This is a genomic window from Rufibacter radiotolerans (genome assembly GCF_001078055.1).
In the GTDB taxonomy this organism is placed as follows: Bacteria; Bacteroidota; Bacteroidia; order Cytophagales; family Hymenobacteraceae; genus Nibribacter; species Nibribacter radiotolerans.
In genome coordinates, this window is the sequence record NZ_CP010777.1 from 4,539,869 (window position 1) to 4,597,539 (window position 57,671).

48 protein-coding genes and 1 tRNA gene (2 of these 49 running past the window's edge) are annotated in these 57,671 nt (G+C 51.3%); 29 read left to right on the plus strand and 20 right to left on the minus strand.

What is annotated here, in order from left to right:
- The 5 genes from TH63_RS18470 to TH63_RS18495 all read right to left on the minus strand — a co-directional run.
- Positions 1–343 carry the 5' portion of a T9SS C-terminal target domain-containing protein gene (locus TH63_RS18470; protein ID WP_048922255.1) on the minus strand. Its footprint begins 5,597 nt before the window's first position, so the window shows 343 of its 5,940 coding nt (coding positions 1–343); it begins with the start codon at positions 341–343; the stop codon falls past the left edge of the window.
- Positions 344–1,060: 717 nt separating this feature from the next.
- A complete protein-coding gene (locus tag TH63_RS18480) occupies positions 1,061–2,089 on the minus strand; it encodes a PorP/SprF family type IX secretion system membrane protein (protein WP_048922257.1) in 1,029 nt (342 codons plus the stop codon).
- 4 nt (positions 2,090–2,093) lie between these two features.
- Complete coding sequence (locus TH63_RS18485; RefSeq protein WP_048922258.1) at positions 2,094–6,536, minus strand: T9SS C-terminal target domain-containing protein; 4,443 nt, start codon at positions 6,534–6,536, stop codon at positions 2,094–2,096.
- Positions 6,537–7,412: 876 nt separating this feature from the next.
- Complete coding sequence (locus TH63_RS18490) at positions 7,413–8,141, minus strand: LytR/AlgR family response regulator transcription factor (protein ID WP_048922259.1); 729 nt, start codon at positions 8,139–8,141, stop codon at positions 7,413–7,415.
- Positions 8,110–9,147, minus strand: coding sequence for a sensor histidine kinase (locus TH63_RS18495; protein ID WP_048922260.1), 1,038 nt, complete (start codon positions 9,145–9,147; stop codon positions 8,110–8,112). Before TH63_RS18495 ends, TH63_RS18490 begins: the two co-directional genes overlap by 32 nt.
- 332 nt (positions 9,148–9,479) lie before the next feature.
- Between TH63_RS18495 and TH63_RS18500 the strand changes: the two genes are divergently transcribed.
- The 4 genes from TH63_RS18500 (at position 9,480) to TH63_RS18515 (ending at position 17,169) form a co-directional block, all read left to right on the plus strand.
- A complete protein-coding gene (locus TH63_RS18500; protein ID WP_082161791.1) occupies positions 9,480–10,403 on the plus strand; it encodes an ABC transporter ATP-binding protein in 924 nt (307 codons plus the stop codon).
- On the plus strand, positions 10,400–14,035 hold the full coding sequence (locus tag TH63_RS18505; protein ID WP_048922261.1) for an ABC transporter permease/M1 family aminopeptidase: 3,636 nt from the start codon (positions 10,400–10,402) through the stop codon (positions 14,033–14,035). Before TH63_RS18500 ends, TH63_RS18505 begins: the two co-directional genes overlap by 4 nt.
- 561 nt (positions 14,036–14,596) lie before the next feature.
- Positions 14,597–15,910 carry a hypothetical protein gene (locus tag TH63_RS18510; protein WP_048922262.1) on the plus strand — a complete coding sequence of 438 codons (1,314 nt, stop codon included), beginning with the start codon at positions 14,597–14,599 and terminating at the stop codon, positions 15,908–15,910.
- A 20-nt stretch (positions 15,911–15,930) separates the two neighbouring features.
- Positions 15,931–17,169 carry a T9SS type A sorting domain-containing protein gene (locus TH63_RS18515; RefSeq protein ID WP_048922263.1) on the plus strand — a complete coding sequence of 413 codons (1,239 nt, stop codon included), beginning with the start codon at positions 15,931–15,933 and terminating at the stop codon, positions 17,167–17,169.
- Between the two features lie 563 nt (positions 17,170–17,732).
- Here TH63_RS18515 and TH63_RS18520 read toward each other — a convergent pair.
- A tRNA-Met gene (locus TH63_RS18520) sits at positions 17,733–17,805 on the minus strand.
- Between the two features lie 73 nt (positions 17,806–17,878).
- The gene (locus tag TH63_RS18525; protein ID WP_048922264.1) at positions 17,879–19,636 is read right to left on the minus strand and encodes a BamA/OMP85 family outer membrane protein; all 1,758 of its coding nucleotides are present in this window, start codon (positions 19,634–19,636) and stop codon (positions 17,879–17,881) included.
- A 120-nt stretch (positions 19,637–19,756) separates the two neighbouring features.
- Between TH63_RS18525 and hemW the strand changes: the two genes are divergently transcribed.
- From hemW to TH63_RS18585, 11 genes are all read left to right on the plus strand, one after another.
- Complete coding sequence (gene hemW / locus TH63_RS18530) at positions 19,757–20,899, plus strand: radical SAM family heme chaperone HemW (protein ID WP_048922265.1); 1,143 nt, start codon at positions 19,757–19,759, stop codon at positions 20,897–20,899.
- Between the two features lie 426 nt (positions 20,900–21,325).
- Positions 21,326–22,438, plus strand: a complete 1,113-nt coding sequence (locus TH63_RS18540) for an MBL fold metallo-hydrolase (RefSeq protein ID WP_231583507.1) — start codon at positions 21,326–21,328, stop codon at positions 22,436–22,438.
- Positions 22,439–22,588: 150 nt separating this feature from the next.
- Positions 22,589–23,500, plus strand: coding sequence for a bestrophin family protein (locus TH63_RS18545; protein WP_048922268.1), 912 nt, complete (start codon positions 22,589–22,591; stop codon positions 23,498–23,500).
- 136 nt (positions 23,501–23,636) lie between these two features.
- Positions 23,637–23,957: a hypothetical protein gene (locus TH63_RS18550; RefSeq protein ID WP_048922269.1), complete on the plus strand. Its 321-nt coding sequence runs from the start codon at positions 23,637–23,639 to the stop codon at positions 23,955–23,957.
- Between the two features lie 136 nt (positions 23,958–24,093).
- Positions 24,094–25,185, plus strand: coding sequence for an SGNH/GDSL hydrolase family protein (locus tag TH63_RS18555; RefSeq protein ID WP_048922270.1), 1,092 nt, complete (start codon positions 24,094–24,096; stop codon positions 25,183–25,185).
- Between the two features lie 47 nt (positions 25,186–25,232).
- Positions 25,233–25,553, plus strand: coding sequence for a hypothetical protein (locus TH63_RS18560; protein ID WP_048922271.1), 321 nt, complete (start codon positions 25,233–25,235; stop codon positions 25,551–25,553).
- Between the two features lie 208 nt (positions 25,554–25,761).
- On the plus strand, positions 25,762–26,334 hold the full coding sequence (locus tag TH63_RS18565) for a pentapeptide repeat-containing protein (protein ID WP_048922272.1): 573 nt from the start codon (positions 25,762–25,764) through the stop codon (positions 26,332–26,334).
- Positions 26,335–26,413: 79 nt separating this feature from the next.
- Positions 26,414–27,289, plus strand: coding sequence for a LytR/AlgR family response regulator transcription factor (locus TH63_RS18570; protein WP_048922273.1), 876 nt, complete (start codon positions 26,414–26,416; stop codon positions 27,287–27,289).
- A gap of 131 nt (positions 27,290–27,420) precedes the next feature.
- A complete protein-coding gene (locus TH63_RS18575) occupies positions 27,421–28,746 on the plus strand; it encodes a TraB/GumN family protein (RefSeq protein WP_048922274.1) in 1,326 nt (441 codons plus the stop codon).
- Positions 28,747–29,013: 267 nt separating this feature from the next.
- The gene (locus TH63_RS18580) at positions 29,014–29,697 is read left to right on the plus strand and encodes a 2'-5' RNA ligase family protein (protein WP_076606539.1); all 684 of its coding nucleotides are present in this window, start codon (positions 29,014–29,016) and stop codon (positions 29,695–29,697) included.
- Positions 29,698–29,759: 62 nt separating this feature from the next.
- Positions 29,760–30,560 (plus strand): cyclase family protein, encoded by an 801-nt coding sequence (locus TH63_RS18585; protein WP_048922275.1) that lies wholly within the window; start codon positions 29,760–29,762, stop codon positions 30,558–30,560.
- 573 nt (positions 30,561–31,133) lie between these two features.
- Here the strand turns inward: TH63_RS18585 and rpmA are convergent.
- Positions 31,134–31,412, minus strand: a complete 279-nt coding sequence (gene rpmA, locus TH63_RS20035; protein WP_076606540.1) for a 50S ribosomal protein L27 — start codon at positions 31,410–31,412, stop codon at positions 31,134–31,136.
- 70 nt (positions 31,413–31,482) lie between these two features.
- Positions 31,483–31,791, minus strand: a complete 309-nt coding sequence (rplU, locus tag TH63_RS18595) for a 50S ribosomal protein L21 (protein WP_048922277.1) — start codon at positions 31,789–31,791, stop codon at positions 31,483–31,485.
- 1,001 nt (positions 31,792–32,792) lie between these two features.
- On the opposite strand from rplU, the gene TH63_RS18600 reads away from it, so the two are divergent.
- The 3 genes from TH63_RS18600 to TH63_RS18610 all read left to right on the plus strand — a co-directional run bounded on the left by TH63_RS18600 (position 32,793) and on the right by TH63_RS18610 (position 38,293).
- Entirely contained in the window at positions 32,793–33,752 is a 960-nt protein-coding gene (locus tag TH63_RS18600) for a ribonucleoside-diphosphate reductase small subunit (protein WP_076606541.1), read from the plus strand.
- 586 nt (positions 33,753–34,338) lie between these two features.
- Positions 34,339–36,720 (plus strand): ribonucleoside-diphosphate reductase subunit alpha, encoded by a 2,382-nt coding sequence (locus TH63_RS18605; protein WP_048922279.1) that lies wholly within the window; start codon positions 34,339–34,341, stop codon positions 36,718–36,720.
- A 70-nt stretch (positions 36,721–36,790) separates the two neighbouring features.
- Positions 36,791–38,293: a P-loop NTPase fold protein gene (locus tag TH63_RS18610; RefSeq protein WP_048922280.1), complete on the plus strand. Its 1,503-nt coding sequence runs from the start codon at positions 36,791–36,793 to the stop codon at positions 38,291–38,293.
- Between the two features lie 248 nt (positions 38,294–38,541).
- Here the strand turns inward: TH63_RS18610 and TH63_RS18615 are convergent, their stop codons facing one another.
- Entirely contained in the window at positions 38,542–39,411 is an 870-nt protein-coding gene (locus TH63_RS18615) for a hypothetical protein (protein WP_048922281.1), read from the minus strand.
- 93 nt (positions 39,412–39,504) lie between these two features.
- Entirely contained in the window at positions 39,505–39,912 is a 408-nt protein-coding gene (locus TH63_RS18620) for an STAS/SEC14 domain-containing protein (RefSeq protein WP_048922282.1), read from the minus strand.
- Between the two features lie 177 nt (positions 39,913–40,089).
- Between TH63_RS18620 and TH63_RS18625 the strand changes: the two genes are divergently transcribed.
- Positions 40,090–40,542, plus strand: coding sequence for a hypothetical protein (locus TH63_RS18625; RefSeq protein ID WP_048922283.1), 453 nt, complete (start codon positions 40,090–40,092; stop codon positions 40,540–40,542).
- 78 nt (positions 40,543–40,620) lie between these two features.
- Here the strand turns inward: TH63_RS18625 and TH63_RS18630 are convergent, their stop codons facing one another.
- A complete protein-coding gene (locus TH63_RS18630) occupies positions 40,621–41,037 on the minus strand; it encodes a hypothetical protein (RefSeq protein WP_156180720.1) in 417 nt (138 codons plus the stop codon).
- Positions 41,038–41,317: 280 nt separating this feature from the next.
- On the opposite strand from TH63_RS18630, the gene TH63_RS18635 reads away from it, so the two are divergent.
- From TH63_RS18635 to TH63_RS18660, 6 genes are all read left to right on the plus strand, one after another.
- On the plus strand, positions 41,318–41,749 hold the full coding sequence (locus TH63_RS18635; RefSeq protein ID WP_048922285.1) for a hypothetical protein: 432 nt from the start codon (positions 41,318–41,320) through the stop codon (positions 41,747–41,749).
- A gap of 19 nt (positions 41,750–41,768) precedes the next feature.
- A complete protein-coding gene (locus TH63_RS18640; RefSeq protein WP_048922286.1) occupies positions 41,769–42,413 on the plus strand; it encodes a hypothetical protein in 645 nt (214 codons plus the stop codon).
- Positions 42,380–43,168: a sensor histidine kinase gene (locus tag TH63_RS18645; protein WP_048922287.1), complete on the plus strand. Its 789-nt coding sequence runs from the start codon at positions 42,380–42,382 to the stop codon at positions 43,166–43,168. The genes TH63_RS18640 and TH63_RS18645 overlap by 34 nt, the downstream gene beginning before the upstream one ends.
- Positions 43,169–43,189: 21 nt before the next feature.
- A complete protein-coding gene (locus TH63_RS18650) occupies positions 43,190–43,831 on the plus strand; it encodes a response regulator transcription factor (RefSeq protein WP_048922288.1) in 642 nt (213 codons plus the stop codon).
- Between the two features lie 285 nt (positions 43,832–44,116).
- On the plus strand, positions 44,117–44,500 hold the full coding sequence (locus tag TH63_RS18655) for an Hsp20/alpha crystallin family protein (RefSeq protein WP_156180722.1): 384 nt from the start codon (positions 44,117–44,119) through the stop codon (positions 44,498–44,500).
- Between the two features lie 181 nt (positions 44,501–44,681).
- A complete protein-coding gene (locus TH63_RS18660; protein ID WP_076606543.1) occupies positions 44,682–45,233 on the plus strand; it encodes an Hsp20/alpha crystallin family protein in 552 nt (183 codons plus the stop codon).
- Between the two features lie 93 nt (positions 45,234–45,326).
- On the opposite strand, the gene TH63_RS18665 is transcribed toward TH63_RS18660, so the two are convergent.
- A complete protein-coding gene (locus tag TH63_RS18665) occupies positions 45,327–45,572 on the minus strand; it encodes a hypothetical protein (protein ID WP_048922290.1) in 246 nt (81 codons plus the stop codon).
- Positions 45,573–45,731: 159 nt separating this feature from the next.
- Between TH63_RS18665 and TH63_RS18670 the strand changes: the two genes are divergently transcribed.
- Positions 45,732–46,502: a hypothetical protein gene (locus TH63_RS18670; RefSeq protein WP_048922291.1), complete on the plus strand. Its 771-nt coding sequence runs from the start codon at positions 45,732–45,734 to the stop codon at positions 46,500–46,502.
- 87 nt (positions 46,503–46,589) lie between these two features.
- Here TH63_RS18670 and TH63_RS18675 read toward each other — a convergent pair whose 3' ends face one another.
- A complete protein-coding gene (locus TH63_RS18675; protein ID WP_156180726.1) occupies positions 46,590–46,904 on the minus strand; it encodes an SH3 domain-containing protein in 315 nt (104 codons plus the stop codon).
- Positions 46,905–47,666: 762 nt separating this feature from the next.
- Between TH63_RS18675 and TH63_RS18680 the strand changes: the two genes are divergently transcribed.
- The 3 genes from TH63_RS18680 to TH63_RS18690 all read left to right on the plus strand — a co-directional run bounded on the left by TH63_RS18680 (position 47,667) and on the right by TH63_RS18690 (position 49,300).
- The gene (locus tag TH63_RS18680; RefSeq protein WP_048922971.1) at positions 47,667–48,101 is read left to right on the plus strand and encodes a GNAT family N-acetyltransferase; all 435 of its coding nucleotides are present in this window, start codon (positions 47,667–47,669) and stop codon (positions 48,099–48,101) included.
- A gap of 97 nt (positions 48,102–48,198) precedes the next feature.
- Positions 48,199–48,894 carry an alpha/beta fold hydrolase gene (locus tag TH63_RS18685; RefSeq protein WP_048922293.1) on the plus strand — a complete coding sequence of 232 codons (696 nt, stop codon included), beginning with the start codon at positions 48,199–48,201 and terminating at the stop codon, positions 48,892–48,894.
- Positions 48,887–49,300, plus strand: coding sequence for a septal ring lytic transglycosylase RlpA family protein (locus TH63_RS18690; RefSeq protein WP_048922294.1), 414 nt, complete (start codon positions 48,887–48,889; stop codon positions 49,298–49,300). Before TH63_RS18685 ends, TH63_RS18690 begins: the two co-directional genes overlap by 8 nt.
- A 27-nt stretch (positions 49,301–49,327) precedes the next feature.
- On the opposite strand, the gene TH63_RS18695 is transcribed toward TH63_RS18690, so the two are convergent.
- The 6 genes from TH63_RS18695 to TH63_RS18720 form a co-directional block, all read right to left on the minus strand.
- Positions 49,328–50,257: a 1-phosphofructokinase family hexose kinase gene (locus TH63_RS18695; RefSeq protein ID WP_048922295.1), complete on the minus strand. Its 930-nt coding sequence runs from the start codon at positions 50,255–50,257 to the stop codon at positions 49,328–49,330.
- A gap of 164 nt (positions 50,258–50,421) precedes the next feature.
- Positions 50,422–52,518: a M13 family metallopeptidase gene (locus TH63_RS18700; protein ID WP_082161793.1), complete on the minus strand. Its 2,097-nt coding sequence runs from the start codon at positions 52,516–52,518 to the stop codon at positions 50,422–50,424.
- 241 nt (positions 52,519–52,759) lie between these two features.
- Entirely contained in the window at positions 52,760–53,914 is a 1,155-nt protein-coding gene (gene nagA, locus TH63_RS18705; protein WP_048922296.1) for an N-acetylglucosamine-6-phosphate deacetylase, read from the minus strand.
- Between the two features lie 225 nt (positions 53,915–54,139).
- Complete coding sequence (locus TH63_RS18710) at positions 54,140–55,321, minus strand: hypothetical protein (RefSeq protein WP_156180728.1); 1,182 nt, start codon at positions 55,319–55,321, stop codon at positions 54,140–54,142.
- A gap of 111 nt (positions 55,322–55,432) precedes the next feature.
- Complete coding sequence (locus TH63_RS18715; RefSeq protein WP_048922298.1) at positions 55,433–55,765, minus strand: hypothetical protein; 333 nt, start codon at positions 55,763–55,765, stop codon at positions 55,433–55,435.
- 2 nt (positions 55,766–55,767) lie between these two features.
- Positions 55,768–57,671, minus strand: the 3' portion of a protein-coding gene (locus tag TH63_RS18720; protein WP_048922299.1) for a penicillin acylase family protein. It continues 508 nt past the right edge of the window; only the last 1,904 of its 2,412 coding nucleotides appear in the window; its start codon lies beyond the right edge, outside the window; the stop codon is at positions 55,768–55,770.

Here is a 57,671-nt window from a genome sequence, read left to right on the forward strand (position 1 = left end):
GCTTGCCGCCCAGCAACTCCAGAGACTGCTGTAAATGAAGGTTGCCGTTTATCCGGTACACGCCCGGTAACAGCTTTCCGCCGGATAGGCTGGCCCCCGGTAGGGTGCCCATAGGCTGCAGGCGCTGCAGTTCTGCATACAGGCTGCGTACCTCTGTCAAGGCCTTGGCCTGGTGCGCCGAAGTGGTAGGCACACCCTGGCCGGTTTTGCTGTTGCCGTTGGCGGTAATGCCTTTGGCACCCACCACAGAAAGTTGGTGCAAGGCCTTATATGCCCCTACCTGTGCATACCCCCCAAAACCTAACAGAAAGAAAAGAAAGAAAAACAGTAACCGTATTTTCATACACACTCCTCCATTATAAACCTGCTTTATGGAGTCTAAATCCAATAAGCTTAGTTATATTAAATTTGATATTTGATTTATACATATAATTATAAAAATCTTTGCTTGGGGGGTTCTTTTGAATGTTAAATACTAAAATTCGTTGATTAAAAGAAGCGGCAATGATGGTTATAATTGGATCTGTAAATTGCTTAAGTGCAAATTTAGCTAATCCCACAAATTTATAAAGATAAAACGGAATCCCACAGGAAAATTTATATATGTTATTTTTAATATTTTGAGGAACCAAGGCCCGTTCACCTGGTTAAGAGTGAGTGCTTTAGGTTATTTCTAGCAGGCTTTTATAAAGCGGTTTTCAACTTGCCAGAAGGCATGGGCGGTTTTGCACAGGAAAGGAGAAGGTAGCTCTGGTTATGGACTATGGCCAGAAGGAAAGTTCCTTTGGCCCTGTTTTGGCCAAAACGGCTTATAAACGTAAATGCCCGCCGGACAGGCCCCGGCCAAGGGCATTGCTTTTGAAGGGAAGGAGGGTTGCCGGCGCTTTGCCTTTAACAGGAGTGGTGACAAGCTTACACTGCCCCTTTAATTCGGTATCCGGTTGGCGCAGTCATGGAAAGCTACAAAAAGCGGAAAGTCGTTTTGGGCCTGTTTTTCTGAAAACAGGCCCAAAACGACTTTCCCGTAAAACCAGGGTTTCTTGCTAGCCAGAGACAGGAATTACCACACCCACTCCGGGCAATACACTTTGTTTTTATTGTTCACCTTAATGCCTAGCATCAGTTCATGGGAGCCGGCACTGGTCTCAAATTGGCTGGAGGTGGGCACGTCATAGGAATACCCGAAGTCCAGGATATGGCTCACGTTTACCCCCAACAGAAACACCATGGCGTCTTTATCACGGTATGAGACCCCCAGCCAGATGCGGTCATTGTACATGGTCTTTAAGTTCAGGTCAATAGAACCGGTTCCCGGATTGGATTTCTTGTAGAGCACAGATGGGACAAAGGTGAGGTCATTGACCTTGAAACGGTACCCGCCGGTCACAAAATAATGGGGCACTAGCCTCCCTGACAAGACATGGTCTACCGGGGCTTTGAAATCACTGCTGCTGTTGAGGAGCTGCGTTGCCGAAATGCCCAGGAAGGCATTGGCCGTGTAAAGCCAGGTGCCAATGTTGACATCTGCCTTGGTCATGTTGATGGTCTCCCCAGACAGGGAGGCGTCTGAGGGGTCAATGACCCGGGCCTGGCCCGTGTTGAAGCTGTTCCTGAGAACGCCCCCAGATATACCAGAGGAAAGGTTTAACGTGCTGGTGAGCGGCAGGTGAAAGGCGTACATAAGGTTAACCGTACTGGTCCTCAACAGCCCGGCCTGGTCAAGCTGCACCATGGCGCCTACTCCGTGGTGGGGTTTTACCCGGTGGAATTTGTTGTTTTTATTGACGTTGACCCCCTTTTTGGAGGTCCGTTGGCTAATCTTGCCGCGGCCCTGGGCATTACGGTCTATTTTGCCAATGGAGGCGTGCACGCTGGTGTAAAACGTGGAGGGCGACCCTTCCACCCCCACCCATTGCTTGCGGTAAGAAGACCTGATGTCCATGTAATTCTCTATGCCCGCCACCGCCGGGTTAATGACCAGGCTGTTGGTCATGTACTGACTGAACTGCGGCTTCTGCTGGCCGCTGGCCTGCAGGGAAATCCCCCAGAAAAAGAGCAGGGCAATGCTAGAAAAATATCTTCCGCTCATGGCCTTAATTGATAATGGTGATGCTACCCGAGATGGGTTCTTCATTATTGCCCAGATAGATGACATAGAAGTAGGCAGCTACCGGCAGCGTTTTCCCCTGGTAGGTACCATCCCACTTGGTACTGTACCCTTGCGAGGAGAAGACCTTGGCGCCCCACCTGTTAAACACCTCCACTTTACAGTTGGGGTATTTCTCTATGTTCAGAATTTCCCAATGATCATTAATGCCGTCTTTGTTGAGGGTGAGCACGTTAGGAATGAACACCTGCGGAAGAACGGTCACCGTCACCTCATCCTGTGAATAGCAGCCTTCCGGCGAAGTCACCGTGACGGTATAGGTAATGGTCTCCTGCGGAGTGGCGGTAGGCGCCGCTGTCGTGGCCGAGGACAGACCGGTAGAAGGAACCCATGAGTATTTCACGCCGCCAGTCGCCTCCAGTTTGACAGATCGGCCTTGAATGATAGTGACGTCTGGGCCCGCATTGGCCAGCGGGGGCACCACCTCTACCTTTATGGCGGTCCGTTGAAGGCTAGGGCATCCTTCAGTAGAGAAAGATTGCGCATAGTAGGTGGTGGTTTGCGTGAGCGCGGGCGTCACATAAGAAATACCCGTGGTGAGCAACCTTCCGCCCGTTGGTTGGTCATACCACTCCACAGCCGCACTAGGGTTACTCACGGTCAGGATGGTTTTTTCACCGGGACAGATCCTGAGAGAACCAGAAGCCAGGGTTGGCGGTGCAGGCAAAGGGAAGACGGTAATCTGGACCACATTGCTGGGCTGCACCAGGCAAGGCGGCGCAATGGCGGCTCTCCTGAACCAGGAAGTTTTTTGGAGTCCGCCCGGCTCATAGCTTAAACCAGCGTTGTTGCCCGTAGCCGGAGAAAACGGACCGGCAGGTCCACTAGTGCTCACTTCCCAACGGTAAATCATATTTGGGCCTCCGCCCGAAGGCACAGATCCTTGCAAGGTAGCCACGGGCACCCCGGTGCAGACTTCCTGGTTCTTCTGGATAAGGTTATTGGTGATAGGCGTGATGACCGTGATCTGCACCGGTTTGCTGTTCATGGCCGCGCAGGGCCCGGAGCTCACTGCGCGTCTGAACCAGGTGTCTTTGGTCACCTGCGTAGGGGTATAGTCTCTTGCCTTGTTGGCGCCCGGGGCCGGCTGGTAACTGATGCCGTCTGTGCTGCTTTCCCACAGGAAGGTATAGGCGCCATCACCGCCAGTGGGTATGGAGCCGGTGAGGGGCTGGGCCGCGTCACCCCGGCATAGGGTTTGGCTGGCCGTGATGGTATTGTTGGCAATGGCCGGCACTACCGTGATCTGTACCGTGGGCGAGGTATGGGAACAGCCCGCCGAGAGCACCCTTCTCCTGAACCAGGTAGTCTGGCTGAGGCTGGGCGCCTGGTAGTTTTTGCCTTGGGCGTTGCCGGCGGCCGGAGCAAAACCGGTGGTAGGTCCCAGGGTACTGCTTTCCCAGACATACTCAAAGGTGCCGTCCCCGCCCTGGGGTTGGGAGCCGGTAAGCGGGGCGGGCAGGTTCTCTGCGCAGATAGATTGCGCAATTGAAATCTGGTTGTTAGCCAAGGCCGGCGTGACCGAGATCTTCACCGCTTCGCTCACGTTGGCCTCGCACGGGCCGGCCGTTACCCTTCGCCTGAACCAGGTGGTAGCCGTGATGCCTGTGGGGGAATAGTCGCCACGGGTGTTGTCTCCCTGGGCCGGGGTGAAACCTTGTTTAGGCCCTGTGGTGCTGCTTTCCCAGAGGTACGTGTACCGGCCATCTCCGCCGGTGGGTACAGAACCGGTAAGGGTGGTGGGGGTAGCGCCGCCGCACAGGGCCTGGTCTCCGGAGACAACATTGCTGGCAATGGCTTTATGCACCGTTACCTCTATGGCCGTGCGCGGGCTGGGGCAGCCGTTGTTGTTGAGTACCTGCACATAAAACGTGGTGGAGGCGGTTAAGACCGGAGTGGTGAAAGAATTGGAGGTGCCTAACACATTTCCGCCGGTGGGTTGGTCAAACCATTGGCAGTTGCCGGCGGCGTTGATAGTTAAGACCGCGCTGCTGCCCTCACAGATAATCTGGTTGGCGGAGGAGAGCGCGTCAGGCATTGGGTCTACCTTTATCATGATGGCCTCTGAGGTGTTGATGCAGCCGCCCATGGAAACCAGCCTCCTGAACCAGGTGGTTTTGGTGAGGTTGCCGGGGGCATAGTCTTTGTCCTGGGCCCCGGTTATAAGCGTGAAATCAGGGGCGGTGGCAGAGGTAGTGCTTTGCTCCCAGGTGTATGCGAAGACGGCACCCGGGCTGTTGCTCTCCGGGGTAGAGCCTATCAATTTGGAAGGGGCCATTCCGCCGCAAATAGTCTGGGGGGAACTGATGGTATTGTTGTTAACCGGCGCGGTGATGGTCACCACCTGCGAGGCCACCTCTGAGACGCCGCATTCATTGGTGGCGGTTAGGGTGACGGTATAAGAACCGGCCACCGGGAAAGAGATGACCGGGTATTGTGACGCTTCTGTAGAGGAGCCGGCAAAGGTGGCCCCTCCGGTAACGACCCACTTATATGCCGTGATGGTTCCCATATTTGGGGCATAGGTGGGCCCGTGCGCGGCATTGTTATCCGTGAAGGCCAGCTGTTGGGGGCCGCAATAGGTTTTGGGGCCGGGCAACGTGACGGTGGGCGGCGCTTTAACGGTTATTTTGGTGCTGCTGGTGCTGGTGGCGCACTGGTTGGTGGCTTTGAGGGTGAGCGTATAGAGTCCGCTGAGGGAAAAGCGGAAGACAGGGTCTTTGCTGGTAAGGGAGCCGGAGATAACGGTATAGCCCGTGTCTGGACTGACCACCCAGACATAGGTAAGTGGGTCACCTATGGATTGGTTGGTGGTGGTTACCTCCAGGTTCTTGCATAAGGAAGTGGGGTTCAGGTTGGTGGTGAACTTGGCCACCGGTTTGTCAATGATGGAAAAGTTTTTGGTAATCACCGCCGTGTTGCAGCTGTTGATCACTTTTAAAGTAATGCTGTACGCACCCTTCTCACTGAATTTAATAACCGGGCTCATAGAGGTGAGCGAGCCGCTGGTAAGGGTCCAGCCGGTGGCAGGAGTGATGTCCCATTGGTAAACGGCGTCACTGTTGCAGGTGCTGTTGTTGAACATATTGGCCCCCGTGATGGAGAGGTTGTTCAAGGTGTAGTCTGTGTCCAGGCAGCCAATGGGGGTCTGGGGCTCAATTTCAAACAAGGCCTTAGGGGTAGCGGCAATCCTGATGGAGCTTACCGTTACATTGGTGGTGCCACAGGGATTGCTGGCGCTGGCCGTCAAAGAAAAGGAATTGCTGGGGGTGCCGTTACTGGTGGTGTTGTTGCAAGAGGTCTTTACAAACGTGTGGGTAATGGCGGCGGGCACATCGGCCTGCGTGAATTTATAGGGAGCTGACCCATCATCAAACTGGAAGGTGTAGGTAGTAGAAGGGCTGTTGTTGGCGACGCCGGTAATAGGGAAGGTGTAGGCAATAGGTGCGCAGCCCACGGTATTGCCAGGGTTCCCCACTGAGATACTGGGGTTGCTGCCGTTGAAGACCTGTATCTTCTTGGTGGCGGTGCAGCCGTTAGGCCCGGTAACGGTCACCAGTAAATCAAAGGCGCCTTGGGTGGTGTAGGTATGTTGGGCTTCCTGAAAAGAGGCAGGGAACGTTTCTGTTTTGCCGTCGCCCCATTTAATGGTGTAAGACTGGTTTATGCTTTTGGTGGAAGATTTATTGGAGACCTTGAGCACGTAATTGGCCGCCACCGGCGAGCAGTTAGTGAAAGGAACCGAGAAATTCTGCTCTGCCACCAGGTCTGCCAAAGAGGCATCCAATTGTTGGTTGAGCGAAACCTCCTTGGTGATTTGTCCTGTGCAGCCTCCTTCATTGGTTACTTTTAGGGTGACCTGGTACTTAGCCACCCCGTTTCCGCTAAAGGTATGGGTAGGTTGCTGGCCCGTATTGATATTACTGCTGCCAGAGGCAGGGTCTCCAAACGTCCACTCATAGGTAAGGCCCGGGCCCGAAGGAGCCCCCGTAAACTTGAGACTGTTGCCTGAGCAGTCATTACTGGCAAAAGAGAAGTCGGCTATGGGAGTGGTGCCGGCGGTAATGGTTAACTTTGGGGAGGTTTTCTCCTGGCAAGCAGTACCCTTTACCGTTACCGTGTACTCTCCGGGCGAAGTGACTGTTAACGTCTTGGAGGTCTGACCGGCAATAGCGGCTCCGTCTTTCTGCCATTGGTACGTGGCCCCGGCATTGGTGGTAGTAGCCGTCAGGGTAATGGGCTGTTCTGGGCACAGCGTAGTAGGGCCACCGGCCGTCACAGCTACCTGACAATCCTGGGCATAAACTGGTATGTTTAGCAATAACTGGAGGGTGCACAGGAAGATAAGGATATGGTAGAGTTTTGCCATAGGATTATTTTTAGTGTTTTAAAAATAAACTAATGGGCCAGGCGGGGGGGAGTCTTGCCGTAAAGATAAATGTACAAATTAATCTTGTTCTTATGCAATTAAAAGAGCAATTAATATTGGCGCTAAATGAAATAAAATATTTGAATAGGTAAATACGAAATTGTTAAAATTATATATTTGAATCTAGGCGCTTTCTATTAGATAGTAACTTGAAAAGCTGAAAAATAGTGTTAGAATGTCTCTAAACCCATATTTAATGACCTTCGGAGTGTTGCTCGCGACTAATTAACAAATGGTTATGCCAGTGTTGGTGTGGCGGCAGTGACCGGCTCATAAGTCTTGGTAGAAAGGGTTTTTATGGAAAATGTATTTTGGCGGATATCTCAGGAGGGTAATTCTAGAGAAAAAGGCGTTTACAGGCTATTTTTCTGAAAACGGGCTAAAAGCAGCCGGGGCTTCTTAAAGATACCATTGGAGGGGTTTAGAGAGAATTTCTTTTTATCGCCATCTTACTCAAAGCGGCTAAAACAAGAAGGCCTTGTAGGTATCCTTGCAAAGCCTTTCCTTAATCTGAGGTAGACTGCCTCCATTGTCTGGCTTTCTTCTCCCTGATATAATAACCATTGCCATTCTCTCTGCAATTCCTGCATTATCTGCTAGGATATAAAATAGCCTTCATCGTTCCTAAGCCCATTCGTGCTAGCCTTGCCATAAAGCTGGTTTAGGAAGGAAATGCCGGCAGGGTGATAACAGTTAAAGCAGGGAAAGACACGTTCACGTTCACATTCAAAGTCTGAAATAGGAGACATTGCCTACCGTGAATTAGTGACCTTGCCTTGTATCCATGATTTTCTATTACAAGCACCTGACCACTTTTTACCCCAAGCCTTTTAACTTCTTATAAAAAGCCTCTGCATACGTGTCACTGATGGGAATAAGTTGTGCGCCTATCTGTATCCTGTTTTTCTCAATGTGGTCTATCTTGTCAATAGCGACCATGAAGGACCGGTGCACTCGGGCAAAATCCCGGGCAGGCAAGAGTTCTTCCAGCTTCGCGAAGCTGATGAGCGTCATGATCTTTTCCTGGGCGGTGTGAATGCGCAGATAGTCTTTCATCCCCTCCACAAAAAGGATATCCCTCATGGCTACTTTCTGGATGCGGTGGCCCACCTTCAGGAAGATATACTCCTGCTCATTTTTAGAGTCGGCAGTGGTCTCCTTTGCTTCTGATGAATGTCTGGGGCTTTGTTCCTGGTACAGCCGCAAAACACCTTTGTAGAACCGTTCAAAGGAAAATGGTTTCAAAAGGTAATCCTTCACTTCCAGCTCAAAAGCTTTAAGGGCATGCTGGTCATAGGCAGTGGTGAGGATGATTATGGGCTTGGGGTTCAGCATGGGGATGAAGCTGAGCCCGTCCAGGTCCGGCATGTTGATGTCTAGGAAAAGCAGATCAGGTTTGTCTTTTTCAAGCGGGCCCACTGCCTCTAAAGGGCTCATGAAAATCCCTTTCAGCTCCAGAAAAGAAACCTTGGCGATGTACTCCTCCAGAATCTCCTGGGCCAGAGGCTCGTCATCAATGATATAACACGTCAGCTTCTCTTTCATGCGCCTGTGAGTGGATGCCTTCGATTTTTAGTAAAACGTTAAATGTATTGTCCGAAGCGCCCATCTCCAAGACATGCTTTCCCGGGTACATCAACGCTAGTCTTTTCTGGACATTTGGAAGCCCTATCCCGCCGGGTTCCTCCAAGCCAGTAGCCCGGTTATTCCCAATGGGGTTCTGCACCTTGAAGGTAAGGGTATCTTCCTGTATCTCCACCTTGATTTTTATGTCTCCGGGCTCCAACCTGGCGGGGCTGTGCTTGTAGGCATTCTCCAGGAGATGGATGAACAACAGCGGCGCAATGTGACAAGCTGCTATCTCGCCCTCTACCTGCATATCCACCACGGGGGCGTTTTTATACCGAAGCTGTTGCAAGCCTACATAATCATTCAGGTAGTCAAGTTCTCTGGACAAGGGCACCGTGGGGGCATTGGACTCATAGATCATGTAGCGCATCAGAGAGGCTAAACGCATAACGGCTTCGGGGGCTGCTGGAGCTTGTTTGTACACCAGCGTGTGGATGTTGTTGAGCGTATTGAACAGAAAGTGCGGGTTAATCTGTGACTTCAGGTAATACAACTCTGCCTCTACGGCCTGTTTCTCCAACTGCTCCTTCTTGATGGTGTTAATGACCAGATTCTCGGTAACCCTAGCCAGCCAACTGAGGAAGACAAACATGGGCACACTGGTGACTAGCGTCATGAGATAATGCTCAATAAAAGGGTCCCAGGTATCCAGTTTTCGGTAATGAAAAATCAAAAAAGGAAATGGCCCTGTGAGCATAATGACTGCCAGCTTCCCGAAATATGCTTTTTTCTGGTTCTTGCCCAAGTAGCGCGTCAGGAGAAAAAAATGGCTGTAAAAAACATACAGGCAGGTTAAGAGAAACCCCAACGTCATGGTGCGCCAGTGCTCATTCTCCTGACTGAGCTGTAAGGCCACCAGCAGACCGAACAGAGTCCAGACCCCGATGTGGATGAGCGTGAATAGCTTTTTAACTCGATGCATAGAACAAAGGTATCGATTCTTGCCACTCGCTAATCCCCTTCTCGACCAGCCTCCCCTCCCAATCTACGAAAGGCCAACTAGAGCCTGCAAGCGCGCTCGCGGAAGCAAAGCCGCCGTTCGTCGATTACTTTACAGCGGTAGCATATCGCTTTTTACATTTTGTCCTGGTCATAGTTCCTTTATATGGAAGAGGAGCGGGTAGGTTTAGACATCCCGTTTCTGAAGGCTTTGAAAATTCCGTTTCTGGCCTGTTTTCCAGAAAACAGGTCAAAAACGGAAAGGATTAATAGCCCTGCCTCTGGTAAATTTTCAACTGAGCAATCATTAAGAATATGGAACGTCACCCAATCACCCTGTCCATCCAAAATGTCTCCAAAACCTACGCCAACGGCGTGCAGGCCTTGAGCAATATCAACCTGGACATTCCGCCAGGTATGTACGGCCTGCTGGGCCCCAACGGCGCCGGAAAATCAACCCTCATGCGCACGCTGGCCACATTGCAAGAACCCGATGAAGGCAGCATCCACTTAGGCGACATAGATGTGCTGAACCAAAAGGAGGAAGTGCGCCAGACGCTCGGGTATTTACCTCAGGAGTTCGGGGTGTACCCCAAGGTGAGCGCCGAAGAGATGCTGGATTACTTTGCCGTGCTCAAAGGCATCACCCAGCGCGCCTCGCGCAAGGAAGTTATCGAAGGCCTGCTCAAACAAACCAACCTCTGGGACAAGCGCAAACAAAAGCTTGGAGGATTCTCAGGCGGAATGAAGCAACGGTTTGGGGTGGCGGTGGCGCTCCTAGGCAACCCAAAACTGCTGATTGTAGATGAACCCACGGCCGGCCTAGACCCGGCGGAGCGCGTGCGTTTCCTTAACCTGTTAAGCGAAGTAGGCGAGAACAGCGTGGTGCTCCTGTCTACCCACATCGTGGAAGATGTATCAGAACTCTGCACTAACATGGCCATCATTAACAAAGGGAAGATTCTGCTACAGGCAAACACCCAAGAAGCGGTAACGGCTCTGAAAGACAGAATCTGGCGCCAACTAACAGATAAAAATACCCTGCCGGCCCTGGAGCAGGAACACCAGGTCATTTCGGCCAAACTCCTGAGCGGGCGTACAATGGTCCACCTCTACAGCGAGGAAAACCCAGGCAACGGTTTTGAACTGGTAGAGCCGGACCTGGAAGACGTGTACTTCTCCACCATGACGGGCAATTATGGGCAACCGCAAAAAATGAAGGAGGAGGTACAGCTATGAAGTTCCGGAAGATTTTTCAAATGGAGTTCACCTACGGGTTGCGTAGCATCACTACCTGGCTGTATTTTCTGGTGCAGTTGGTTCTTTCCTTTCTCTGGATGACAGGCAATTACATCCATGACGCGCGGGACGGTTATTTTCTGGCTAATGCGCCCATCGTGATTGGGGCGGTGACAGTGTTGGGCTGTGTGGCGTGGCTATTGATTGGGGCATCAGTAGCGGGTGATGCCGCGGCCCGCGATGTAGAGACCCGCATGTACTCGCTCACCTACACCGCCCCCGCCAGTAAGTTCGACTTTCTGGGAGGCCGGCTCCTGGCCGCTTTGAGTCTCAATTCCATCGTTCTGTTCGGCATTCCGCTGGGCATCCTGATTAGCCTCTATGGTACAGGGGTAGAACCTGAGATTATGGGCCCGTTTAGGCTATCTGCTTACCTGACTACCTTTTTCTATCTCATTCTGCCCAACGCGTTGATTGTGACTGCTATCCAGTTCTCATTTGCAGCGCTCACCCGGCGGCCCATGGCCAGTTACCTGGGCGGGGCCATCCTATTTGTGGCGGCGTTCATTTTGGGGCAGGTATTGCAAGACAAGGGCGAATGGGGGAATTTAATAGACCCCGTTGGTTTCACTCCCATCCAGAGCCAGCTGTCCAATGAATGGAGTCCGCTGGAAAAGAACACACGTCTGCTCGCGCTGGAAGGCACTCTGCTTCTGAACCGCCTCCTTTGGGTAGCCATCGCAGTGGGCATGCTCACGCTAACCTATTTCCGTTTTCGGCTTGTTTTACTGGAAACAGGCCAAAAACGGAAGCAAGCCATCCATCCAGAAACATCGGTGGCAGGCCTGAAATGGAGCTATGGAGGCAGGAAAGCCTTGCCGCAAAACAGAGGGATGTTTAGTTTGGCCACGCATTTGCGCCAGTTGCGCCTTCTCACCTGGAAAGGCTTTTTGCAGATAGGCAAAAGTTTTACGGGGCTTCCACTTTTAGCGGCCCTGGCTCTGTTTGCCTCCTTGGCTTTGGATGGAAACCTGAAGACCAAGGGCGTTCCCCTGCTACCCAAAACCGACCATATCCTAAACCTCCTGACGGCCTCTATCACAGAGATTGATTTTTTCTACCTTGTCATTGCCCTGCTGACTATTTACTACGCAGGGGAGCTGGTATGGCGGGAACGGGAAACAGGCCTGAGCGAGATTACTCACGCCACCCCGGTGCCGGAATGGGTGCTTTTTTTGAGCAAGTTCTTAGCGCTTGGCCTGGTGTTGGTGGGGTGGCTGGTCTTCCTGATGACGGCCGCAATCCTGGCGCAGCTGAGCCGGGGTGGCAGTCCTGAGATAGGGCTGTACCTGCAAGGTTTTTTCGGGTTACAGTTAGTGGACTGTCTCCTGTTTGCCTTGCTGGCGCTCTTTGTGCACGTGCTGGTCAATCAGAAATTCGTGGCGCATTTGGTTGCCCTGCTGGTGTATGGGTTTCTTCTTTTTGCTCCTAACCTGGGAATTGAGCACAAGCTCCTCGTCTATGGCGCCAGCCCGAAATGGTCGTACACCGACATGGTGGGCTATGGCACTTCTCTGGCGCCGTGGCTGTGGTTCAAGTTGTATTGGGTGGCCTGGGCGCTCCTGGTGGCCGTGGCCGCGAAACTGCTCTGGGTCCGGAGCCGCGAAGGAAGCATACGAGCGCGATTCCAGCTGGCCCGCCGCCGCTTTACCCGTTCCACCGCCTTGGTAACCGTTGTTTCTGTTGGTCTTGTTCTTACGCTAGGTAGCTTTATTTTCTATAACACCAACGTGCTAAATGACTACACCGCTTCCGCTGAGGGCATAGCCGAACGGGTGGAATATGAAAAGCGCTACCGGCAGTATAAAGATAGGCCCCAACCGCTCTTGACCAGAACCAAGCTACACGTGGAGATTTATCCCGAGCGCCAGGAGGTAGGCATACGTGGCACCTACTTTCTGGTAAACAATACAAACGTTACCATTGACACTGTCCACTTGGACACTACCCCAGGTGTGCAAACCACCAAGATTGCCTTTGACCGGCCCGCCACCAAGCTGTTAGCCGATGAGAAATTAAAACACCACATCTATGGGTTGCACGCTCCGCTCAAGCCCGGGGACTCATTGCAACTCAGCTTTGCGGTGCACTCTAAAGCCCAAGGCTTTGCCAACAGCGGAGCAGATGCTTCGGTGACAGCCAACAGCTCTAACTTCAGAAACTATGAATGGCTGCCGGCCATTGGCTACCAGGATTACCGCGAGCTGGATGATGCCAGCTCCAGAAAGGAATATGGACTTGCTCCTCGGTCTGTGCCCCCTTCTCTCTATGATGTGAAGGCCCGCCTAGCTGCCCCCTTTGATGAGCGCGTCCATGTGGATGCGGTGGTGGGCACCAAGGGTGACCAAACGGTGGTAGGGCCTGGTGCCTTGCGTCGCACCTGGACCAAAGGCAACCGCAAGTATTTCCATTATGTAACCGATGCCCCCATCAAGAATGAATACAACTTCTTCTCAGCCAGGTACGCGGTGCATGAAAAGCGTTGGAAGGATGTGCTCATTCAAATTTACTATAACCCCGGCCAAACGGAGAACCTGGAGCGAATGGCACGGAGCGTTCAGGCTTCGCTGGAGTATTACACCCAGCAGTTCGGTCCATACCCGCACCGGCAGATTCGGTTTGTGTCGTATCCTGGGTATGATTTCGGGAACCACGCGGCCCCCATCAATATTACCGCCCAAGAGGGATTCTTCATCTTGGACACTAAGAACGACGAACGGGGTTTTGATTTGGTGACGGCGGTGGTGGCCCATGAAGTAGCGCACCAATGGTGGGGCAATCAAGTAGACCCCGCCTTGGTGGAGGGATCAGGATTGCTTTCTGAAAGCCTGGCGTGGTATTCGGCCATGGGGGTTCTGGAGGAACATTACGGGCCAGCGCACCTACATAAACTGCTGAGCTTTTTACGGGAAGAGTATGAAACGCCACGCACCAAGGCGTCAGTTCCTCTGCTCCAGGCCGCCGACTGGTACCACAACTACCGAAAAGGCCCCATGGTGCTGTATGCCTTGAGCCGCTACATGGGCAAAGACCGCGTGAATGCCGCCCTCCAGAGTTTGTTGAAAAAGCATGCGTTAGGCAAGCCACCGTTCCCCACCTCGCTTGACCTCTACCAAGAGCTTAAAGGAGCCACGCCAGACTCGCTCCAGCCGCTGTTGCATGACTTTTTTGAGAAGAATACGTTCTGGGACCTTAAAACAAAACAAGCCACGGCCAAACAGACCAACGCAGGCACCTGGCAAGTGATGCTCAAAGTACAATCGCGCAAGTTCGCAGTGGACAGCATAGGTGTGGAGGCTAAGTTGCCCATCAAAGATTGGGTAGAGATTGGCATTTACGCCAAGGCAAAGGAAGGGGAAGCATTGGGCAAAACACTCTACCTGCAGAAGCATCTCATCACTACCGCAAGCCAGACTATTACAATGACGGTTCCTGCCAAACCCGTCAAGGCCGGCATTGACCCAAACTTCTTACTGGTTGACTGGGAGTTGAAGGATAATCTGATGGAAGTAACCCTGGCAGAAAAGCCAAGCGATACGCCTAAGAAGGATAGTGGAATCAAATTCCATTAGACACAAAAAAGCCCCTTAGGAAAACCTAAGGGGCTACTGGGTAGCGGGAACAGGACTACGGGTTCTTTATCTAGCTTACACCAATCTTAATCAAAACCGTCCTAAAACGGCCTCATTCTATCATTTCACATAGTTAGGGTAAATCAAGTTAAAAGTGATTAAAGCATTTTGGTCACCTGCTTACAAGCATCTGGGAAAAGCAGAAAATAGTCCAGAAAACCTGCTTCCACTTGTAACTGACCTAAAGTCTTTAAGTGTAAGTGCACTCATGTAAAAGTTATATTTAATATTCATTAATATTGCACTAAAAACTATATACCCTTTGAATATGACCATTGTCATTTTTTTTACATCTGAAATGGCCGTAGTATTGCATGGATAGAAACAAACTGTTTCTTAACGGCAGCTGGAAGGGCTGTTATCTCTTACTAAAAACCCCAAATACTGTTCCGTGCTATGAGACTATTTACATGGATTTTGATACTTTGGGCAAGTGGCACGGCCAGTTGGGCCCAGAATGTTGGAATTAACGCGACGGGCGCACTCCCAAATTCAAAAGCCATGCTGGACATCGCCTCTACCACCAGTGGTCTGCTCATTCCGCGAATGACTACGGCCCAGCGTGATGCCATTGAATCCCCGCCCACGGGCTTGCAGATCTTTAACCTTACTTCTAATGCGCTGGAATTCTACCAGAATACCGCCTGGGTTCCGGTATCCTATGTCCGCCCGGAGTCTAACCTGGTGCGTGTCTATTCCTTGGCAGACCTCCCGGCCCCGGGGGCCGGTGGCATTACCCTTGACGCCACTAAAATGTATGTTTTTGCTGGTATCATTGACATCTCGCCTAACTACCTGAACCTGAACGGAGCCAGCCTAAAAGGCACAGACCCTGGCCGGGACGGGGTGTTTTCTACGGTGGCGGGTGGTGTTTTGCGCAGTAACGACGTGAATGTGTTTATTCAGGATTTCGCGGTGGTACCCGGAAGCGGCGCTACCAAAGCCTATGATTTTTCAGATGGCACAGGCACCAAGTTCTGCAACCTGTTTTCGGGGGCGTCTGTGGTGGAAATGGGAATACCAAGTGCAGGGGTAGGCCAGGTAAGCGGGTTCAGGGCCATTACGTTTGTGAAGAACTATTGGAAGGCTAGCGACGGCCTGAAGGTGACCGGGAATGTGGGAAAGTTCGCCGCTTCCCTTAATTACGTTACCGGCGTTACCAATGGCAGCGGCCTTGAGTTTCTGTCTAACCTTACCGTTCAGGACATTGACCTCTCCAACAATTACTTCATGTACACCGGTCAAACAGGCGTGAAGGTAAACAGCGGAGCCTCTATTGATAGGGGCCGCATGAGTACCAACATGTTCAGGGGGGTAGCTAATTTCCTAAGCGGCTTTGATTCCTACACCCCTGAGTGGGAAATGCGCCAGAACACCTTTGTGCCAGACTCCAGGGCCTTCTGCGCGCTGTATATGAATGACAACTCCATATCCACGCCTTTACCCATTGCCAACACCTACTACAAAGTGGCAGGTACCACCATCAACACTAAATCGTTACGGTTTGTGGCGGCAAACAATAGAACCACTTATATAGGAAAGACGGATATTACCGCCCGAGTGAATGTGGTGATAAGTGCCCGCTCCAACGCCAATAGCAGTGAGTTCTCCATTGCCATCGCCAAAAATGGCGTCGTCATTCCTATGCCTTTTGGCTCTATTGCGCCAACCGGCAATAACCAGAGCTTCCAGATGAGCCTGCTCACGGAGGTAGACCTTACCGCTAATGATTACGTGGAGGTATTCATCAAGAGCAATAACGGCAACACCAGCAATTTGGTGATCGCGGAAATGCAGGTTCAGATTTCAGATTGATTGGGCTACCATTTAAAGCGATGCTTCATAAAAGACTTTTCTTCATAACCTGCTTATGCCTGCTTCTCTGCGCGAGCCAGGAAACTTCGGCCCAAGCCCAACTGGTGCTGAACGGTGCTGAAATCCACCTTAGCAACGGGGCCAAGCTGGTTTTGGGCAATGGGGCCCCTGCTGCGCTGGTTCGCCACAGCGGGCATATCATCAGTGAGGGCGAAAACAACGAGATCCATTGGAAGATAGGCACAGAGACCGGCACGTACCTGGTGCCCTGGGGGCTGGGCGATGAAGGATATCTGCCTTTGGCATTCACTAAGAAAGAGCAGGTGTCCTCAGGTACTTTTGTGTTGTCTACCTATGGCACCGGTTGGCAGAATAGCCTCCAACTACCGGATGGGGTAACTAATTTAACCTATGCTGGCCAAGATAACTCAGGCTTTGTCATAGACCGTTTCTGGCAACTTAACACCAAAGATTATCTGCGTTCCCCTTCCCTCCACAATATTTCCTTTGGGTACCTGGACCAGGAGCACACGGTTCCTCAGAATACCATTATAGAGCCCTCGCTGCAGGCGCAGCGTTGGAATGAGGAACTGCTGACTTGGAGCGACTATGTTCCCCAGGGCCAGGTAGATTATGTCTCAAATGCAGTCCTGCTAGACAGTGTCCCTTCTGCGGATACGTATTCCTGGTGGACTTTGGTTGATGCCAGCTTTCCCTTGCCGCTCCATTTCCTGAGTTTTAGCGTAGCTTACCGGCAACAGGCCGTAAAGATTGCCTGGCAGACAGCCGATGAGGTAAACGTTCGGGAATTTGCCATCCAGCGTAGCACAGACCTGCTCCACTATACCACTATCAGTCGGCAGAATGCCAAGGGGGGCAGCGGTGGCCATCTCTACACGGGCACAGACCTGTTTGCTAGCCCTGGGGTTGCCTACTACCGCATTATATCATATGATTTTGATGAAAAAGTCACCTACTCTCCCCTTAAATCTATCACAATACCCAACAATGGCGCTATAAGAATTTTTCCAAATCCTGTAAAGGACCAGAAAATAGACCTGTATACTGCCCAAATTCCCCCGGGAAACTACACCTTAACCGTTTTAGATTCTAACGGGAGGATCTTGCAATCAGAGGTGCGGGCATTCAGCAAAAAAATTGAAACGATATCTCTTGCCCACACTCTGCCCCCGGGCCTATATATTCTGAAAGTTACAGGAGGTGCTTTCCTGCACGTAGGGAAACTCATAATAGAGTAGACGGTTACTTCTAACCATTTCTACCTTGCACGTTAAAAATGCTCTGCTTGCGTTTGCCATGCAGGAAAGAATGACCCCTATATAATGAAGTGACAAAAGCCTTTTACAGCCTATTTTCCGGAAAACAAGTCAAAAACATACATCCTGTTAATTCACTTGCGGTCCTTGGCAATGACAAAAAATGTCATCTTTCCGCTTCAACAGGCACTCAAATGCGGCTTTAAGAAAAGCTGGGACAGTTTGATAAATCCTCCCAGAACTAATAGCTGAGAAGGCTGAAATTGTGACCTTGGGAGGCGCACCAAAAAATTATCAAACTTTAAAAGTACACTGCTTCTCTCTGGGAATCTGTCCAGAAAAGGGAGGGGTTTGGGGGGTTAGCACACTAAGCAAAAGCTGCAAAAACCAGTGTTTCTCCTGTGGGGTAGCTGATGACACAGGAAGCTATGGTTATTAAACCGAAAAAGTGAAAGCTGTTTTTAGCTTAATTGTAAAACTGTAAGCCTCTTGGGGGGATAAAAACAAAAGACCGACCAACTTGAAAGTTGATCGGTCTTTTTAGGTAGCGGGAACAGGACTCGAACCTGTGACCTTTGGGTTATGAGCCCAACGAGCTACCAACTGCTCCATCCCGCACTGTTTGTAATACAAATGTAGGGGCTTTTTCTATATCCTCCAAACGGTTTGTGCAAGTTTTTACGAAAACGGGCTAAAAACGGCCCGTAATCCCGAAGTGAATCTTGCCTCTTTGCAGGCTAAACCCCTCCTGAGAAGTACGGCCCACCGAGTAAACTAACTGAAACACACCGGCTCCCGTGGAAAAGCTGATGCCGCCGCCCACCCCGCTGGCCCACTGGAAATTTTTTTCATTTTTTAGGTCGCGGCGCAGATAACCCTGGTCATATAGCAGGAAAACGTACGAATCTTGACCCGTGTACTGGCGGTACTCCAGCGTACTGATGCCGTAAGATGAGGCATAAAAAGCATAATCGTCAAAGCCGCGCAAAGAGGCCAGGCCACCCAGCCGGTACAGTTCATTCAGGTAAAGGCGTTGGTTCACCAGCCCTTCGGCCCGCAGCCTGGTGAGCAGCACCCCGTTTTTGGTGACCGGCCAGAAGCGCTCCAGCCGGGTGGCCAAAGAGAGCTGCGTGGTTTTGAGTTGCAGGGTGTCATAATAGCTGGGCTCTACCCGGGCGTTGCGTTGCACCCTTTTGTTGCCCACCGCCCCCTGAAAGAACGCCTGCCCACCCCGGCGCGGGAAATACAGGTCGTCCAGGTTATTCCATGCATAGGCCAGGCCGTAAGAGGTGAAGTTGGCGTCAATAGCCGAGGAGTCTGACCGGCGCTGCCGCAGGGCCTCCGGCGAGAGCAGCTGCGAACTGACCACCTCGGCAAAGAACGTGACGCGGCTGGTGGTGGAAAGCGGGTAGGCAATCTCCAGGCGCGGCCTGAGGTTCAGGAACGAGGTGTCTTGCTTATACAAATGAAACAGCGCGGCTATCTCAAAGGGCGTATTGAAGAAGTGCGGGTGCCGGTATTCCACATCCAGGAGCTGCGAGTTGCGTTCTACCTTGCGCCAGTGCAGGCCAATCTGCTTGCCGCTGCCCCGCAGATTGCGCACCTGCAGGTTCACCTCGCCGGTAATCAATAATTTAGCGCTGGAAGACGAGGGGTCTGGCAGAAACCCGATGATGCCGTCAAACTGGTTGGCTTTTTTCTCGTCCAGGAAGAAATACAGCCGGGCCTGGTTCTTGGCAAACAGCACCTGGGGCTCCCCCGCAATCTTCACGAAGGGCAACTGCTTAAGCGCGCGCATGGCCTGCTCCACCTTCTGCTGGGAGTATGGCTGCCCCGGAGCCAGTTGGGTATATCTATAAAAGGCTTGCCGCTGCAAACGGCTGCTGCCTACAATCTGGATAGAGTCAATCTGAATCAAGGGCCCGCGCACCACCCGCAGGACGCCCCTGATGGAATCATCATACAGCTGCAGCGAGTCAATTCGCACGGCGGCATACGGAAACCCATTATTCTCGGCCTCACGTAGCAGCGCCTGCTGCAATTGGGCAAATTCCGCCGGGCGGAAGGGCGTGTTGGTATACAATTTCTCCCGAAAGCCTACTTTCTCCAGCAGCCCCTCGCCCACGTTGCCGTTTCTTAGCGAGGCCCACCGGTAAGGCCGGCCGGCGTACACGTATACCCAGAGCGAGTCTCTACGCTGCCGCAGGCTGTCAATAGAGGCGGTCAGGTAGCCTTCTTCCTGCACCCGGGCGCGCCAGTTCTGCAGTTCCTGACGCAGGCCCAACGAGTCTCGCGCGGTGAGTTTAGGCTGGAGGCGCTGGAAGAGTTTTATAGCCTCCGGGTCTGGGGAAACAATCTGCACCACGCGCTTGTCCTGCGCCTGCGCCCAGTTGCCACTTAGCAGCAAACCCAGGAGCCAGCCCAGAATTGCGTATCTTTGCCAGCACATCTTTGGGTACAAACGGGAACTAGACCTCCACTTCATTGTTTCTAAGGTACGGCTTGCCGCTGAATTTCACGCACCGCCCATTTATTTACACTTATAACGCTTTCCATAGCCCATTCTATTTTGGCCGGAATCTATCTTCATATCCCGTTCTGCAAACAAGCCTGCCACTACTGCGATTTCCATTTCAGTACGTCTATGGGCCTCAAAGAGCAGGTACTGCAGGCCATGCACCAGGAACTGGTCCTCCAGCAGCCCTACCTCAACGGCGAAACCATCAACACCATTTACTTTGGCGGCGGTACGCCCTCTATTTTGTCTGTAGACGAGCTGAACGGCCTGCTGGAGGCTATTTACGCGCAACATACGGTAAGCCCCACGGCCGAGATCTCCCTGGAAGCCAACCCAGATGACCTCACGCCCGAGAAACTATATGCCCTGCGGCAGACTCGCATCAACCGCCTGAGCATTGGGGTGCAGTCGTTCCACAACCCGCACCTGCGGCTCATGAACCGGCCGCATGACGCCCAGGAGGCCACGGCCTGCATACGGCTGGCGCAAGAACTGGGGTTTGACAACATCTCCCTTGATCTGATTTACGGCGTGCCCGCCGAAGACCCCGAATTGTGGGAACAGGACCTGGCCCAGGCCTTCGCCCTGAACGTGCAGCACCTTTCCTGCTACGCGCTCACCATTGAACCCAACACCGTGTTCGGGCACCGCCTCAAGAAAGGCCAATTCACCCCCGCCCAGGAAGAACGCGTGGCCCAGCAGTTTGAGCTGCTCATGAGCCAGGCCGCCGCCCATGGGTTCCAGCACTATGAGATCTCCAACTTCTGCCAGCCCGGCTTTGAGAGCAAGCACAACAGCAGCTACTGGAAACAGGTACCGTACCTGGGCATCGGGCCCAGCGCCCACTCCTTCAACGGCGTGAGCCGCCAGTTCAACATCGCGCATAACCCCAAATACGTGCAGGCCCTGGCCGAAGGGAAATTGCCAGCCACGGTAGAAGAACTCTCCGTAGAAGACCGGGTAAACGAGTACGTCATGACCACGCTGCGCACCAGCTGGGGCTGCGACACCCGCTATATTTTGGAAAAATGGGGCCTAGACCTGATTGCGCTTCACGCAGCGTACCTGCAGAAAATTCAGGCCCAAGGCTTGCTGCAGGAAAAAGAAGGGGTGTTGCTCTTAACTGAGGCCGGAAAACTGTTAGCCGATGAAATTGCCCTGGACTTGTTTCTGTTGCCTGAAGAGGCGGAGTAAGAAGGAATAAATTGAGTCTGAGTAGGGCGCAAGCGTCCGCTGGTGTCCTCGCATATGGATCACTTCTTTGCTTTCTCTCTCTCTTGTCATCCTGAAAAAACCTTGTGGGAGAAAAGCAATAGCGGGTATTTAATGCCATTACTGTTCGCTGCCAAGATCCTTCCAAGATGACAAAAAATATAGGGGCATTTCAGAAGGCACATGAGTGGAAGAGCACCTTCTGCCAACTTGACCCTTCTACCCGCTCAAACCCCGGTGCTTTCCTGCCATTAAGGACCATTCCGTTTAGGGCCTGATTTTTGAGAAACAGCCCCAAAACACCCTTGGCGTGTTGGTCTGTAAATGCCTGGGCGCAAGCCTGCAAGTAGAACATTTTGCCAGTACAGGGGTTTTGGTGTTACCTAGTGCCTTACCATGAAGAAGTTTATGCTGACTGTTTTATCCTTTATTATAGCCGCCGTGATTGGGGGTGCCATCTTTGTGAACCAAGCCCCGCAGTTTGGGGCCTCCGCTGAGGGCACCAGCCTGGAGCGCATCAAGAAATCTCCGCAGTACCGTGACGGTAAGTTCCAGAATGCCTCGCCCACGCCCATGATGGATGAGTCACCGTTCCTGGACAAGGTCAAGATCTTCTCTAAGTTCATTGGCGGGGTAGAAGGCGGTACGCCGGAAGGGAAACTGCCCATGGTCTCTCTCAAAAAAGAAGACTTTGCGGCCGTGGCAGATACCGGGGTGGCCATTACCTGGTTCGGGCATTCGGCGGTGCTGCTGGAGATGGGCGGAAAGCGCATTTTCGCCGACCCTATGTTGGGGCAACGGGCCTCACCGGTTTCCTTTATCGGGTCCAAGCGCTTTAATGAGGAACTGCCCATCAATATAGAAGACCTGCCGCCGCTGGATATTGTATTGCTCTCGCATGACCATTATGACCACCTAGACCGCGGCTCTATCTTAAAACTCAAAGACAAAGCCCGGCATTTCATTGTGCCCCTGGGCGTGGCCGCGCATCTGGTGCATTGGGGTGTAGAGGCCAATAAGATCACGGAACTGGACTGGTGGGAGGACACTTCCTTTGAAGGCATCTCCTTTACCGCTGCCCCCGCCCGTCACTTCTCGGGCCGCGGCCTGAGTGACCGCGACCAGACCCTGTGGTCCTCCTGGGTACTTAAAAGCGCAGATAAGTCGGTCTATTTTGGCGGCGATTCTGGCTATGATACCCATTTCAAGGAGATAGGGGATAAGTACGGCCCCTTTGATTTGACCATGCTGGAGTGCGGGCAGTACAATGAGGCCTGGAAATACATTCACATGATGCCCGAGCAGACCGCCCAAGCCCACCTGGACCTGAAGGGCCGCGTGCTCATGCCCACTCACTGGGGAGCTTTTTCGCTGGCCCTGCACCAATGGAAAGAACCCATCACCCGTCTGTCGGCGGCGGTGCAGCAGCATAACATCTCCATGGCTACGCCGATTATTGGTCAGCGGTGGCAGGTAGGAGGACCGATTCCGCAGCAGCCCTGGTGGAAAGACGTGAAATAAGCCATCCTTAAATAAGGGTACCATTGCCGTTTTAAGCTAGTTTTCCAGAAAAGAGGCTCAAAACCATCCTCTCCGGTAAGCCTTCGTATGAGTGAAAGCCAGGTCGGCTTTAGGATGGGTGCGGCCTGGCTTTCACGGTTATTACAACGTATGCTTCTCGCTGACAACATTCCATTCCGGTACATTTTCAATAAGATCAAGGTAGATGTGCTCAGGGTCTGGCTTTTTTCAGTCACCTTCCACATAGTGAAACTGATTTGGACAGATGATCTGCCGGCCATTCCTTCGGCGTTACCGTCGGTGCTGGGTACGGCCATTTCTTTGTTGCTGGCCTTTAACTTAGGCCAGTCGTATGAGCGTTGGTGGGAAGCCCGCATTGTCTGGGGCGCCATTGTCAATGACTCGCGCACGCTTTTGCTGGAATTGAAAGCCTTTGTCTCGCCGGCCCACGCGCAGGTGCCGCATGTGCAGCGAATGGTCAAAAACCTGGCTTACCGGCAGATAGCCTGGTGTTACAGCCTGGGCCAGAGCCTTCGTAAGCAAGACCCCCTGGAGAACCTGCCCCAGTTCTTGCTGCCGCAGGAAATGGAGTACCTTGCAGACAAAGCCAATAAACCCCTGGCGCTGCAGGTGCTGCATATGCAGGACCTCAACCAGCTTTACCAGGAGAAGGTGCTCCGGCAGATGCAGCAGACCCAGCTGGCTGCTACCGTGGGCCGGCTCTGTGACTCTATGGGCAAGGCCGAGCGCATTAATACCACGGTGTTTCCGGCCACGTACAGCATGTTCATTCATTTCTTTATCTACCTGTTCCTGGTGATTCTGTCGTTCACGCTGGTGGAGTCCATTGGCATCTATGAGATACCGGTGCTCACGGCCGTGGCCTCCACGTTCTTCCTGATTGAGAAAACCGCCAAAGAGATACAAGACCCGTTCCGCAACCGCCCCACCGACACGGCCGTGACCGCCATTGCCCGCACCATTGAAATTAACCTGAAACAGATGCTAGGCGAGAAAGACGTGCCGGAGCCCTTAAAGCCAGACGGGTATTTCCTGATGTAGCCTTCGGCCGCGGCCGAAGAAGTAACCCCCTAATTATAGATGCCCCAAGTGACTTATAAGCTAGCTTCTGTTTTGAGCCTGTTTTATGGAAAACGGCCCCAAAACGCATCTTGAGAGAAACTAACCTTCTCTGATTATGGAACGTCACTCTCACCACAGCGTAGCCGGCTTCCCACCACGTCGGCAGAGAAAATCCATCTCCTCTTCTGGCCCCGTGTTAGGGGGCCTGGTGGCCCTGTTTCTGATAGGGCTCTTTCTTATGTACCGCTCCAATGTCTTCCAGACGCAGCAGGCCCCGGCCGCCACTACCGTTGCCCCTTCAGAAACCTTACAGGTCCAATACCCGCCTAAAATTTTCCCGTCTACCGCAGACCTGGGCGCCCACCCTATGTTTGCGCCACTGGCGGAAAGTGCCTCAGATACCTTGCCTAAGATTTTTGTGAAGCCGCAGCGGTAAACAGGAGGCAACCTTTTACACCTAGTGACCCAAAATTTAAGGGAAACAGCGGCAGTTTGGTGCGCGATGGGCTTTGAAAGCAGCCCTGTTCTCAGCATCTTTACCTGTACCGGTTTTACTTTAGATTTTGGGTCACATGCGTTCTAGTAGCTTTTATTATTTCTGTGCTTTCCTGTTGGTGCTGCTGACCAGCCGCTGCGCGCCTTCCAAGATGACGGTGGTGGGGCCGCAGGACCCCAACGTGGCCTACATGGGCCGGGTGGGCAAACCATCGCCGCAGGCAGCGGAACTGTACTGGTCTGGTACTTCGGTGAAGCTCAATTTCTCAGGCACTGCGGTGCAGGCCAGGCTCAAAGACAATACCGGCAAAAGCTTTTATAACGTAATTCTGGACGGCGACAGCGTGCGGGTGATTCAGGCAGATACTGCCTTAAAATTGTACTCGCTGGCCTCGGGGCTGAAACCCGGTAAGCACACCATAGAACTGTTCAAGCGTACCGAATGGGACAAAGGCACCACCACCTTCTATGGCTTTGAGGTGGCGTCTAAAGTGCTGCCCCCAGACCTGCCTAAAAAGCGAAAGATTGAGTTTTACGGCAACTCCATTACCGCCGGGTACGCCGTGCACGACTACTCGGGCAAAGATTCCTGGGAGGGCACCAATACCAACAATTACCTGAGCTACGCCGCCCTGGCCGCCCGCCACTTCAACGCCGACTATTCCTGCATCTGCAAAAGCGGCATAGGCATTACCGTGAGCTGGGAACGCTGGATCATGCCCGAGATCTATGATCGCCTCAACCCCGCTGACCCCGCCAGCAAGTGGGACTTTGCGCAAGGCCCTGCCCCCGATGTGGTAGTGATTAACCTACTCCAGAACGATTCCTGGATTGTGAACCTGCCCAATAACCAGGAATACAAGCGCCGGTTCGGGGATACCAAGCCCACTGAGGAGTTCATCATCACTGCCTACCAGAATTTTGTCAAGAGGATACGGGGCAAATATCCCAACGCCCACATCATTGCCGCCCTGGGCAACATGGACATTGCCCGCGAGGGCTCGCCCTGGCCGGACTACGTGCAGAAAGCAGTGGCTGGCCTGAACGACGCCAAAGTATATACCCACTTCATGCCTTATAAGAATACGCCCGGCCACCCGCGGGTTGAAGAGCAGCAGGCCATGGCCCAGAGCCTGATTCAGTTTATTGAAAAAACGATCCAGTGGTAAGGGTGTTTAGCTAGTCTGTTGTAGCGACTTTTAATTAAATTACATATATGAATCAAACTCTTAATGGAAAAAAGCATTTAGCATTATTTTACTTGGGATTTATTGTTTTTCTCATTGGGTATTCATCTGTGTTTTTTGGTTTAGGAATTCTGGAATTTCTACAGATTATTGGAACTGCCATTTCAATTCTTGCCATAAAAAGATGGCTTAGAGCACCTGAGTTTAAAGCCAAGTTTAGGAAAGAAAATAACGAAGATGGGCTTACATATTTTTGGAATAAAATTGTAATGAGGCTATGGAGTGCAATGTTTTTTTCATTTATGCTCTTTTCGACCTTAAGTTATTTTTTAAGGTTTATTTTGAGTTGAAAAAATAAACAGCAACCTGCAACAACACCTATAGTGAAATAAAACGCGGCAAAGCAAAGTGCATTTATATGCGACGGCTGACATCTACCGGAGAAGTAAACGGATAGAAAGAAGTTGAAAACGCAAGCCTGCTAAAAAACTGTTTTTAGCCTATTTTTGCCAAAACGGCTGCAAAACGCTTTTTCACTTCCAGCGGCCTCCTCTACCCATGACTGAGACGTTTCACCAGGACAAGACCTTTGACCAGATCAACTACGCAGACAAAGTAGTGACCGGCCGCGAGTTTGAGGACTGCACCTTTACCCGCTGTGATTTCTCCAACTCCAACTTCTCCCACAACAGCTTCACCGATTGTCGCTTCTCTGACTGCAACCTGAGCATGGTGCAGCTAAGTAACAGCAAGCTGCACGGTGCCACCTTTGTTAACTGCAAGCTGGTGGGCGTGGATTTCAGTTTGTGCCATGACTTTCTGTTTGCGGTCAACTTCAAAGGCTGCTCCCTGGATTATACCTATTTTGGCAAGAAGAACCTGAAAAAGACCGTCTTTGAATCCTGCAGCATCAAGGAAGCCAACTTTACGGATGCCGACCTCACTGAGGCTGCCTTTCTGGACTGCGACCTTACCCGCACCGTTTTCCACCGCACCAACCTGGAGAAAGCAGACTTCCGGACGGCCGTGCACTATGCCCTGGACCCGGAGTTGAATCGCATCAAGAAAGCAAAGTTCTCTATGCCCGGCGTGCTGGGGCTGCTGGCCAAATATGACATTGTGATTAAGTAGAGCGGGAAGAAAGGTAAAATCTGTTTATCTTTCCTATCCGCTTTGTGGGCGGAGACTGTTTTACCGCAAGCACCGCCTTATGTTGTCTTTCCTTCGGCAGCCCTACCCGCTCAGTGAGCTCACCCTTTCCAAATCTACCCTGCATGCGTTGGTGTTTGGGTTTATCATTGGCTTTACCTTGATCGTGTTTCAGCCGTTCGGGACCTATACCTGGCATGACCCGCTCAAGAACTATATTCTGGCGGGCTACGGGCTGGTGGCGGCAGTCTCGGCGTTCCTGAATTACTACGCCTTCCGGCGGATGATGCCCCAGGTGTTTACTGAAGACAAATGGAGCGTAGGCAAGGAGATTGCCTGGAACCTGCTGCACTTCGGCACCGGCGGATTCATCTGCACCGTGTACGGCGCGGCCGTGGGCGTGATGCCGTTCTCGCTGGCGCAGGTGGGGTATATGTCCTTCATTGCCTTTCTCATGGGCTTGGTGCCGGCGGTCTTGCTGGTATTGATGAATTATGTGTACCTGCTGCAGAAATACAAGCCCCTGGAACCAGTGGGGAAACCAGAAGCGCCGGTGGCGGAGACAACGGAAATCGCAGCATCGCCTTCAGAAGCCTGGCTAACCCTCACCGCCGAAAACGAGAAAGACACCCTCCGCCTGCGGGTGCAGGATTTGCTCTTCATTGAGGCCAGCGACAATTACTGCACCGTTTTCCACGTGGAAGAAAATAGATTACAGAAGACCTTGCTCCGCAGCAGCCTGAGCCGTCTGGAAAACCAGATGGCCGCGCCGGGTATTTTCCGGTGCCACCGTTCTTACCTGGTCAATTTTAGCCAGGTGCAGCAGGTGAGCGGCAACGCGCAGGGCTATAAGCTGCAGTTTGCCCAGACAGCCCAGCAGGTGCCGGTGGCCCGGTCGTATGCCGGGGTAGTCAAAGAGACCTTTACGGCCGTCTAACTGCCCCACGGAGCCTTGCCATTCGCCCCAAACCGCGCTGATGGCCCCAAAAAGCAGGTCGGGCGCCCCAAGGGCAAGCGGCGTGTTTTCCCAATTTCTACTTTTGACGAAACGATTCACCAACCCTCGTCATGAAAAAAATCTTAAAAAGAACCGCGCTTTTTATTCTGCTCACCCCCATTGTACTTCTTGTCTTAGGATTCATTGCCTATGGCATTTACGCCCTGCTGGCCGTGGGCGGCGAGAGTACCCCGCACCAGGCGTACCTGCAGAAACACAAACAGGAAGTACGCCTAACCGGCCAACCAGCCTTCCATATTTTTGACAGCGCCTTTTACCAGAAGCAGATTTTCTTTTTAGGCGAGGCCCACGGATGCGCCATGCCCCAGGACCTGGACTTTGCCTTGCTGCAGCACCTGAACCAGCGGGTAGGCCTGACACATTACCTAGCCGAGGTAGACTACAGCCAGGCTTGGTTCCTGAACGAGTACCTGCGCATAGGCGAGGAGCGTCACCTGCAGACCGTCTTCCAGTTCTGGGCCCGAAACAACGCCCAATGGGGCAACCAGAATTTCTTTGACAAACTAAAGAAGATAAGAGCCCTTAACCAGACCTTACCCGCGGCCCAGCAGATTTCCATTCTGGGGGTAGACAAGATCCAGGACCTGCAGGTAACGCAGCGGTTTCTTCAGCAGACCCTGGCGCAACTGCCGGCCGTCGTACAGCAAGATTCTGCCTTCGTTGCCCTCCGTCAGGTGATTTCGCAAGACAGCCTGGACCGTGATTCGCTGGTGGCCATAGCGCAGCGACTGTTGCCTACCTTTATGCAGGAGGCCGCCTCGCCCACGCTTTCCAGCGCCGCCCAGTTTAACCTGCAACACACTTTGGAGAACCTGGCCTACCTGGACGGAAAAACCCGCCGCGACAGCGTGATGTACCTGAACCTAAATACCGTGGTAAAGGCCCAGAAATTGGAAGGCGCCAAGCTGTACGGCATGTGGGGCCTGTTCCATACCATTCCGGTGGAAGTGCAGCGCGGGGTACCGTTTGCCTATTACCTGCAGGGCCCCAACTCTCCGTTCAAGGGCAAGACCGTGTCTATTGGCGTGTACACCATTGACAGCGAGAACATGATGCCCGCCGCCGGAATGCCCGCTTTCCTGAGCAAAGGCGAGCGCTTCATTAACACCGGCATGGCCAACAATGATGGCCCCATGGTGTTTGTGCATGGCATCAAAGACCTTCGGGCCGTGACCCGGGAAAACTCCATGACCCTCTTCAAAACTGATGCCTCGGGCTCTCCCTACCGCACTTCTTCCCGCCTGGCTACCATTAAAGTGCTGTTCCCTAACCAGAGCATAGATTTCAAAGGGGATCAGCCGCACGTGAGTGACGTGTTCCAGTATGTGTGCCTGGTGCGTAATTCTAAGGCGCTTACCCCGCTGCCGGTGCTGTAAGTAGAAATGACATTGAAAAGCCGCCAGGGAGTTTGCCTGCGTAAAATTAAGGCTACTCCCTGGCGGCCGTTTATGGGCTGTTTTACAGAAACTAGCGTAAAACCAAAAAATAGGATTAGATGTATCTGGTATCTTCATTACCTGCCGGCGCCCTTGGTTTACGCTTATCTTGCGATTTTAAAATCAGGGCCTTTCCCCAAAGCCAGGCGGAAGAAAACGGAGGTTCTGTTTTACTCGGTCAAGCAATAAAAAATATTCACCTGCGCCATGGATTTAGCGGCCCACTACCAGAGCCTATGGGAGAATGCCGAGCAGCACTTCGCGGCCGCTGACTTTGAGGTAGATGACCTGATAGATTCGCCCCATGACACCCGAAGGGGCATTACCCTGTTGGCCCGTCCCCAGGAGCCGGTAAAAGAGAACATTCAGCGCTTTCTGCAAGACATGGCCCAACTGGAACCCGACCTGTACTACTATCCGCCCACCGATTTTCACCTCACACTGCTTACCATCATCTCCTGCTACCCGGGCTTTACCCTGGATCAGGTGCAGCCCCAGGCGTACGTAGATGTGGTGGAGCAGGCCTTGCGGCCGATCAAGAAGTTTAAGGTGGTGTTTATGGGGGTCTCGGCCTCGCCCGCCTGCATCATGGTGCAGGGTTTCCCCATTGGCGATGAACTGGGCCGGTTGCGGGAGAAGGTCCGGAAGCTTTTCCAGGCCTCGGTGCTGCAGCAGTCCATGGACCAGCGGTACATCCTGCAGACCGCCCACAGTTCGGTGATCAGACTCCGGAAGCCTCCTGCCAACCCCCAAGCCTTCCTGAACAAGCTCCGGGAATACCGACGGCAGGTCTTTGGGTCCACGGAGATACGGCAGGTGGAATTGGTGTACCATGACTGGTACCAGCGCCGGGCCAACACCCAAACCCTGGCCACTTTTGACCTGGGCTGATTTTCTGGCGCGGCGTTCTGTTTTTAGCGTATTTTAGCAAAAACAGGTCTAAAACGCTGCCCATGCTTTCTGCCGCCACCCTCACCTTCCGGAACCGTACCTACCAGTTCAACCCGCTGCAACCCTTAGATATTTCATTGCCCCTGGCGCCGGGTCTGGACAATGTGAACTGCTTCTGGGCAGAGCCTGTGCAGATAGAAACCATACGGGTAGGCGACTACGTGGGCAGCGTGGCCCTGGGCGGCTCCACCAACTACCAGCGCGTGCACCTCACGCCCCACGGCAACGGTACCCACACCGAGTGCTACGGCCACATTTCCCCTGACCCTGCCGCCACCTTAGATAAATGCTTGAACCGTTTCCTGTTTGTGGCCCAGCTGGTATCGGTTACTCCCCAGCCCCAAGACAACGGAGACCTGGTGGTGATGGCCCAGGATGTACTATCAAAGCTTTCGCTGGAGAATCTGCCGGAGGCCCTGGTGTTACGCACTCTGCCCAATTCTCTGGAGAAACGCACCGCCCACTACTCCGGCACCAACCCCACCTATCTGGAGCCCGCCCTCGCGGAGTTCCTGGCGGCTAACGGCATAGAACACCTGCTCCTGGATTTGCCTTCCGTGGACCGGGAGGAAGACGGTGGGCAATTACTGGCGCACCACGCGTTTTGGCAATACCCGGCTAATACGCGGGTGCACGCCACCATTACAGAATTGATCTTTGTGCCGGATGCGGTGGAGGATGGATGGTATTTGTTGAATTTGCAAGTGACCAGTTTGGTGCTAGATGCGAGCCCGAGTAAACCGGTGTTGTATGCGTTAAGGCCTGTTGAAGGGACTGTTTCTTTTGTGGAGGCGCCGCATTAAAGGATCTGCGGTGGGGCAGGAGGTTCTATGATAAAGAATTTGCTTTCGCCTTGGAGTCATGGCTTTTTTATGACTTCATAAGCTGGGTAGTTTCATCTTTTCCCTCCGAGCGCTCACGGCCGCGAGGCCCCGCCTTCCGCCCTCGCGCTGTACCCTCTCGCCTGGCCCCGCAGGGCCTTCCGCTCCCGCGGCACCGGGTCGAGTGCTAGGCGCTCAGACGAAAGGCTGGAAACGGGAAAGCGTAGGGATAGCGTTTAGAGTCGGTGGTGTTTTAAGCACGTTTTCAGCAAAACAGGCTCAAAACGCAATAACCTTTACTAAGCGCGGACTCTCCCCTTGAGGGGGGAAGGGGGGGGTTTACATAGGAGAGCACATCTGCAGGAGAAATAACTAATACCCAAAAGGTGCCGCCGCCGGGGATTGCAAATCCCCCTTTCGGAACTTCCGGATTGCAAATCCGGAAGAGCGTTCTCTGGTTCTTCTAGCCTTTCTAGCCCAAAAGCCCCAAACAAAAAAGGCCACTCTGCAAAGAGTGGCCTTTTTTGTTACACCTCGGCAAGCGCCGAAGAGAGCTTATGCTTGTACTTCAGCAGTTTCGGCAACTGGAAGAACAGATACGTAAGAACGGTTTTTAACGCCTTTCTTGAAAGCTACAACACCGTCTGTCAAAGCAAACAGGGTGTGGTCTTTCCCGATGCCTACGTTAGCACCTGGGTGGTGAGCAGTACCGCGCTGACGCACGATAATGTTACCAGCGATGATGGCCTGGCCACCGAAAATTTTCACGCCTAAGCGCTTGGAATGTGATTCACGTCCGTTGTTAGAACTACCGACACCTTTTTTGTGAGCCATTTCGTTTCTATGTTAATCCCGGGGAACCCCGGAAATATGTTCAACAATAATTTTCTAGTCTTGGCAAAAATTAACCAATGGTGTTGATCAACACTTTGGTGTATTGCTGGCGGTGACCATTTTTCTTCTTGTAGCCTTTTCTTCTTTTCTTCTTGAAGATAATCACTTTATCGCCTTTGGCGTGTCCCTGGATGGTTCCTGTCACCTTGATGTTGTCAAGGAAAGGAGCACCCACAGATAAAGTACCGTTATCATCAGTGAAAAGAACATTGGCGAACTCTACGGCGTCACCCTCATTGCCGGAAAGCTTGTTAGTGTAGAAGAACTTACCGCTCTCTACTTTCGTCTGGACCCCAGCGATTTCAACAATTGCGTACATCAGCTTACGATTATTTTAAAAATGAACCGCAAAGGTAAAAATACGCCCGCTCATATGCAAGCCGCCTCCTTTTAATTTTTGATATAACTGGTGCCGTGTAGCCAACTGGTTTTTAGCACGTTGCGACTTACCCACGGGGTGTGGATTACTTGTGTGGATAAATTGAAATAGTGATGATGGCCAGGTAGTTACGAGTGGATAAAGGCATGGCGGTAGAGGGCCGCGCCAAAAACGCAGAAATTCTGGGGGGACGGGAAGGGTAAAAGTAAGCGTGCCTTTCGGCGGAAGAGTAGATGAAAATACAAGCTTCCTGCGCTAAAGTCAAGAGGGTCAGGTGATTTATTTCTGCGGGTAAAGGAATGCGCCCGGTAGGAAGCGTATTGCCTGTTCTGCGGTGAAACTGTAGGCTTCTGGGAGTCGGCAGGATTCTACCCGTGGGGCTGGCGGTTTTAGAGAGGACAAGCTTGCTGGTGGAACAGTGTGCCATGGGTGAAAGGAAGGGCATTGATATAGCGTAAGAAGCTCCTTGGTGTTGCATTTGTAGGGCTGGTTGGAAAGGGGTTGGGGTCAATGGTTCTTGGTGGGTGGTCGGAAAACAATAAGAGGCGGGCAGGGGTTGCTTGTTGGGTAGGGAGAAGCACTTGTGCCCAGGTGATTTTCTTCCGGCTGGTGGTCGTTCCTGGGTTAAGGAAAACTTTCTTTACTATCCTTTAAGAAACCAGGTTTGCTTACATGGAAGAAACGCTATATTTGAGGTTTCTAATTTTGATAAAAATATAAACTATTGTAAGTCAGCCGTTTATAATGTTAATAAGTCTGGGATAAAGTTTGTATAAATTCGGCTACCCGATTCAGGGGAACTACGTAATTGTGCCTATATTTGAATTCTCAAGACGGAGGAACGCAGGCCTAACGTCCGTTATTAGAGAGCATTTAAGTAGAGGGGTAGCTCCTGAAACTAATCATTCGCTTTCCAGTTTAGTCATACAATAAAAGAGTCTATGGAGCCAATATTACAAGAGAACCCGAATCGCTTTGTTCTTTTCCCCATTCAAAACGATGCCGTGTGGCAAATGTATAAACAAGCGGAAGCTAGCTTCTGGACCGCTGAGGAAATTGACCTTACCCAAGACAATAAAGACTGGGAAAAACTGAACGACGGCGAGCGCCATTTCATCAGCCACGTGCTGGCTTTCTTTGCCGCCTCAGACGGAATTGTAAACGAGAACCTGGCCATCAACTTCATGCAGGAGGTGCAGATGCCAGAGGCGCGCTGCTTCTACGGGTTCCAGATCATGATGGAGAACATCCACTCAGAAACCTATTCGCTGCTGATTGACAATTATATCAAAGATCCCAAAGAGAAAGACCGTCTGTTCAACGCGCTGGAGACTGTGCCCTGTGTGAAGAAAAAAGGCGAGTGGGCTTTGAAATGGATCAACTCTGAGAACTTCACAGAGCGTTTAATTGCCTTCGCCGCTGTAGAAGGAATCTTCTTCTCAGGCTCTTTCTGCTCTATCTTCTGGATGAAGAAACGCGGGCTTATGCCGGGTCTTACCTTCTCCAATGAATTGATTTCCAGAGATGAAGGACTGCACTGTGATTTTGCCTGTCTGCTGTACTCCATGCTGCAGAACAAGTTGCCGGAGGAGCGCGTACACAGCATCATTCGTGACGCGGTGGCCATTGAGCAGGAGTTTGTGACCGATGCCCTCCCCGTAGACCTGATTGGGATGAACGCAAAACTGATGAACCAGTACATAGAGTTTGTGGCCGACCGCCTGCTGTTGTCTCTGGGCTGCAGCAAGATCTACAATTCCACCAATCCATTTGACTTCATGGAGCTGATCTCCCTGCAAGGTAAAACCAACTTCTTTGAGAAACGCGTGGCAGAGTACCAGAAATCGGGCGTGATGAGCGACCGTGACTCTAACGTGTTCTCCCTGGACGAAGACTTCTAACCCACCCTCAGAAACGGCCCTAAAAGCGTTTTTGGGCTGTTTTTCAGAAAACATGCCTAAAACGCCCGGCAGCCGGCTGGGTTTATGACAGAGAAGAAATCAAAGTCCTTTTGCTTCACTTTAATCTCTTCTCTTCTTATAACTTTTTGTCATCCTGAAAAAACCTTGTGGGCTAGCGGTAATTGCGGCTATTCTGGCGTTTTCTAGTTCGCCCACAAGATCTTTCCTAAGATGACAATGAATAGTGGTCGCCCTGGCCTGTCCCCTGACAGGCCGGAAGGATAGCACTTCAGAATTTGCAAATGTGTTGTCTTGTCAGGGGACAAGCCAAGGGAAGGATTATCAGCACAACAGCATCATCCCCCTACCCCCTTCAAAGGGGGACGAACAAGTACCAGTCCCTTAAAACAAGCCCAGACCTTTTTGGGCCTGTTTTCCAGAAATCAAGGCAAAAACACCCGGCAGCCGGCTGGGAAGAAGCATCCAATCAAAGTTTAGATAAAAAAATACCGCCTGTTCCCTGGCAGGTGGTAAGTAAGCTATTCCGGATGGTCCCCGCCATCCTTCACCTATATAGTGTAAGCGTATGTTAGTTGTAAAGAGAGACGGCCGCCGCGAGTCGGTCAAGTTTGATAAGATCACGGCCCGCATTGAGAAATTGTGCTACGGCCTGAACATGTCGTTTGTGAGCCCTATTGAGGTTGCCAAAAAGGTGATTGACGGTATCTATGATGGGGTGACCACCGTGGAGTTGGACAACCTGGCGGCAGAGACCGCCGCGTCTATGACCACCAAGCACCCAGATTACGCTATTCTGGCGGCGCGCATTGCCATCTCCAGCCTGCACAAGGTGACGCAGAAGTCGTTCTTCAACACCATGAAGCAGCTCTACACCTATGTAGACCCTAAGACTGGTGAGAACGCTTCTTTGATTGCCAAGGATGTTTTTGACATCATCAAGAAAAACGCGGCCGTGCTGGACTCCAGCATTATCTATGACCGTGACTACAACTATGACTACTTCGGGTATAAGACCCTGGAGCGCTCGTACCTGTTGCGCGTGAATGGCAAAGCTGTGGAGCGTCCGCAGCACATGTTAATGCGTGTGGCCGTGGGTATTCACAAAGAAGACATTGAGTCTGCCATTGAGACCTACAACCTCATGTCTGAGAAGTGGTTCACGCATGCTACGCCAACCCTTTTCAACGCCGGTACGCCCAAGCCGCAGCTGTCTAGCTGCTTCCTGCTCACCATGAAAGAGGACAGCATTCCGGGTATCTATGACACCCTGAAGAACTGTGCTTTAATCTCGCAGAGCGCGGGAGGTATTGGTCTGGCAGCTCACAACATCCGGGCCACCGGGTCTTATATCAAAGGCACCAACGGTACGTCTAACGGTCTGGTACCTATGCTCAAGGTATTCAATGACACGGCCCGTTACGTAGACCAGGGCGGTGGAAAGCGTAAAGGCGCCTTCGCGATTTACCTGGAGCCGTGGCACGCCGATATCTTTGATTTCCTGGATTTGCGCAAGAACCATGGCAAGGAAGAAATGCGGACCCGTGACTTGTTCCTGGCCCTTTGGACGCCTGACTTGTTCATGAAGCGCGTAGAAGCCAACGGCGACTGGAGCCTTATGTGCCCGAACGAGTGCCCAGGCCTGTCTGACACCTGGGGCAAGGACTTTGAGCGCCTGTATGAGAAATACGAGAAGGAAGGCAAAGCCCGCAAAACCATCAAAGCGCAGGAATTGTGGTTCGCTATCTTAGAATCTCAGACCGAGACCGGAACGCCGTACATGCTGTTCAAGGACCACGCTAATGGCAAGTCTAACCAGCAGAACCTGGGTACCATCAAGAGCTCTAACCTTTGCACCGAGATCATTGAGTACACCGATGCGGATGAGATTGCCGTGTGTAACCTGGCGTCTCTGGCCCTTCCGCGCTACATCAAGGAAGAAAAAGGCGTTAAGACCTTTGACCATGACAAGCTGTACGAGGTAACCTATACCGTGACCAAGAACCTGAACAAGGTGATTGACATCAACTATTACCCGGTTCCCGAAGCCAAGAAGTCCAACATGCGCCATCGCCCCATCGGGTTAGGCGTGCAGGGTCTGGCAGATGCGTTCCTGCAACTGCGTATGCCGTTTGAGAGCGAAGAAGCCAGCCGTCTGAACAAAGAGATTTTTGAGACCATTTACTTTGCGGCCATGACGGCTTCTAAGGATCTGGCCAAGATCAACGGACCTTATGAGACCTTTGAGGGTTCGCCAATCAGCCGCGGTATCTTCCAGTTTGACATGTGGGGCGTAACGCCAGATAGCGGTCGCTGGGATTGGGAAGCGCTGCGCCAGGAAGTAGTAGAGCACGGCGTACGCAACTCACTGTTAGTGGCCCCAATGCCTACCGCTTCAACCTCGCAGATTCTGGGGAACAACGAAGGCTTTGAGCCTTACACCTCTAACATCTACGTGCGCCGCGTGTTGAGCGGTGAGTTCATGATTGTGAACAAGCACCTGTTGAATGACTTGATCGCGTTGGGTCTGTGGAATGACTCCATGAAGAACGCTATCATTTCGGCGAACGGATCTGTGCAGAACATCTCCAATATTCCGCAGAACATCAAAGACCTGTACAAGACGGTGTGGGAAATCAGTCAGCGGACCATCATTGACATGTCTGCCGACCGCGGCGCCTATATCTGCCAGAGCCAGAGCCTGAACCTGCACGTGTCTAACGTTAACTTCGGGAAACTGACCTCTATGCACTTCCACAGCTGGAAGCGCGGCCTGAAAACTGGTATGTACTACCTACGCACCAAAGCCGCCGCAGACGCCATCAAGTTCACCGTTGAGAAACAAGCCGCCGAAACGTTAGCGCCCATGTATAACGCAGTTGAGCAAAACCAAAGCGACATGGCCTGCAGCCTGGACAACCCAGATGCGTGTGAGGCGTGTGGTAGCTAAGTAGCTAGTTTAAATTAGATAAAGAAAAAGACGGCCACTAATTATAGTGGCCGTCTTAATTTAATAACATATGGAATTAGAAATACCTATTGCTAAACAAGCAGACGTTTTTAAGCAGCATTTAGATGATGAAAGAAATGAACGGGTAATTTTCTCGGGAATTTTTGGAATTGGAAAAAGCTACTTCTTAAATAAGTACTTTGAAGAGCGAAAAGGCGAATATATTACAATCAGCCTAAAGCCAATTAATTATTCAATATCAAACAATGATGACATATTCCGTCTTATCAAATATGACATTTTATATGAATTAATCTTTATACAAAATTTAGAGCTCATAGTTGAATCAGCATCCAGAAGCGTAGCTTATGGATATGCATTAAGTGAAAAGTTGCCAAGCTTGATAGAATCATTTCTGCCTATTCTTCCTTTATTAAATAAAGAAACACCTGATGTTACCCCACTACTAAGCTTTATCAATAAACTAATTCCTTCTTTTAAAGATATTGAGGAAACTAGAAAAGATACAAACCTTAATCAAAAATTACTTGATTTTGTAAAAGAAGTCGAGCAGACGCGAGTAATTGAATCAGACTATATAACTACTTTTATAGAAACTGCTCTTAATTCTTTGGCTTCTAATAATGAAGAACATAAGAAATTAAAAGTCTTGGTGATTGATGATTTAGATAGAATTGATCCTGAACATATCTTTAGACTATTCAATATTTTTAGTGCTCACCTCGATTATCAAAATACAACAAGTAATAAGTTTGGATTCGACAAAGTTGTATTTGTTTGCCATATACAAAATATCAGAAATATTTTTGCGGCTAAATATGGTCTGAATGTTGATTTCAGCGGCTACATTGATAAATTCTTTAGCACAGAGATATTTTATTTTGATAATAACGAAGAAGTCGCAACTGCAACAGGGAAAATCATTGAAAGTATTGACTTTGGTGATTTCAAATGGTTCTTTGAAAAACACTTGCTTAATACAAGAGAATTAGGCGTTTTAAACTTTCTTGTGCATGAATGTATAAATAGCGGCTCCTTAAGTATAAGAAGGATAAAGTCAATATATGGAGCAAGATTCAGATTCAAAGAACGTAACTTGCCAATTCCAAGCTCGGATTCTATTCAGAATTGGCACATTCCAGCAATTATTTCATTAGAGGTTTTAGCCTGGATTGTTAGTGATATGGATTCATTAGACAAGGCTTTCCAAAAGTTAATTCGTTTTGGTAAAAGTAGAGAACAAGGTTTCTCAAACGATTTGGTAACTAAGGAAAGAATAGCTGGATATTTTATTCCTTTTCTAGGCCATAGAGAACATAAGTTTAATGTTACTAAAAATGGAGAAAACTACATTTTGTACAAATTAAGCTTGCCGAGTGGGAAAATAATTGAATATGAACTCTTAAAATATGGCGATAGAAGAGACCAGTTTTTTGGAAGTATTAAATCTTTTAATGGCGAAAGGAACACTAATCCCAACTCCTACATATACGAAGTTATCTACGAAGCATTTAAAATGTTAACAGACACTGACTATGTCAGAACAAATTAATATTTTCCACCCTTGTTGGTGTTCTCACCAACAAGCACTATTCCGGTCCAACCGCGAAATCTCCTTTCAAGCCATTAAGCATTCATCGACAGCAGTCACAACTTCAGTAAGCTCAACTAACTAGAGTCTTGTTGGTGAGAACACCAACAAGGGCGGGCGCTACTGCTGGCTTCCTGATATCACATAATATGCTGCTTCCGTTTTAAGCCCAAAATCCGAAAAACAGGCCGAAAGCCTCCTCCTGCTAATTACCCCACGGCCCCCGCAAGAGCAAGGAGTAATATAAGAACCGCTGGTACCAAACTTAAGAGCAAACCAAGCTTAGCAGCTTTTCTATCTTTTTCATACACAGTGGAATCTGGGCTAGCCTTGATCTTAGAAAGGGCTCGGGCGCTAAGAACAATTCCCGCCAAGGCAGTTAGAAGATAGACAACTATTAACGCAGTTCCTCCAGATTGAACGGTAACAAGGCCAATCAAACCCAAAACCAACGACACGAAACCAAGGAAAATGCCTAAGGTAACAAGCGTATGAATGCCCTTGGTATTAGGTGTCTTCTCCTCCTTTGGTGCCATCTTTTGCGGCGAAACCTTTTTGCTCTGGGTGACTGAGGACACTGGGATGTCAAAGGATTGCATTGCTAATGGCCGGACAGCTTCTTCTTTGAGCCTGGGCTGAGAAGAGACTAAAGGCAAAGCAGGTGTGGCAGTAGAGGCCAGCAGTGGGTAGCTTTCTGGCACGGCAACCGGCGTAGTTACCATTGCTGCAGGTTGTGCGGCTGTTACTGAATCTAACAGTGGCGTTGGAGGCTCTTGCTGAATCTTGGAAGAAGTGGCAAAAGAATAAAATGGCTTTTGCGTGGAGCAGGCAGAAAGAAGAAGTAAAATGGCTAAAATAGAAACCAGAGGAAGCCAACGGGAGGGCATTGATTGTAGAATCATGTCAGCTAAAGTAGCTAAAAGCACTTGTTTCTCAACTAGGACTATCTCTTGACCCTTGTTGGTGTTCTCATTAACAAGGGCCTTGGTTGCACGTTGCTGGCTTTCTGCATTACCCCCAATCAGCTGCTTACGTTTTAAGCCTAAAATCCAGTAAACGGGCCCGAAACGGCTTTTCACTGGAAGCCTCTAGTCAACAAGCCTTAAAAACAAAAGAGGAAGCCGCTACGGCTTCCTCTTCCTATATATTTCTCTTTAGATGCTCTTTGCGGGCTATTCAACAGGCTGTAATACCCAGGCCAAGGCTTCGTCGCGGCTTTCAAATTCTTTGAGTGCCATGTCTCCTAACCCGTAGGCTCGTTTTAAAAGCTGTTCTACCGCCATTTTATTGAAGATGTCTTCAGAGACCACGGTGGCGTTTCTCCTGATGGAGCTGCCCTGGAGCGCAGGGAAGGCTACCTCGTAAAACCATTCCTGGTCGGCTTGCCTGATGGCTTTCATTTTGCGGTTATCTGCCAGCCAGCGCACCGGCTGGTGTTCCTGTAGCATGCGTATGGCCATGGTAATAGCCTCTCTAAACTCATTGCTGCTTAGAAAGCCCCTGGTCTCAATAATGCCTAACTGATACTGGTCATCATAGGTGAGCGTGACCACTTCATTCTCAAAATAGGTAAGCGCCATGCGGAAACAGGGTTGTAGTACTCAAAAATACAGGTTTTGCTCAATGTAGGGAGAAACTTGTTAGAGATAACCCATAAAACATGCTTTTGTTCTGGGCAAGTAGTAGGTTTTAAGCCTAATACCCCCAAAAAAGGTGAATTATTTTCCATATTTGCAGAAATACACATTGCCTCTCCCATGAATGTAAGCCGTCTTCTGGGGCTGCTTCTTTGCGCCTCTTTCTTTGCCAGCTGCGAGCAAGATGAACCCACAGACTACCTCCAGATCCAATGGAGATTCTATTCCTCCAGAGTACTGGTGCTGGGCAACCAGGCCGCCTGTAACTACCAGGTAAAACCGGCAGACATGGACTTTGAACCTTCGGCCTCCTGCCAGGATGATGATGTCTATGACTTCAGTAACGGGAAGGACCTGGTCATCTATAACGGCGCCAAGCAATGCACCAGCACAGAGCCCGCTACCGTCACCAAAGCGTATGAGCGGCGCGGCGATAAACTGACCATAGGCGGCCAGGAATACACCATTGTGCGGCTTACCAAAGATACCCTTACGGTGAGCTACTGTGCGCCTTTGGCCTCAGCCACCGGCTACACCCAAGGCAAGGTAGGCATGAAACTGGTGAGAAAATAAAAGAGGGTAGTACTGCCTGGCCCTTGGTTGAAACGGCATAAAGCAGAAAGGAAGAGCGCGGTGCCGGCGCAGAAAAAGCTAAAAATCTTGCAGCAGCCATTGCAGTGCCGCGTCTTCATAATGGAAGTCTTGTAAAGCCAGGTGATGGAGGCCTTCGGCCCGTTCAATCATATGTTCTACGGCGGCAACCTGAGCCTGGTCCTGAGACACCAGCGTGGCCATGCGCCGCAGCGGGCTGGCAATGATGAGGGGTAGCTGAGTCTCAATAATCCACTGTTCGTCTTCTGGGGAGAAGGCTTTCATCTGGCGGTTGTCGCCTAGCCACCGGGTAAGGCTATAGGTATCTACCACATGGTTACAAAGCAAAACGCCTTCACGCAGGTCAGTGCTGCTCAGGTGGCCTTTCCACATAGCCGTGCCAAATTGCCGCTCCTGATCAAACCTGATCACAAGGTTAGGGCTCTTAAAGTACACCTGGGGTAACACAAGTTGCATGGTCAATTCTTTCTGTTTCTAAATCTAAATATTTGTTCAAAGTAAAGCAAGAATGAGGGTGCCTGCGGCGAAGGAAGGACGCGTGACAAATTCGGGCAAAGGGTGGAGAGAAAGTCAGCCCAGCTTTATCGCTACTTATAGGGAGGCCAGCGCCTGATCATCGCCTTTTATCATCAATTATTACAAGAATAGGCGGCAGGTATTGTTTTGCTGGAAACCTTCGTGCAACTTTAGGTTTACCCAATCCTACCTATCCTAAACCCAATTAACTTTTAATCCAATGGCAGAAAACACCAATGACGCCTCTTTAGAAGGCTCCATAGGGCGTAAGATTGACAAAGTTGAGTTCCTGGAATTGACCCGGGCCTACAGAGACCAGCGGCTTAACCTTATTTCACGGTACGGTAACAATACAAATGACAGCCGCTCCTGCCTCTACTCCAGAGATATTCTGGAAAGCATCTTAGGCTCTGGCTGCTCTGGCGTGCGGGCGTATTACGGCGTCCGGACTGAACCCACAGATAGCCAGCAATATACTACCCTGGTGCTGGTAGGGATAAAGAAAAACGCCTCTACCGGTATAGAAGAGGTGGTAAAGATTTTCAACGGGCTAGAGGAAGAAGAGGTACTTTACGAGTGGGGTTCCCTCTGCCCACCAGATGACGGGTGTAGCTCTAACCCGCTCTTAATAGAAATAGACTCAGACCTATAACCTACTTTTACCAAGATTAATGGAAGTTATTTTAAAGTATGCCTACCTAAGTACGGTGGCTTTGCTGATTGTGTATTCCCTTATCAATTTCAGGAAAATAAAAGAAGGCGGCGGCGGGTACCTGGTACTGGCGCTGGTGCTTAGCTTGCTGGTAGACCTTATAGGCAATTCCGCCAGAAAGAATTTCAACTTTATCTGGGGCTATAACGTCTTTACCATTCTTATTTTCCCTATTTATTTTGCTTTGTTAAAACCAAGGCTGCCAGAGCGTATAAGACCTTTCATTACCTATTTGATAGTGGGCTTTCTGGTGTTTGGTACGGCTAACTTCCTGTTTTTTCAAGGCATGCGTAGCTTTAACAATTACACCCTCTTGCTGGGGGCCTTTCTGTTAATTCTGCTAAGCCTTCTGTATTTTAAGAGCAGGTTTGATAACCCCCATGAAAACCTGCTGCAAAGCTGGACCTTCTGGGTGGCCACAGGCATGCTCCTGTATTTTACAGGCACCTTGTTTTATTTTGGGTTTATACCACGCTTCTCAGCTCTGGATAGGCAGTGGCGTATCTATTTTTATGGTATGCTGCAGGTCATGAATATTGTGATGTATATAATGTTTGGGATAGCCTTAGTATGCTTAAATCGCCGTCAGACATTATCCCAATAATCTTAATTGGTACCGCTATTCTGCTGGTGCTGGCGCTCTTCATTGTATCTTTTCTGTTTACCTACCAGAAAAAGCAAATGCTGTATCTGCGCGAGAAAGAGCAGTTGCGGGTCAATTATGAAAAGGCCATCTCAGAATCGCAGCTTGAGGTTCAGGAGGAAACCCTCAAGTACGTTGGGCGCGAGCTGCATGATAACATTGGGCAGATCTTGTCGTTAATTAAAATGAACCTGCATGACCCCGCTAACCCAGACCGGGTAACCGTGGCCAAAGACCTGATTGGCGGTGCCATACAAGATGTGCGGTCGCTGTCTAAGAACCTGAACAATGACTGGGCAGATGACATCGGCTTGCCGCAGTTGATTATGCTGGAATTGGAGAAAATACAAAGGGGCGGCTTAATCCAGACCGAACTGTTTTATGACGGCTTTCCGTGCCCCCTTGACAGCAAAAAGAAGCTGATTGTGTTCAGGGTATTTCAGGAGAGCCTCAATAACATCTTAAAACACGCCCGGGCTACCGAGATAACGGTGCAGTTGCATGAAAAAGAGCCGGCAGAATCTTTTTATTTAGAGATAGCAGACAACGGAGTTGGTTTTGACCTGCAGAACGCCCAACTTGGGTCAGGTTTAACCAACATTCGTAAGCGGATGGAGGCGATACAGGGGCAGGTAGCAGTGAAGTCAAGGGTAGGAAGCGGCACCCGCACGGAGATTGAGCTTTCTTACCACTCAGCCACCGCCAGTGCCAATTAACAGAATTACCACAGAAATACCATGATTGAAGTTGTAATTGCGGATGATCACAAGCTCTTTGCACAGGGTTTGGCAACTGTCCTCAACAGCGACCCAGCGTTGCAGGTGAACGGTATTTTCACAGATGGGAAGTCCATGATAGACTACCTGCAGCAGAATGCTGCCCAGGTGGCCCTCATTGACCTGAACATGCCTTTCTTCAATGGCGAGAGTACCCTTAAGCGCCTCAATGAGCTAGGCATCAAGCTCCATAAGATAGTAGTGACCATGTACGCAGATGAGGCGTTGGTCAAGACCTGCCTTGCCCTGGGCATTGACGCGTACCTACTCAAAGACACCGAGCCAAACGTAGTCATAGAAACCATAAAGGCGGTGGTGGCCGGCACGTACGTGATGGAGAAGGAGTTAGGCACCAGCCACAACAACGCCACGGCAGACCTTTTCAAAGACGATTTCATTAACTCGCATAAGCTCTCTAAGCGGGAGATGGAGATTGTGCAATTGGTGGTAAAAGGGCTTACCAGCGCTGAAATAGCCGAAACCCTCTTCCTCTCCACCTTCACGGTAGAAACTCACCGGCGCAACATCCACCAGAAGCTCAAAGTGAAAAACACGGCTGAGCTGGTGAAAATTGCCATGGAGCAGGACATGAGCCAGATATAAACGGCACCTGTTTTCGTCTTGTACCCATGAGAAGAAATTATCCTCTCATGGTGAAAACCCGTTTTAGGGCCGTTTCCTGAAAAGTAGGCCCAAAACAGAACCTGCCTTCCGCCCGCTTTCCCTTTCTCCTTCAAAAACGTCTTTTCTTTCTTTCTGCCAATTTGCCGGTTTGGTCTAAAAGCGGCTTGTCATTTTGTCTGTAAGTGGCCTGAAAAAGCCCATTAAAGGCCTTGGTACGCCCTTTGCATATTCCTCCCTGGAAACAGAGAAAGGAAAGTGAAGATCATGAAACTGATAAAAGATAAGAAGTTCTTACAGAACATAGCGCAATATATAGACCTTACCAATACGGTAGGGGGCGGGGTGGTGCAGCCGCAGGTTAAAATGACCAAGCGTAAAAGAGAAGCCATTCTGCAGGTGTTGTTACCCGGCATCTCTCTGGAACAATGCCAGGTGATGCTGGATAAAAACCAGCTTACCGTAATGGCCTTACACCAGAGCGAGCAGCAGCAGGCCTTGCAGATACCTTTGTTTAACCAGGGTTTTCTGCTGCCCCCCTTCACAGACTTCGGTCAGGTGCGGGTGGAATATATAGGCCAGGAACTGCGGGTACACATACCGTATTTGCCTAAAGGGCCGCGCTTTCTGGAGATTGAACAACCAGAGTAATGTCTCGTTTAAAAATTAACAGTGCCAGCCGGGCGCTGTAGGTACTTATGTAAAGAGTGGTTTAACGCTCTTTTTGGAAAAACAGGCTTAAAACGGCCCTCGTGCTTGTAGGTTAATTTGATGGTAAAAGCAGCGCCGCAGGCGCTGCCCAGTGTTTTAACCCATTAAAAAAGGAGAAATTATGGCTATTCAACGTTATGGTAGCGGTTTTGAAGACATGATGCCGCAATCCTTTAGCACCATGCTAGACAAATTCTTTAATGAGTCTGTGAACAGCAGAGAACGGTTGAACAAGTTTAACCCGCAGGTAGACACCTGTGAAACCGAGAACGGGTATGAGATTGACGTGTCTTTGCCCGGCCTGAAAAAAGAAGACATCTCTCTGGATTTTCAGCAAGGGCGCCTTACCATTTCAGGCGAGCGCCAGTTCAGCAACGAGAAGAAAGAGAAGCGCTACCACATGATTGAGAGTCAGTACGGGGCCTTCAGCCGGTCCTTCCTGCTGCCAGACACAGTGAACGCTGAGAAAATTGAAGCTGTTTTTGAAGACGGAATCCTGCACGTGACCGTTCCTAAAGACGAGCGTAAAACCACGCGTCACCGCATTGAGGTGCGCAGCGGCGCCGGCCAGGCCCGGCAACTAGATAAAAACGTTGGCCAAAAGGGCGGCAGCCTGGAGGAGTCAAAGTTGCAGGGCAATGGCAAAGAGAAAGCAAAAGCCAGCCATAAATAACCTGCTCTTTCCCTTAGAGGAGACCATAAGCGTCAAAAACAAGAACGCCCCTGTTTACAGGGGCGTTCTTGTTTTATAGAATTTTAAAAGAGGTTAACCTTGCATGCCACTGCTCAGGGCCGCACCGCCCTCTCCTTTGTCGTTTCCGGTTCCGTCTGACACGCTGCCGGGGTTAGGAGACACTTTGGTGGTTTGGCCAGGGGAAGCGGGTTGTTGCGGGGTACCGCCAGAGATACGGGTAGTGGTGCCTTCCTGGGCGGCACCGGCTTTACTTGCTCTCACGTAATAGATCGTTATAAACAAAGCGATTATCAGCAGGATAGTCAGGGCAATAAACATAGTCAAATCAGTTAAGGTGAAACATGGGGGTATTCCCTTTTACTCTTTCCTGATGTTTTGGGTTAACTTTGGGGTAGGGCCGCGATTTGCGGCCTAAAAGCAGATCAATGTTTTTTTTTATATTTTCAATAGCTTTCCGGTTTTTAACGTTTTGTAAGCATGATGAAAAAACTTTTCCTTTTGGTGTTGTTGGCGTGGGCCGGGGTAAGCCAGGCCCAGGACGTGTCTTCTGGTACACCTTACTTTGTGGAGCTGCAAAACGGCCAGCGCGTGTATGCCCGCCGGCTCCAGTTCAAAAGCCCCCTCTTCAAGCAAAACTATTTTCTCCTGGATGATTCCCTGCGGTACAGCCCCGAAATGATCAAGTACTACCAGAGCCAGGACGGCTTTTTTGCCCGGGTAGATGCCGGCCGCCGGTTCAGTGATTTTGCCCAGCGCGAACAGGCCGGCAAGGTGTCTACTTACTTTGTCTACCGTACAGATTACAACTCCTACGGCCCGGGCATTGGCGTAGGCATGGGCGGTGTAGGAATGGGGGGCTATGGCTACGGCGGCTACCCTACCCAGCGCCGGGTGTATTATTTCTCCAAAGAGAACGGTCCGCTGCAACCGCTTACCTACAAGAACCTGCGGCCTGCCCTGGCAGATAACCCAGGCAGCCTGGAAAGCCTGCAAGACTACAAACGCGGGCAGAACATACAGACTGGTATCTACATTGCCGGGGCTGGCGTACTGGTAGCCGGGCTGCAACAACAGTTCAGGGGTGGCTCCACTTCTGGCTCCAACTTCTCTACCCTTACGTTGGTAGGCGCAGGCATCATGCTTATTCCCCAGCTCATTAAGCTGGTGAAAAAGGACAAACTTTCTGAAGCCATAGACCTGTATAATTATACCCCCCGGGAGGCCGCTCCCAAAGTAGAAGAAGAATAGCCTTAACAGGAAGATTGATTAAACGCAAAGCGCCCGCTCTATAAGGAGCGGGCGCTTTGCGTTTAACGCTAAAACGGTGCACAGAAGTTAAAGTCTGGCGCTTTTGGTACCGTCTTGTGAAAGTTTAGCGGCAGTCACCTTCTTGCCTTTTTTCGCTTTCAGGTAAGAGGTGAGCACATAGCCTCCTTCGCCGTCAATCTGCACCAGTGTCCATTGACGATTTTGCTCGCGCATCACAATAATTTCGTCTTCGGGGTTCAGTAGGCGCATTACCTCTCCTTTTGGGTCTGGCTGGCGGTACATTTTAACTTTGTCTGCATTAACCCGGCTGGTTGGTCCTTGGGCCATTACGGCCATTACTTGTACTAAAACTAAAGCGGCGATTAAAAATAAACGTTTCATAGTAATGTGTTTTAAATGTGAAAAAAGGAATGGTTTTTTGTTAAAAAATTGAGTTCGTAAATCACCTTTATTAAAAAAAGGACATAGGTGTCAGGGGTAGAAATTCTACCAGTTTGTTTTGGCATTTAAGCCTTATGAAATAGCTCTATTAGTTTTTATTAGATGCTGTTCTCTTAAATAGATGCAGATTTAAAAAGATGGTTGCTTGGGGTTTGAAAAAAATATTTTAGTGTTCCTTTCCTTATGTTCTTACAGTTATGTCTGAGGGCGCGTTTTGCCTTGGTGCTTGTTTCGATACTTCCCTTACCCTTTTGCAAGGCCTGTGCCAAATGGTTAAGTAATTGATAATCAATACTATTTAAAATTAGAACTGACCACCTATGAACACTTTATGTTTAAAAGTGAACAGTTTTTCATCCAAGTAGTATAACCCTTCTCCTTGCTCTCTGATATTTCTCTTTTCATGGGCCAGGTTTTATAGTAGGTCTTGGGTTATTACTGGCATCTTATACCGGTTATATGCTGTAACAAGAAATTTTATGCAGTTTTTATGCCGCTATTATTTCTTTGTATTGGTCTTATTAATCTTGCCTTCCGGAGTAAATATAAAAGGCTTTTATGGGAGTAAATAGGCATGAAATGTTAATTAACGCATGTTTAACATAGGTGCGTTAGAATTGTCTTTTTAGTAACGTTTCCTTAATAGTTGGCTTTGAAGCCGGGGCAGTCTTACTATTTTTGCAGAGTATTGAGAACACCACCATGGCGCAAGACCTAGAGATAAGAGAAATAACGTCGTTGGCCGAGATGCTGACTTGCTTCCCCTTGATTCAATTCCTTAACCCAAATATGGAGTACCCCCGCTATGAAAGCCTGCTCCGACTGATGCTGCCTAATAACTATAGAATGGTAGGCGCCTTTCAGGGAACCACCTGCGTAGCGCTTTCTGGCTACTGGATTGGCGCCAAGCTTTACAGCGGCAGATACCTGGAGGTAGACAATTTTGTGGTAGACGAGCAGTACCGGTCACAGCGGGTAGGAAAGCAGTTACTGGACTGGCTTACCCAAGAGGCCGAACAAAACCAATGTGAGATGATGATGCTGGATGCCTACGTGGTGAACAACGCCGCCCATAAATTTTACCTGCGGGAAGGGTTTGTGATCAAAGGCTTCCACTTTCTCAAGCGGCTAGCATAGAAAGCAATCCACGCTTTTCTGTTTTAGGGCTGTTTTTAGAAAATAAGGCTTAAAACGCAACGTTAGGCAAATAACGCTACCACCCTTACCCAACCACATGCCACCACTGCTTTTGCTACATGGGGCGCTGGGCGCCAAAGACCAGTTTGAACCGCTGCTTCCGCTGCTCCCGCCCTCTTTGCCGGTATTCCGGCTAAACTTGGCGGGCCATGGCGGGGAGCCTTTCCCGGAGGAAGGTCCTTTCTCTATTGAAACGTTTGTGGACCAATTGCTGGCCTGGCTGGAAGCGCAAGACCTTGGGCCAGTTTGGGTGTTTGGCTATAGCATGGGCGGCTACGTAGCACTGGAAGCAGCCCGGCGAGAACCGGCGCGGTTTGCAGGTATCTTTACATTAGCCACCAAATTTACCTGGACCCCAGAAACAGCCCTGCACGAGATGGCCAAACTTCAGCCGGAAGTGATTGCCGCCAAAGTACCTGCCTTTGCCCAAGCCCTGCAACAGCGCCACGCCCCCCAGGATTGGACCCAGGTAGTAAAGCAGACCGCTGCTCTAATGCTGGAACTGGGCCAGAAACCTTTGCTTTCTCCTGAGACATTTAGCCAGATTACGGTGCCGGTACGTATTGCCGTAGGAGACAGAGACCAGATGGTAACTGTAGAGGAATCACTGGCTGCTTACCGCCAGTTGCCCCAGGCGCAGTTTCAGGTCTTGCCTGCCACCAAACACCCGCTAGAACAGCTTGACTGGCCTTTGCTGGCAAGCGCCCTGCGTCATTTTTTCAACTATGCGTAAAACTTTCCCCCTTTTCAGAATTCCCCTGTATTGTCTTCTGGCAGCACTGGCGTTTTTCACCACCAATTGTACCTCCAGCGCCCCGGCCTTTGGCGATCGCGGGTATAAAGAAACGGGCAAGGCCTCTTATTACTCAGATAAGCTCAAGGGAAATAAGATGGCCAACGGTGACCGGTACCAACCGGGCAAGCTCACCGCCGCCCACAAGAAACTACCCTTCGGGACTAAGGTGAAGGTGACTAACCCCAGCAACGGAAAATCTGTGAAAGTGAAAATCACCGACCGCGGCCCATTCACCCCGGGCCGCATCATAGACCTCTCCAAATCGGCGGCCAAAAGGATTGACCTGGAAAAAGCCGGAGTGGCCCCCGTACAAATGAAAGTGCTTAAGAAAGGAGCAAAGTAGCCGCTAGAAAGAAGTAGGGTTGATGCCTTAATGCGATTTCAGCCAGTGGTAAATTTCTTCCACGTCTGCTTTGCGGCACAGTTCTGAGCCAGGCGTCATAGTAGTAGCGGTACCAGTGGCCACGCCATATTTGATCACATCTGAGAGCGGCCAGCCTTCGGTCAATTTCAGGACCATGCCACCTACCATGCTGTCACCGGCACCTACCGCGCTTTCCATCTTCACCGTAGGCGGGGTCACGTACTCAAACCCGTTCTCCGTAGCTAACATGGCACCTCTGGGCCCCAGGGAGACCACCAGCACTTCACTTTTGCCTTCTTTGATCACCTGGCGGGCTAGTTCTTCCTGCTCTTTGGCGTTAATGGTCTCTTTGCCGGCCAGCGCCGCCAGTTCATTTAGGTTGGGCTTAAGCATATAAATTCCGGCCCCGGCGGCCTTCAGTAAAGCCTCTCCCGAGGTGTCTACCACCAGCTTAAAGCCTTTCTTCACTGCCAGGGCGGCAATCTGGGCGTAGAAATCGCCGGGCATGCCCGGCGAGATGCTGCCGCTGGCCACCACAAACTCCGGGGTCTCCTCCAGTTCTTCCAGCGCCCGCAGTACCTGCCGCCATTCTGGTTCAGCTAAGGCCGGGCCGGGCATACCAAAGCGGTACTGCTCCCCGGTAGCCACCTCAAACACCATCAGGTTCTCGCGGGTCCAGTTCTGGCACTTGAATTCACGGTAGCTCACTCCTTCGGCTTTCAACAGCTGCCCAATGCGCTCGCCGGCAGGCCCGCCCGACAGGTACCAGGCACACGACTCGCCGCCCAGCTTCTTGATGGCCCGTGACACGTTGATGCCGCCGCCGCCCGGTTCATAGGTAGGTTCTTCGCAGCGTAGTTTTTTCTCTGGGGCCAGCTTCTGGATTCGGGTGCTTTTGTCCAGGGCCGGGTTGATGGTAATGGTGATGATCTTCATGGCGAAAGCTTTGGGCTTGGTGACGGTATTACCTTACGTGCTTAGGCTGTTTTAGGCCTGTTTTCTGAAAAACGGGCCCAAAACGCCATGGCTGTTTCTAAAAGAGAAGAGCCTGTCTAAAACAATAGACAGGCTCTTCTCTTTACCTTAAATGCTTTGGCAGACTACCAGATCTTCACTCTCTTCTCAGGGGCCAGATACAGGGAGTCGGTTGGTTTTACGTTGAAGGCGGTGTAGAACTCAGGCACGTTGCGTACCACGCCGTTTACCCTAAACTTAGCCGGTGAGTGCGGGTCTGTGGACACCTGGTTGCGCAGGGCCTCCTCGCGGGCTTTGCTCAGCCAGGCTTGTCCCCAGCCAATGAATACGCGCTGCGTGCCTGTAAAGCCATCCAGCACCGGGGCTGGCTTGCCGTTCAGGCTGTTGTTGTAGGCTTTTAGCGCGATGCTCAAGCCACCCAGGTCTCCAATGTTCTCACCTAAGGTAAAGGCACCGTTCACGTTCAGGTCATCAAACACTTTAAACTCATTGTACTGGGCTACCAGTGCATTAGTACGTTTCTTGAATTCCTGCTGGTCTTTTTCGGTCCACCAGTTGCGCATCACGCCGTTGCCGTCAAAGGTGCTTCCCTGGTCGTCAAAACCATGGCCAATCTCGTGGCCAATCACGGCGCCAATACCACCGTAGTTCACGGCATCTTCGGCGTCCATGTCAAAGTAAGGAGGCTGCAGAATGGCGGCCGGGAACACAATCTCGTTCAATGGTGGGTTGTAGTAGGCGTTCACGGTTTGCGGGGTCATGCCCCACTCAGAGCGGTCTACGGGTTTGCCCAGTTTGTTCACGTTGCGCTGGTACTCAAAGGCCGTGGCGCGTTTCATGTTGCCGTACAGGTCATTCTTGGCAATCTGCAGCGCCGAGTAATCACGCCATTTGTCTGGGTAGCCAATCTTAGGAGTGAATTTGTTCAGCTTGTCCAGGGCCTGCTTCTTGGTGTCCTCGGTCATCCAGTCCAGTTCCTTAATGCTGCTGGCATAGGCTTTGATCAGATTATCTACCAGCACCTGCATGCGTTCTTTGGCCTGTGGCGGGAAGTGTTGCTTCACGTAGACTTTGCCTACAATCTCGCCCAGGTTGCCGTTCACTACGCCTACCGCGCGGCGCCACTGCGGCTGCTGCTTCTGCTGGCCAGACAGGGTTTTGTTGTAGAACTCAAAGTTCTGCTGGTCTAGGGAAGTGGTCAGGATAGTGGCCGAATTATTTACCAGGGCCCACTGCAAATAGGTTTTCCATGTATTGATGGGAGTGGTTTTGATGATGTCGTTGACGGCTTTCATGTATGCCACCTGGGTCACCACCAGGCTGTCTTGCCCGTTGATTCCTGCTTCCTGCAGATAGCCGGTCAGGTCAAAATCTGGCATTAAGGTGTTCACCTTCTTAATGGCGTATTTGTTGTACAGCGCCGCAATGTTGCGGGTGTCTTCCTTCTTCATGTGCTTGGCTGCCATCTTGGTCTCCAGCGCCATGATCTGGCTGGCTTTCTCCTTACCCTTGGCGATGCCCGCCAGCGTGAGCATCTTACTGATGTGGTCTACGTACTTGGCCCTGATCTCTTTGGACTTGGCATCTTCCTTAAAGTAATACTCGCGCTCCGGTAAGCCCAGTCCGCCCTGCCAGGTCAAAAGCATGTATTGCGTAGGTTTCTTGAAGTCTTCAGTCACGCCAATGCTGAACGGAGAGGTGATGCCGTATTTGTTGGCGTAGGCAAAGTAACGGGCCAGGTCTTTGTGGTTTTTGATAGCCTCAATCTTCTGCATCTCCGCCTGCAAAGGCTTCAGTCCAATAGAGTCCCGCACCTTAGTGTTGAGGTATGCCCCATACAGATCGCCTATCTTCTGCTCATCAGAACCTTGGGCGAATTTGCCTGCCGACGAGGCCTCAATAATGGCTTTTACATTTTCCTGTGCTTTGTCATTAAGGATATGCATGGCCCCATAGGAGGACTTATCGGCGGGAATCTCGGTTTTGTTCACCCAGCCGCCGTTCACGTAGGCCGTGAAGTTGTACCCGGGATTAACGGTAGGGTCCATATTGGCCTTCAGGATACCTGAGCGCAGAGTTGTCTCTTCCTGTGGAACGGTGGCTACTGCCACCTCAGCCGCAGGTTTCTGCTCGGTGGTCATAGACTTACTACAGCCAACGGCCAACAGCGCGCCCGTGGCCAGCAAGGCAATTTCTGAAAATTTACTAGTTCGTTTTATCATAGGTGTGTGGTTGAGAAGTAGCGACCGATTCAAGGGCTATCTTTCAGGAAATGCTTACCCAGGAAATCGGACCAGGCTTAAAGCATTAGTCGGTTTAGATGTTAAAGTATTACAAATAATCAAGAAAGCCATACTTGGTAGCCTGACCCTGGAATTGGCAGGCATGGTTTCAGGCCATTAAACTGAGGGATTGCTGGAAAGTAGTTTAGCGCTATTTTTTGAAAAACAGACTTAAACGGATTTATTGCTTTTTCTGAAGAGTCACCGCCTCCCCGTCTACCCACACCTGCTGCAACTCAAGTTCCTGATTCAGCACCAGCAGATTCGCCACGGCGCCCGGCACCAACTGCCCAATGCGGTCTTCCATGTTCAAGACCTGGGCGGGGTACAAGGTAGCCATGCGCAAAGCCTCATCCAGCTCTAGGCCTACCATTTTCACGGTGTTCTGCACCGCCTGTAACATAGTGAGGGCAGAACCGGCCAGGCGGCCGTCTTCGGTCTCGCAGCGGCCATTGCGGTAGTAGGCTTTAAAATTGCCGAAGTCGGTGAAGGGAATGTCTGAGCCCACGCAGGCGGCGCAGTCTGAGACCAGGTGCAGTTTCTGGCCCAGCATCTTTTTGGCCAGCCGTACGGCGTAGGGGTGGCAGTGCTCTCCGTCTACAATAATACTGGTCCAGGCTTGGCCATAGTCCAGGGTAGCGGCTGCCAGCCCGGGTTGCTTGGTATCTATACCCGACATGGCGTTGTAGAGATGGGTAACGGACGTGATGCCCTGCTGGAAGAACTGCAGAGCCTGGTCAAAGGTAGCCATGCTGTGTCCCGCTGAAAGCACGATGCCCGTCTGGGCCAGCCGCTGTAAAATGCTTTCCTCCACGCATTCGGGGGCCAGGGTCAGGTATTTGATCACGTCATATCCGGCTTCCAGCAGCACGTCCAGCTCCTCATGGGTAGCGGTCCTGATGCAGGCCGTGTCATGGGCGCCAGGCTTTTCCGGGCTGAAAAACGGTCCTTCCAGGTGCATGCCTAGATACGTGTTGGGGTCTTCCTGCATGGCTTGCCGCACGGCGGCAATGGTCTCCAGGATCCGGTCCTGAAACGCTGAGATAACGGTGGGCAGAAAGCTGGTGGTGCCAAATTGCAGGTGCGCGTCTTTGATGGTGTTAAGGCTCTCCTGGGTAGGGTATTGGGTGAAATACACGCCGCCGCCGCCGTTCACCTGCAAGTCTACAAAGCCGGGGCAGATAATACCGCCCTGGGCGTCCAATACAGTCGCGTCTTCGGGAATCTCATCGGCTTGGACCAGATCCAGAATTTTACCGTCTTCAAAAAGGACCGCGTAGCCTTGAGCGGTGGTATAGCCAGAGTAAATGGTGCCGTTGGTAAGAGCGAAGCGCATAACAAGAAATTTGTTTCAGGGCTAATTTCAGGAAAAGGGGCCAGAAACCGGAAAGTAATTTTCCGTTTCTGGCCCCTTTTCCGCAAAACGCAGGTAAAACACCATCTTTCTTGGCCGGCCAGGCACTAAGGATGATGGAGGAAATGAAAAACGAGCTTAAAGCCCTTCCAGTGTTTTAAGCCCATTTTCCGGAAAACAGGCTTAAAATGGCACTTGGCTAGTCTCTTACTTCACCTGTACAGAAAAGGATTGCTCCTGCCCGGTGGTGCCCCGCAGAATCACCTTATAAGCGCCTTTGGGCAAGGCCAGGGCCGGAATATTCTGCGCGTTACTAATTTCCACTACATCCATAGGGACGGCGTTGCCGGGTTCGGTTTGCTTGTAGGCTAGAGCCAGACTTGGGTAACCCACGGTAATCTGTTTGCCGGTAAGTTTATACGGTTTTCTGCCTTCTATCCACAGCCAGGCGGGGCGTCCGTTGGTTAGTCTGGTTTTAGGGTGCACCACCACGGCGTCTACCTGGCGGTTTCCGTTGGCGCCGGTGAAGGGCTGCTTATTCTCTTTCTTCAGGTACACAGCAGGGAAAAGCGCAGTAGAGAGCTGTAGGAAGGGCTCATCATAGCGGGACGCACTGGTAGGCGTGAGGCTTTCCTGGTCTACCGTGAACGGGTCCAGGCCGGTAAATTCTTTCAGACGACCGGCCATGGCTTTCTCCCAGGCTTGCGAGGGGCCTTCGTTCACGTGGTCAAACCCGCAGTGGACAAGTATTTTGGCTTTGGGATCTTTTTGGAGCACTTGCTGTATGTTTCGGGCCTGGCCTATTTCCCGCTCCTTGCCGTTGCCTTGGGCGTCATAGCCAAATACGGTGTAGCCTAGCCTCAGCGCCTCCCGTATCAAATTCCCGAACTGTGGTTCTTTGGTATAGTAGCCACTTTCCTGGATGGGGTACTTGCGCTGGTTAATCAGGCTATCGGTTTGGTCCAGGGCTTCCAGGCCCAGGTAACGGTACCCTTGCTTGTACAGATCTGCGAGCAGGCTTTGGGTGAAGGCCCTGTGCTGGGGATTGTGGTGCGCCTCATTAATGATGAACAACTTGTGCTTTTTGGCTTGCTCCAACAGATAAGCTTTCGCGAGCACAGGGGTGTACAAAGCAAGCAAGGCATGGTCCTGCGCGGTGACTTCATGCCGCATGCTGGGATATTGGGCATGCCAGGTCTGCAATGCCTGTAAATAATGCCCTCCATACGAATAATCCCAGGCGCCTTTCTGGTATTTCCAGGGCAAGGTATCTGTCTTGATCTGCGTCTCTATCTGGCTTGCCAACCGGTAAGGATCTGGTTTGGTTTGCGCGGCTCCTGGGAGAATACCCAGCAGGAAGAACACCGGCAGGAGAAGATTTGCTTTCATCTGCAGCAGCGGAAGGATAAAAAGGCGAGGCTGTAGTTTCATCCCCTAAAAATAGAAAATCCTTTGGAATCGTTTTAAGGCGGTTTTCCGGAAAACAGGCCTAAAACGCGGCTACTCCCATAGCCGGCGAACGAGGTACCCAGACAACGCGCTGACGCCACCTACCATGGCCCCCAGGAAGGTGGTCACGGCCACAAGAATCCAGGCGGAGTTTACGGTCATCATGGTGGCTACCCGGTTACTGAGCACCCCATCGGTAGCCAGGTGCCAGAACAGCGCCCCGCCCAGCCACGTGAGCCCAATGGCCAGAAACCCCGACAGGAACGCATGGCGCCCGTACTGCGCTTTCCAGATGGCGAGCCCAAAGCAGACCAGGGCAATGCTCCACCAGGGCAGAAAGAACTGGGCCAGCAGCCCGAGCAGGAGAATGAGAAGGAAAAGCATGGCTAGTTTTTCTTTAAGGTCCAGGTGATAGAGGTGGTGGCGGGTTGGTCCTGCACTGATTTCAAAAAAAGCAGTTGGTGCAGCTTGCCAGCCTGCCAGTCATTGAGTAATTGGTCATAGAACCGGCTGCCGGGGTTGCCGCTTTGTCCGCCGGGGTATACCCCCCAGGCCTGCACCTGCGGCCCCATCTGCACCACCATGCGCCAGGACGGGCCATGGCTGCCGTTGAGGGCATTGATGGAATTGGCGCTTCCGCCGGCAAACAGCTTCTGCCCGAAGCCTGGCAGTTGGGCCATGTGTTTGATAGTGGAGTTGCGCGCGTTGCCCCATTGGCCCTTCGCGTCTTTGGTGTATAGACTGTCGGCTACGTGCTTAAAGGTGGTGTTGACCAATTGGGGAAGGGTCTCTTTTTGGGGCGTGTTCACGTTGTCATACCAGGGCGCGTTGGGTTCCTGCAAGAGCATCTGCACCAGGCGGTCGCGGGAAGGCGCCTTCTGGGTTTCCGGCGGGAATTCATCAAAGAAAATAGCCTTGGCCAGCCGTTGGGTCCATTCCTCAAACAGGTAAGGCGCGAGCTGGTTGGCCTCAAAGCGGTAGTTCCAATTAGCCAAGGCCTGGAAGGCTTTCTTCTGGGTGCCAGACAGGTTGTTTTGTTCTATGAGCCCCAGTAAAGTGGGCAGAATATTCTTAGGCACGAAGCTGTAATTGTCTGTCTGTAGCACCCTGAAACTGTCTGGGGTGACCTGGTTCATGGCCGTGAGGCGCTGGTTAATGCGGGCGCTCCGCTCATAGCCCGCAAACGTGGAGCCCAGGTAATACGGGTAATCCTTGGGGTTTACCGGCGACTGGTTAGCCGAGCTCACAAAGCCGCGCGCCGGGTTCAGGGTCATGGGCACCTGGTTCATGGGAATCCAGCCCTGCCAGTCGTGGGCGGGGTTGGTGCCGTCCAGCAGGAACTTACCCTGCCCCGGCCACTTGAGGGGGTACAGACCATTAGAGACAATGGCAATGTTGAGGGTATCGGCGTAGACGAAATTAAATGCCGGGGCCGCCCAGGTCACCAGCGCTTGCCTGAACTGTGGGTAATTGGTGGCGCGATTGATCAGGAACAGGGTTTTGAGTTCATTCTGGTTGTCATGGGCAATCCACCGCAAGGCGTGACCGGTGGGCGTGTTGCCGCTCCGGAAGGGTTTCTCATGGGGAAGGTAGGCCACCGGCCCATGGTGGGTGTAGAGTACCGTGTCCACTATGTCTTTGCCGCCTTTTACTTTTATTTTCTCCACTACCCGGCGCACGGGTTTCCATCGCTGGTTATGCCAGTACTGCTGGCGGGTGTTATCCTTGAATTTGATCTCGTACCAGTCCAGCACATCGGCGCCCACGTTGGTCATGCCCCAGGCAATGTGCTCGTTGAACCCAATGCCCACGCCCGGCGCGCCCGGTATCATCACGCCGTAGGTGTTAATGCCCGGTGCGTGCAACTGCACCGCGTGCCAGATGGAAGGCAGGGTGAGGCCCAGGTGCGGGTCTGAGGCCAGCAAGGGGTAGCCGCTGGCGGTCCGGGCCCCAGCCACGGCCCAGTTGTTGCTGCCCAGGTTTTCGGGCTTCTGCCGTTCCAGGGAGTGAAGCGCCGCCCCGGCCATAAACTCAGCGGGTGTAGGCGGAATAGGCACCGGCTTGAATTTAGGTTGGGCCCCGGCTACCATGATAGGCTCCTCCCGGAAGGGATAATTGGGGAACAGGTCTTTCATGGTCTCCGCGCCGTATTTGCGCAGGTTATTGGTCATGCGCAGGTCATCTGAGTACCCGGTCATGTCATTGGTGAGCATCTTGAGCAGCAGCGCTATCTTTAACGGCGACCAGCGCTCTGGGGCGTAATGCAGCAGTTTGTACTCAAAAGGATAGT

Bases quoted from the DNA above. Each gene is read 5' to 3' on its own strand.
- TH63_RS18480 (WP_048922257.1), bottom strand. From the start codon at position 2,089: ATGAGCGGAAGATATTTTTCTAGCATTGCCCTGCTCTTTTTCTGGGGG.
- TH63_RS18485 (WP_048922258.1), bottom strand. From the start codon at position 6,536: ATGGCAAAACTCTACCATATCCTTATCTTCCTGTGCACCCTCCAGTTA.
- TH63_RS18490 (WP_048922259.1), bottom strand. From the start codon at position 8,141: ATGAAAGAGAAGCTGACGTGTTATATCATTGATGACGAGCCTCTGGCC.
- TH63_RS18495 (WP_048922260.1), bottom strand. From the start codon at position 9,147: ATGCATCGAGTTAAAAAGCTATTCACGCTCATCCACATCGGGGTCTGG.
- TH63_RS18500 (WP_082161791.1), top strand. From the start codon at position 9,480: ATGGAACGTCACCCAATCACCCTGTCCATCCAAAATGTCTCCAAAACC.
- TH63_RS18505 (WP_048922261.1), top strand. From the start codon at position 10,400: ATGAAGTTCCGGAAGATTTTTCAAATGGAGTTCACCTACGGGTTGCGT.
- TH63_RS18510 (WP_048922262.1), top strand. From the start codon at position 14,597: ATGCTGGACATCGCCTCTACCACCAGTGGTCTGCTCATTCCGCGAATG.
- TH63_RS18515 (WP_048922263.1), top strand. From the start codon at position 15,931: ATGCTTCATAAAAGACTTTTCTTCATAACCTGCTTATGCCTGCTTCTC.
- TH63_RS18525 (WP_048922264.1), bottom strand. From the start codon at position 19,636: ATGTGCTGGCAAAGATACGCAATTCTGGGCTGGCTCCTGGGTTTGCTG.
- TH63_RS18540 (WP_231583507.1), top strand. From the start codon at position 21,326: ATGCTGACTGTTTTATCCTTTATTATAGCCGCCGTGATTGGGGGTGCC.
- TH63_RS18545 (WP_048922268.1), top strand. From the start codon at position 22,589: ATGCTTCTCGCTGACAACATTCCATTCCGGTACATTTTCAATAAGATC.
- TH63_RS18550 (WP_048922269.1), top strand. From the start codon at position 23,637: ATGGAACGTCACTCTCACCACAGCGTAGCCGGCTTCCCACCACGTCGG.
- TH63_RS18555 (WP_048922270.1), top strand. From the start codon at position 24,094: ATGCGTTCTAGTAGCTTTTATTATTTCTGTGCTTTCCTGTTGGTGCTG.
- TH63_RS18560 (WP_048922271.1), top strand. From the start codon at position 25,233: ATGAATCAAACTCTTAATGGAAAAAAGCATTTAGCATTATTTTACTTG.
- TH63_RS18565 (WP_048922272.1), top strand. From the start codon at position 25,762: ATGACTGAGACGTTTCACCAGGACAAGACCTTTGACCAGATCAACTAC.
- TH63_RS18570 (WP_048922273.1), top strand. From the start codon at position 26,414: ATGTTGTCTTTCCTTCGGCAGCCCTACCCGCTCAGTGAGCTCACCCTT.
- TH63_RS18575 (WP_048922274.1), top strand. From the start codon at position 27,421: ATGAAAAAAATCTTAAAAAGAACCGCGCTTTTTATTCTGCTCACCCCC.
- TH63_RS18580 (WP_076606539.1), top strand. From the start codon at position 29,014: ATGGATTTAGCGGCCCACTACCAGAGCCTATGGGAGAATGCCGAGCAG.
- TH63_RS18585 (WP_048922275.1), top strand. From the start codon at position 29,760: ATGCTTTCTGCCGCCACCCTCACCTTCCGGAACCGTACCTACCAGTTC.
- rpmA (WP_076606540.1), bottom strand. From the start codon at position 31,412: ATGGCTCACAAAAAAGGTGTCGGTAGTTCTAACAACGGACGTGAATCA.
- rplU (WP_048922277.1), bottom strand. From the start codon at position 31,791: ATGTACGCAATTGTTGAAATCGCTGGGGTCCAGACGAAAGTAGAGAGC.
- TH63_RS18600 (WP_076606541.1), top strand. From the start codon at position 32,793: ATGGAGCCAATATTACAAGAGAACCCGAATCGCTTTGTTCTTTTCCCC.
- TH63_RS18605 (WP_048922279.1), top strand. From the start codon at position 34,339: ATGTTAGTTGTAAAGAGAGACGGCCGCCGCGAGTCGGTCAAGTTTGAT.
- TH63_RS18610 (WP_048922280.1), top strand. From the start codon at position 36,791: ATGGAATTAGAAATACCTATTGCTAAACAAGCAGACGTTTTTAAGCAG.
- TH63_RS18620 (WP_048922282.1), bottom strand. From the start codon at position 39,912: ATGGCGCTTACCTATTTTGAGAATGAAGTGGTCACGCTCACCTATGAT.
- TH63_RS18625 (WP_048922283.1), top strand. From the start codon at position 40,090: ATGAATGTAAGCCGTCTTCTGGGGCTGCTTCTTTGCGCCTCTTTCTTT.
- TH63_RS18630 (WP_156180720.1), bottom strand. From the start codon at position 41,037: ATGCAACTTGTGTTACCCCAGGTGTACTTTAAGAGCCCTAACCTTGTG.
- TH63_RS18635 (WP_048922285.1), top strand. From the start codon at position 41,318: ATGGCAGAAAACACCAATGACGCCTCTTTAGAAGGCTCCATAGGGCGT.
- TH63_RS18640 (WP_048922286.1), top strand. From the start codon at position 41,769: ATGGAAGTTATTTTAAAGTATGCCTACCTAAGTACGGTGGCTTTGCTG.
- TH63_RS18645 (WP_048922287.1), top strand. From the start codon at position 42,380: ATGCTTAAATCGCCGTCAGACATTATCCCAATAATCTTAATTGGTACC.
- TH63_RS18650 (WP_048922288.1), top strand. From the start codon at position 43,190: ATGATTGAAGTTGTAATTGCGGATGATCACAAGCTCTTTGCACAGGGT.
- TH63_RS18655 (WP_156180722.1), top strand. From the start codon at position 44,117: ATGAAACTGATAAAAGATAAGAAGTTCTTACAGAACATAGCGCAATAT.
- TH63_RS18660 (WP_076606543.1), top strand. From the start codon at position 44,682: ATGGCTATTCAACGTTATGGTAGCGGTTTTGAAGACATGATGCCGCAA.
- TH63_RS18665 (WP_048922290.1), bottom strand. From the start codon at position 45,572: ATGTTTATTGCCCTGACTATCCTGCTGATAATCGCTTTGTTTATAACG.
- TH63_RS18670 (WP_048922291.1), top strand. From the start codon at position 45,732: ATGATGAAAAAACTTTTCCTTTTGGTGTTGTTGGCGTGGGCCGGGGTA.
- TH63_RS18675 (WP_156180726.1), bottom strand. From the start codon at position 46,904: ATGAAACGTTTATTTTTAATCGCCGCTTTAGTTTTAGTACAAGTAATG.
- TH63_RS18680 (WP_048922971.1), top strand. From the start codon at position 47,667: ATGGCGCAAGACCTAGAGATAAGAGAAATAACGTCGTTGGCCGAGATG.
- TH63_RS18685 (WP_048922293.1), top strand. From the start codon at position 48,199: ATGCCACCACTGCTTTTGCTACATGGGGCGCTGGGCGCCAAAGACCAG.
- TH63_RS18690 (WP_048922294.1), top strand. From the start codon at position 48,887: ATGCGTAAAACTTTCCCCCTTTTCAGAATTCCCCTGTATTGTCTTCTG.
- TH63_RS18695 (WP_048922295.1), bottom strand. From the start codon at position 50,257: ATGAAGATCATCACCATTACCATCAACCCGGCCCTGGACAAAAGCACC.
- TH63_RS18700 (WP_082161793.1), bottom strand. From the start codon at position 52,518: ATGATAAAACGAACTAGTAAATTTTCAGAAATTGCCTTGCTGGCCACG.
- nagA (WP_048922296.1), bottom strand. From the start codon at position 53,914: ATGCGCTTCGCTCTTACCAACGGCACCATTTACTCTGGCTATACCACC.
- TH63_RS18710 (WP_156180728.1), bottom strand. From the start codon at position 55,321: ATGAAAGCAAATCTTCTCCTGCCGGTGTTCTTCCTGCTGGGTATTCTC.
- TH63_RS18715 (WP_048922298.1), bottom strand. From the start codon at position 55,765: ATGCTTTTCCTTCTCATTCTCCTGCTCGGGCTGCTGGCCCAGTTCTTT.